Consider the following 40,759-nt stretch of genomic DNA (forward strand, 5'->3'; position numbering starts at 1 on the left):
GTCGCTTCATACTTGCCCTCCTTATAATAAAATAATGGTTCCCGCCGGATCAGAATGACCCGGAGCGACAATTCCCCCGCTAAGCGGTTCTATACGGCATATAAGAAATCGCTTACATTGGAGGATACCTTTATTTTATCGAAAGGAATAATCTGGTGAAAAGGTACAATTGTTTTTATTATGACCCAATTTTTTGGCTTTTGCCTGTCTCTTTGCTTATCCACACAGCCATACTCCGATTTATAGCATAGTGTCCTGGTACCTGCCTTCTCTTTCCTGCTTCCGGCGCATCAGCTGCCGGTATTCGGTGGGCTGCATGTCCATCACATCCCGAAAGGCCCGTGTAAAGCTTTTGTAGCTTTCATATCCTACCATGGCGGCTACCTCAACGATTTTATGCTCGGTTTCGGCCAGCAGCCGCCGGGCTTTGTCCAGGCGCACATCACGCAGGTATTCTGCAAAGCCCTTGCCGATGCTCTTCTTAAACAGGTTGGAAAAATAGGCGTAATTAAGTGATACATGGTTGGATACCATCGCGAGATCCAGCGGCTTATGGTAATTTTCGTGTATATATCGGATGGCTTCGTTCAAGTCCTGCGTGTTCCGATAGCTGCACTTATACTCATAATAAAACTGGTTCAGCCGAAGCAGCTGTTGCTGCAGCGCCTGAATATAATCGCGGATGCCCGGATAATCGAACAGATTACGCAAAGATTCTATATCCAGCGCTTCTTCTCCCATGTACGGGCGGATAACACGCTCATATTCCTCCAGCATTTGCACTATGGCGCGGCAGAGCTGCTGTGTGTAACGAATGTGGTAGCGTTGCAGCACATCTTTATGGAATATGCCGGAAATGCCTTGGCTGATTTTGCCGGTGTTGTTGGTACCGATTAACTGGAACAGGGAATATAGCTCCTCATAGGGAAGCTCCCACTGCTGCTCCAGCCGCTCAATATGCGCGGGCAGGACGCAGCGCTTATCCGGAAACAGGAAGCTGTGCCGGTATAGCTCCAATACTTGCGTATAGCTGCCGGGCAATCCCTTTAATCCTTGCTGCGGGCCGGTCATTGCGGTTACGGCTTCAATCTGTCCTGCCGTGAGAGCAGCGGGAAAGGCTCCCGGATCAACAGCTGCATCAACTGCCAGGATCAGGTACGGGCGGTGCTGCAGGCATATGCATCCCTGTCTGCCATATACACGGTAGGCTATGGATTCCATGCTGTGGCTGCTGCTGGCCCCCGGCTGGTTAATCCATAGTTCCTCCCGCAGCAGGCAAAGGCGGTAATTGCGCCACAGCTCCGCATTTTGCCGCTGGGTCTCATCAATCCACGTTTCATCGCCCGCCGCGCCCTGCATATACATGCGCAGCTCTTTGCGGCCGGTCTCCAGGGCGAGACGGGATAACTGCTCCATGTTGCGCGACAGCGACATTCGCGTCTGAATCTCCTGCCAGACATGCTCAACCGAGGTTTGCAAATCCTCCCGCTTTACAGGCTTGAGCAGATAGCCTTTAGCCCCAAGCTCAATGGCCTTCTGGGCATAGGCAAAATCGCTGTAGCCGCTAATAATCAGATAATCCACCTTGATGCGTTCCTCTTTGGTCTGGGCCATCAGCGCCAGTCCGTCCATATCTGGCATCATGATATCTGTAATCACCAGCTGGATGCTGTGCTGACGCAATATTTCCAGCGCCTCCATCCCGCTTGCGGCGCTGGAAATGCTGTCAAGCGGCAGAGGGAATTGGCGCAGCATAGCCTGCAGGCCGTCGCGAATGTGCTTTTGATCATCCACCACCAGAATATTGATCATATGCCTACCATCCTCCAAGATTCACATTCTCCCAAGGCAACCGTATGGTTACACAGGTATAGTCACCCTGTACACTGTCAATCCAAAGCCCGCAGCCCATGCCATAATGGAGCTGCAGGCGCTTGTGCACATTTTCCAGGCCCAGTCCGTTTTTGCTGGTGATAATCGGCGTATCCGGGTCGCCCCGCAGCACGGACTGCAAACTGGCCAGCATCTCCGGGTCAACCCCTGCACCGTCATCCCGTATTTCGATTAGCAGCAGGCTGTGGCTCTCTACCCGTACGGTAATTTGAATACATACGCTGCCGCCCGGGGGCGCCGCGTGATGCACGGCATTTTCAACGATGGGCTGCATGCACATTTTGGGAATCGTATAGCGCAGCACCTCCTGGGGGAGATCCGCCGTCAATACAATGCTTCTTTCTTCCATAAAGTTTATGAACCGGATATAGCTGTGTATGTTGGCAAGTTCTTCGCGAAGGGCGACAGTGTCGCTGCGCCACTGCATGCTGTAGCGCAGCAGCGAGCCCAACGAAACCAGCGCACCCGCGATGGCCGGCTGCCGCTGAACCTCCGCGTGCATCCGGATCGACTCCAGGGCGTTGTACAGGAAGTGCGAATTGATCTGCGAATGCAGAGAGTGGAGCTGCGCGTTTTTGGCGATGAGCTGCTTATCCACCACCTGTGTCATCAGGCGCTGGATTTCGTCCAGCATATTATTGTAGCTGACGGCTACATAATCAATTTCATCACCGGTTTCATTGTCCTTGAGGCCCGTATCAATTTTCGCGTCCAATTGTCCCCTGCGCACCTTGCGCATCGAAGCCAGCACCTTCTCCAAACGGCGGAAAATCCGCCGGGTCATATGTGAAACGAGCAGCAGCATCAGCAGCAGCACGCACGAGGCAATGGCTGTCACAAGCAGATACCAGCTCCGCGGCCCCTTCATCAGAGCCTGATGGGAAGCGATATCGACCACATAGGCGTTCAGCGGGGCAATGTAGCGATACAGCGCGTAATAGGTTTGATCCCCGGCATGGACCTTAATGGGGCTGTTCTGCTGCAGCACATCCAGCTGTTCATGGACACTGCCAAGAATTTCGTCCAGCTTCTCCCCGGCATTTTGAGAGAACACATGCCCGGGATTATATACATTTTGGGAAGGATTAGTCCCGTCCATTACAACAGAAAAGAAATCCCCTCCGGTTTCCTCAAGCAGGTCGCTGAAAAATACGCTGTGCCGGGCGCGGATTTCCATGAGGGTGGGGAATTTGTGCTGCTGGCCCTGAAGGCGTACCAGCCTGTAATAGGATAGCGTATGCTCACCATCCTTAAAGGCGAATAAGCGGTATGCGGCACCCCCTTCATCCCGGAGTGTCACCCAGTAATCCTGCGGCCAAAACTTGTCATAATGGTAGATTTCAGGCCAGATTTCATACACGTCCGGGTTATCGACATAAAAGCTCAGCTCACTGATCAATTGATGGCTTTGAATGATATTATGCATCTGCTCATATTCATTTTGCCTGAATTTCACGAGACGCAGGCCATCCCCGCGCATATTGGAGTGAATGAAATCGACAAACCCCTTTTGAGTCAGCGCGGTGGAGGAAGCGTTCTCAAGAATATCCATTCTGCTGCGCAGCTGTTCGTCCAGCCGTGCGACATGATTGCTGCCGGCAGCCATAGCGTCCTTGTAGAGCTGGCTCTCCTGAATGCGGATAAATAAAAAGGACACCACAATGGCAGGGATGGCAATCAACAGGCTAAAGGCCATAAACAGCTTTTGCGATATGCGGGAATTGCGGTAAAGCCTCTTCATTGCAGTCAGCACATACTTCATCCGGGCAGCCTCCCCACCCCTGTAATATACCATATATTACAAACGGGCTGGTAGGTAATAAGGTGCTCCGGCCAGAGGGCCGGAGCACCAAAGCAGGGAATACCGGCAGCCATTTCGGCAGCCGGTATAAATCTGGACAGGGGCGTGGTTACTCCGCCATTTTAGCTTTTCGCGCATCCAGCTCGGTCTGGCGGTACTCCATCACCTGTGCAAAGCCGTAACTGTCGCGGCGGTCAAGGAAGCTCTCAAAAATCTTGTCAAAAGCAGCTTCGTCCTTGGCGGTGATCAGCTCAGGCAGCACCTCTTCCCAATTTTGGGAGATACGCGACCAGGCTACCGCTACATCAGAATCGCCAAGCGGGTCCAGACCTTTGTAGATGCCGCTGTCAATGTCGGCCTGTGCGTTGGCGAAGCTCTCCATTTGCTTGATAACAGGCTCTTTCTCCGGTCTCCACTGGTTGACAATGACAGGGTTTCGCATCATCCAGTAGGTATCAAGAATGCCAAATTCCTTCTCCAGCTTCTCAATATCGGTTCCAAGCAGGTCAACAAATTCGGCCTTCAGCTGCGGTTTGCCGTCCACCGCTTCCCACGTTTCGCCTTCCTTGCCGAGGAACAAATCGCGTTGGCCTTCTTCGCTGGCGAGATAGGTCAGGAAGCGAATGGCCCGTTCCGGGTTTTCGGTGGATTTGCTGATCATTGTCACCATCCAGCCGTCCATGTTGCCGGGGAACAGCTTGGCGTTATCGCCCTTGCTGTTCTGCGGGCCATCCACTGCGATGTAGTAAGAGTCCGGATTACCGCTCGCAGCCAGCATCGGATTGACAGCCGTCATGCCGGTCCATTCGCGAATCATCATGAAATAACGGGCATTGTTCGTTTTTTCCTCCACCTGCGTATCGGAATCCACCAGGAAATCTACGTTAATCAGGCCGCGTTCGTAAGCGGTGCGGAAGGTTTTCAGCCAGGCAATATAATCCGGGTCGGTAACGCGGTCGTATACGCTGCCCTCTTTCTCATGCGGGACAGCCAGCAGATTCTGCAGATACTCGGTCATCCCGTAAGGAACATTCCCCTGGGCAAAGAAAGGGCTGATGGGTTGACCTTTATACTCGGAATACTGATCTTTTATTAATTGCAGCGCGCCCAGAAAGCCCTCAGGGGTACTTAAATCCGGACTGCCCATCTCCTCATACAGATCCTTTCGCACTAAAAAGGTTTGGTTGGCGGCCGTCATGCCGGTTTCATGCATCAGGTTGGGACTGTAGGAATCGTTCGGAACGCCGTAAGTATTGCCGTTTTCCTGGCGGTACCACTTCAGGGTGCCGTCACCCGCTACCTTGAAGAAGTACGGATCATACTGTTCGGCTAGTTCATTTAAGGCATATACATGGTCGCCTTCCCACAGCTTTTTGACAGCGGTTTCCCAAGAACCCATAGAAATGAGGTCCGGCAGCCTGCCGGAGGTCATCATCAGCGTGATTTGCTCATTCGCTTCACCGGAGGGAACTTCAAGCTTGATGTTGACGCCCGTTTTCTCCGTTATATATTTGGAGGCCAAGCTTTCCCCCCAGGAGTGGGCATACCAGTTCGCTCCGACAAACCAGGTTAAATCCACGGGGCTGGTATCGAGTGCCCATGCGGGCTCATCGGGGTTCAGGGTGGATTCGTTCTGCGGCGCCTGCGTGCTATTCGCAGGCGGTGCGGTCGGCGCACTTTCATTATTTGCCGAATTGCTGCACGCGGCCATGGCCAGTATCAGGATTACGGCCAGAACAGCGGCCAAGCCTGGCTTGATAGAATTGCGTTTCATGACATCATCATCCTTTCCTTGCTGCTTCTGAATTTTTGAGACCTACCCTTTAATGGCGCCAATCATCACCCCTTTGACCAGATAGCGTTGAATAAAGGGATAGAACACGAGAATAGGCAGTGTGGCCACCATCATGGATGCAAATTTGATGGAGTTGCCGGGAAGCCTTGCGCCGAATTGCGCCATAGCCTGCTGCTGCATGAAAGACATGGAGTTCTCCGCAATGATTTTGTACAGCATGGTTTGCAGAGGCAGCAGGTCCTGCGAACGGATGTAAATCACACCCTGATAGTAATCATTCCAGTGATAGACGGCTGAGAATAGCGCTATGGTGGCAATGACAGCCATGCTGTTGGGCAATACAATTCTGAACAGGACGCCATAATCGGATGCACCGTCTACCTTCGCAGATTCCTCCAGGCTGTCGGGGATGGTGCGGAAGAAGCTCATGAAAATGACCATATTGAAAAAAGTATACATAGAGGGAATGATGAATACCCAGAAATTATCATACAGGCCAAGCTTGGTCATTAAAATAAATGTGGGAATCAGCCCGCCTGAGAACAGCATCGTAATCAAAGCGGTTTTGAGATACAGCTTGCGGCCGATCAGATTGGACTTGCTCATTCCGTAAGCCACAATGGCGGTGAACAGCACATGCGTCACTGTCCCGATCACCGTCCGCAGCGTAGTGATATAAAAACCGGTCATCAACGTCTTGTCATTAAACGCAACACTGTAGCTGGCCAGCGACCATTCTTTTGGAAACCAGTTGACGGTACCGAGGGATGCCTGCTGCGGCGAATTAAGCGAGTTTACGAGTACAAACCACATCGGGTACAGCGTTAAAAAGCAAACCGCAAGCATCAGCAGGGTATTGCAGACCTCAAAACCTCCAATTCGCCGAAGCCTTCTGTGTCTTGCCATGAGCCTGTTCTCCCCCTTCTAGAAAATGCTGTCGCCGGTTAGTTTTCTGGATGTATGATTGGCCAAAAATAACAGCGCCAGCGCTACAATAGAGCGGGCGAACAGGACGGCCGTTGAGAAGGAATGGCGCCCGGATACCAGCCCCATATTATAGATATACAAGTCCAGACTTTCCGCCATCTTCATGTTCATGTTGTTCTTCAGCATAAAGATCTGCTCAAAGTTGCTGCCGAGTATCCCGCTGACAGCGAGGATAAATAAAATCGCTATGGTGGGGCGTATGCTCTGGACGGTAATATGCCACATGCGCTGCCGGCGGCTTGCGCCGTCCAGCTCCGCCGCTTCATACAGGCCCGGATCAATGCCGGCGATTGCCGCTATGTAGATAATGGCGCTCCAGCCGGTTTCCTTCAACGTATCGGTGAAAAAAGTAATCCACCAAAAGTACTTAGGATCGCTGTTAAACAGGATTTCACGTTCCTGGAGGCCGAGCGCCATCATCAGCTGGTTGACCACACCGCCCTCGCCCAGCCAATTGAGTGCGATGCCGCCAAAAATCGTCCAGGCAATAAAATGCGGCAGGTACGATATCGTTTGAACCGTACGCTTAAAGCGAAGGCTCCGTATTTCATTAAGCAGCAAGGCAAACAAAATGGGGATGGGGAAACCCAGCACGAGCTTGATGGTGCTCATCCCGAGGGTATTGCGGATCGAGCGCCAAAACCGGTCATCCGTCATAAAATCCTGAAAGTGCTTCAGCCCGACAAACGGGGATTGCAGCATGGGCTTGGCGATGCTAAAGTCCATAAAGGCAATAATCAGCCAAAGCATGGGGAGATAACAAAAGATGAACATCCAGATGATGCCCGGAATGACCATGCTTTGCAATTGCCATTGCCTAAAAAACGCTTTCATTTGTTCTGTCCTGTATTGAAACATGTTCTGTGCCCCCTTCCACTTTCATCGTATGAAAAAGGGCACAGGAAAAAAAGGCCATGATTATTGACCCTATCCCATTTTTTTGGATTTGTTTGACCAAGCGTCAAATTTAAGTATGCTGTGATTAAATGAGAGGAGTGTGCAAAGGATGACCAAGCTGGTATGGGAGCAGGATTTCTTAAACAGCACAACCGGTTTGAAGCTCTGGAACATTCGCGAGGGCAATGACCTGCTGGATCATGGCGGCAATCCCGTCTATCCGGGCTGGGGCAACGGCGAGCAGCAGTTTTATACGGGGCATTCCGGTAATCTGTATATCAGCGAAGCCGGCTTAAACCTGTGCGCGCGCCGCGAAGCCATTGAAACGGACGGGCGGCGCTTTGCTTATACTTCGGCCCGTTTGGACACGAGGGGCCATTTCTCCTTTTGCTGCGGCAAGCTTGTCGTGCGCGCAAAGCTGCCGGTAGGGCAGGGGCTATGGCCTGCCATCTGGCTGCTTCCGCAGGATGAGGCATACGGTCCTTGGCCCGCCTCCGGTGAGATTGATATTCTGGAAGCCAAGGGCCGCCTGCCCCGGCACATAGCGGGAACGCTGCACTACGGACCGGATCTGGACCATAAAGTCGTCGAAGAGTTTACCTATGAGCTTGAAGGCGGAACCATTAACGAATTCCGTGATTACGCGCTGGAATGGGATGCAGGCTCCATAAGGTGGCTGGTGGACGGGCATTGCTTCGCGGAACGCCGCCTGCAGCAGGGCGTGATGCCATTTGACAAACCTTTTTATCTGCTGCTTAATCTTGCGGTAGGCGGCTGGTATGACAATGCAGCGGTGGACGAAGCCGCGCTGCCCGCGGTCATGACGGTTTCGGGCATAAGGCTGTACCAATAAAAATTCGAATCGGGAGTCCGCCCATGGTCCTATAAAAAATTGCGTCATTTATCCGGCCGGCGGGAGGGGATTTGTATATATTCCTTCCCAGTAAAGGTTGAAATATCATCCCCCCTTGCTGCACAGCTGCCGTGGGAAGGTTGCTCTGCATCTGTCTGTTTTCGTCCCGGACCGATGAATCCCTGCCTTGATCAGTGGTGACAAAAGTTCCACCTTATCTTTCTCCCCCCTTCAAGTTAGGATGGAAATGTACCATTCCACCTGCTTGTTCGTGGAGGCAGCCCGACCGGCCAGAGGCGGCCGGTACGGATGCATACAGCTGCCGGAATTTAATTATTGGGAGGGACGGGTATGATGGATTTATCATTGAATGGAAAATGGAAAGTGACGCACATTCCGTATAACCAGTCCGTAGCGGATATACTTGAAGAAACCTTTGTGCCTGAGGGCTGGCTTGACGCAGAGATCCCGGAGGAGATTCACGGTACCCTTAGAAAAGCGGGTATTATACGCGGGCATGTTTATAGTAAGGACACGGATGAAGAGAAATGGATCGAGGAAGCGGACTGGGTTTATTATAAGGAATTTTACGCCGAAAGCATGTTGAAGGCGAAGAGAGTGACCCTTGCGTTTAGGGGTCTGGATACATTTTGCGACATTTATTTGAACGGAGTGAAGCTGGGCTTCAGTCAAAATATGCATGTCCCGTTCACGGTGGATATTGCGGATATTCTGAAATACGGTGCAAGAAATGTACTGGTCGTCCGGTTCTATTCGCCGGTCCGGTTTGTTGAAAACATGGATCAGAGGGGTATATTCTCCATTACTGACAGCGACCGCATTCTGGCGCGCAAGGCGCAGATGAATTATTCCTGGGATTTCTGCGGACGTTGTGTCACCACGGGAATTTGGAAGGACGTTTTCATTCAAGCGTATGACGAAGCACCAATAGACTCCTATTATCTTTATACCAAAAGCATAGAAGAAGGCTCGGCGCTGCTTGGCCTTGAAGTTGAAACCGGCACAATGGAAGAAAGCAAGGAGGCTTACAGTCTTGCTGTCAGTCTTGAAACGGGCTCGGGGAAGGTTTTCGCCAAGGAAGGAAGCTTTGAAGAGTTCAAGTCGCTGGAGATTGCAGTTGAAGATCCTTTGCTGTGGTGGCCAAGGCCGTATGGAACACCCGAATTGTATGACTTCACCCTTACTCTGAAAAAAGACGGGGAAATCATACAGGAGAAGCGGCAAAAATTCGGAATCAGGAAGGTTGAGATTATTCAGGAAAACCAGGCCGATGGCAGGTCCTTTATATTTGCCGTCAACGGCAGAAGGCTCTTTATCAGAGGTGCGAACTGGGTGCCGACCCATATGGTGTATACAGATACCGCCGATAAGGATTATGAAGTGCTGATGGATTACGCCGAAGAAGGCAATATCAGCATGCTCAGGATTTGGGGCGGAGGCATTTATGAGAGCCACAGAATGTTTGAGCTTTGTGACGAAAAGGGTATTATGATCTGGAATGATTTTATGCTTGCCTGCGGCATTTATCCGCAAAACGAAGAATTTCTGGAGAATATGGCGACGGAAGCGGAAGCTATTATTAAGGAGTACAGGAATTATACCTCCCTTGTCATCTGGGCCGGCGATAATGAGAATGGGCAGGCTTACGGCTGGGCCGGCAGACCGTATGAGTTCATGGACGACAAGGTGAGCAATAAGGTTCTTGATGAGGCATCAAAGCGGTTCGACCCCCACCGGTTTTATATGCCAACATCGCCATATAGTCCGGACGAATTTTTTAAGGGCGGCGATAACCCCTCGTCTCCTTATCAGGGAGATACGCACCTTTATATCATGTCGGCCGACCCCGGTGTTTGTGCAAACCGCGATTACGGGAAAAACTATTATAAAAGGGTGAAAAGCTATAAGCCCAGATTCATGAGCGAATTCGGCTTTATCAGCCTGCCTGAGAAGGATACCTTTTATAAATTCAACTTTTTGAGGGAGCCTATACGCTACAAGGGTGAACTGGTTGAATTTCTTCCGTTCAGCAATGACTATATAGAGAAGATGGAGCATGACAAAGTGGTCTATTATAGCCAGGTGTATAACTCCATGGCGCTGAAATACTGGATTGAGTATTTTAGAAGTCTGAAGTGGACCTGTGCAGGCTCCCTGTACTGGAAGTTCAACGACCCTGTGGCCGATTGTGCAAAAGGCGGTGTTTTTCCTTCGCATATGTCTACGGTCGACATGTACAAGCTTCCGAAAATGACCTACTATTATACCCGGAGGGCCTATGACGATCTGATTGTAGTCTGTGAGGAGACGGGCAGTGGCTATGACGTTGTGGCATGCAGCGAAATATTGGAGGATGTTCAGGGCAAACTGGTGATCTCCCACAGGGATTTCTCGGGAAACATCTTTGCAGTCAAAGAATTGGCCTGTACGGCGTTAAAAGACAGCTCAACACTGCTGTGCTCGATATCCTCCGGGGATTTCAAAGTTACAGACGCTTACCGTGAATATATTAAAGTCGAGTTCATCACGGATAACGCAGTGATTGATAACAGATATTATTTCGTTGATATCGGCGGGATCAATCAGCTTGATCTGGAAGATTCCGGCCTTAAAATCATACGCGCCGAGAGAAAGGGCTCCGAGATCGTCCTGGTTCTGAAGACGGAGCACTACGCGCGGAATGTCCGTCTGAACATTCTGGATAAACGGGCAAATTACAGCGACAATTATTTCGAGATGGATGCCGGCACCGAAAAAAAGATCAGGGTCTCTCTGCATGACGCCTCAGGCATTGAAAACACAGTTCTTTATATCGAAGGCGAAAATGTCAGCAGAATTACGAAATCTCTGGCAATGGAAGAACATCCGGACAGCTCTCATCATTAAATTTGGCGGGGCAGCTTAGGCGCTGTTAAGAGATCACTTTCTTTTAAGAAAGCGGATCTCTTTTTGTTCGTGGAGTATTCCGAAAGCGTTTCAAAAAAAAATAGAACAATATTAAAATTTATATATAATAGTGATACACTATGTTCAGGTCATGATTGATTCAGAAAAGGTGTGTGACTGGGTCGCGCCCCTGGCTTGTGTTGAAGCGCCTAAGCAGGAGCGCCTGTATCCTTCCTGCAAATCGTAGGACATAAGGACGGTAAATATGAGCAACCGACAAACGAAAACTGACGTTATTTTAATTGGTGCCGGAATCATGAGTGCGACTTTGGGGTCACTGCTGAAAGAATTAGCGCCGGAATGGGAGATTACAGTAATTGAGCGCTGCGGGGGCGCAGGTGAGGAAAGCTCCAACGAATGGAACAATGCGGGAACGGGGCATTCTTCACTGTGCGAGCTCAATTACACCCCTCTGCAGCCGGATGGAACCGTCGATATTGGCAAGGCTGTCAAAGTGAATGAAGAATATCAGTTTTCCAAACAATTTTGGTCTTATCTTGTAAAAAGCAACCGGATCCATAATCCCCGGGATTTTATCGTCCAGGTGCCTCACATGAGTTATGTGCAAGGCGAACAGGATGTAGCATTTTTGAAAAAACGTTTTGAAGCGCTGTCAAAGCATCCTTTGTTTCAGGGAATGGAATTTTCCGATGATCCGGAAAAGCTGCTGGAATGGATTCCGCTGATGATGAAAAACCGGACGATAAATAAACCTGTAGCGGGTACCAGAATCGAATCCGGGACGGACGTTAACTTTGGCGCTTTAACGCGTATGTTGTTTGCCCACTTAAAGAGCAATAATGCAGATATCCGATTTAAACATAATGTAGATGATATTAAGCGTGCCGCGGACTGCTCGTGGGAACTGAAGGTGCGCAATATGGATAACGGCAGCCTTACACGCCATAATGCCAAATTTGTCTTTATCGGCGGCGGGGGAGGAAGCCTGCATCTGCTGCAGAAATCCGGCATTCCCGAAGGAAAGGGAATCGGAGGATTTCCGGTGAGCGGCCTGTTCATGGTGTGTGAGAACCCGGAGCTTGTAGCGCAGCATCATGCCAAAGTATACGGCCAGGCTTCGGTGGGGGCCCCGCCTATGTCCGTTCCGCATCTGGACACCAGACTCATCGGCCAAAAAGAATTGTTGTTTTTCGGACCGTTTGCCGGCTTCTCGCCCAAGTTTCTGAAATTTGGTTCCATGTTTGATCTGGTAACTTCCGTAAAAACGGATAATCTGTTCACGATGCTGGCAGCAGGCGTAAAAAACCTTTCGTTGACAAAATATCTGGTCCAGCAAGTGATGTTATCGAAGGAACAGCGCATGGAAGCTTTACGGGAGTTTGTCCCGGATGCCAAAAGCGAGGATTGGAGGCTGGTGGTGGCGGGCCAGCGCGTGCAGGTTATCAAAAATACGGCTGCCGGCAGAGGAACGCTTCAATTTGGCACAGAGGTAATCAATGCCGCAGATGGCTCGATAGCTGCATTGCTCGGCGCTTCCCCGGGGGCTTCCACTGCCGTTTCCGTCATGCTTGAATTGATAACCAGGTGCTTCCCGCAGCATATCAAAGCGTGGGAACCGAAAATCAGAGCAATGATCCCTTCCTATGGTATGCCACTGTCCGAGACCCCGGAGCTTTTCCGTGAAATCGATACTGCAGCAGCGCGGACGCTTGGACTGACTAATGCCGGGGAGCAGTAAAAAGACAGGCATCAGCAATCCGTCTATGCCAAAAGAATAAATCCAGGATTAAAGGAGCAAAACTATTGTTTTGCTCCTTTAATCTGTCTGCAGATATAAAAACAATGCTGTCTCAAACGGATCTTCCGCAGTGCTGCATACAGGCTAAAGGCTGTCTTTCGGCAAGATTAATCTAATTGCTATTTTATGTAATATTATGGTACTGTTTAAATAAATTCCTAGGTGACTTTCCAGTAATTGCATAAGGGGAAAATAATTTTCTCCAGAGGGGGGGCTGATAAGCTGAGGATATGGGTGCCCGGATCGTAATGGATAAGCGGATCAATTCTATTCTATTAAAATGAATGGAGGTATTTGATAGTGACCGGACGTTTAGCACGTAAGACAGTATGTATGCTTCTTGTCATGCTGATGATTGCAGTATCGAATTTTTTTCCGGCATCAACCGGGTATGCGGCAACCGTGTATGTAACCGATAACGGGTCTACCCTTGTTGTGAATACCGGAGCAGGTCTGGTATATACCGTTAATAAAGATAATGGCGATATTACTTCGTGCAAGTTGAACGGTACTGAACTGAACAGCACGAGCAAAGCTTCGCATATCAGTTCGGGCTTGGGGTCTGCTGCCAATGTCACCTGGAGCACATCGCCTTCGGGATCGACCGTTCAAATCACCGTAACAACCGACACACTTACCCATTACTATTCATCACGAGGCGGCGAAAATATCATCTATATGGCGACTTACATCACAGCCGAGCCGTCTGTGGGCGAGCTGCGCTATATTTTCCGGGGAAATGGCAGTGTTCTGACAAGCGTTCCGGCTAATTCGAATAATAGGGGTACGACCGGGGCCATTGAAAGTTCGGATGTTTATGGCTATTCCAACGGATACACCACTTCAAAATACTATGGCAATGACCAGGCCAAGGACTTAACGATTCGGGGCGTTACGGGCAGCGGTGTGGGTGTATTCATGGCCTACGGTAACCGGGAAAAAAGCTCGGGCGGCCCGTTTTTCCGCGATATCCAGTTTCAAAGCGGCGGAGATACGGAAGTATACAACTATATGAATTCCGGTCATGCCCAGACCGAAGGCTGGCGTCTTGGATTGCATGGGCCTTATGCCTTGGTCTTCACGACAGGAGGGACTCCCGGTGTACCCGACTTCAGCTGGATGTCAGGCCTGGAATTAAAGGGATGGGTGTCCAGCCGCGGCAATGTGGTGCTTAACGGCCTTTCCGGGATGGACACCGCTTATACGTATACCATCGGTTTTGCCAACAGCACCGCCCAATATTGGGTCAACACGTCTTCGGGCGGCTCGGCGGTTAAATCCGGCATAATCCCGGGAACCTACACCATGACCGTGTATAAGGGTGAACTTGCGGTATATTCGGAAAATGTAAATGTAACTGCCGGAGCAACAACGACGCTGAACACCCGTACGATTAATGGCGACCCCAGCACAGCCTCTTCAATCTGGCGTATTGGGAATTGGGACGGCACGCCGCGCGAGCTGTTAAATGGGCAGACAATTGCTGTCCGCCATCCTTCTGACAGCCGCAATCCGAGCTGGGGCCCTGTGACGTATGCGGTCGGCAGTGCAACCAATAAGTTCCCTGCGGTGCAGTTCCGTGCACAAAATTCTCCGACCGCGATTACTTTTTCGCTGAATTCTACCCAGGCGGCAGCTGCGCATACATTAAACATTGGCATTACCACCGCTTATAACAACGGCCGCCCCAGTGTTACGGTCAACGGCCATGCCTTGAGCAATCCTGCCGCTTCATCACAACCGAATTCACGCAGCTTCACCATTGGCACGTACCGGGGCAATAATACAACCTTTTCCTGGTCGATACCCTCATCTTATCTGGTGTCAGGCACGAATACAATATCCATTACGCCCATCAGCGGCTCCAGCGATCTGGGCACCTGGTTAAGCGCAGGATGGGTGTACGACTGTGTAGAGCTTCTGAATTAAAATTCCTCCGCTTTTCTGTATTAGCAGCAATTGCTTCCCGGGGATATCCGGGCAATTGCTGCTATTTCTATTGTAGTGCTTCAGCATACCCGAATTCTCATCAAAGCGCTCATTTGCAGGAATATTCACATGGCCTGTTGAATATAACCCGGAAGCAAATGACCGAATACAGGCGTATCCCGGATACGTCCTAGCCGCAGGAGGAGAACAACATGAAGTCCATTACTGTTCAAAGCCTTACGGAGAAGCTCCATTTGGAGGTGCTGGCGGGAGCCAGCCGTATGGACCGCGAAATTACCCGCCCACGGACGCACAGGCCGGGGCTGGAGTTTGTCGGTTATTTTGATTTTTTTCCCATGGAGCGGGTGCAGGTGCTCGGCCGTAAGGAGATCAACTACTTATTGACGCTAAGCGTAGAAGAACGCATGCTGCATATCGGAAATATCGTCAAATATCATCCGCCGTGTTTCATTGTAACCTCAGGCCAGCAGGAAATCCCCTATTTGACTCTGTTCTGCAACCAGGAGGGGATTCCGCTGCTCCGTACGGGAGACACAACGACGGAGTTTATTGCCAAGCTGGACAGCTACCTGGTGAAGACGCTGGCGCCGGAGCTGTCGATCCATGGGGTGTGCGTGAACGTATCAGGCATAGGCATCCTGCTTAGGGGCAAGTCCGGAATTGGCAAAAGCGAGACCGCGCACACACTTATCCGAAGAGGCCACCGGTTCGTGGCGGACGATATTGTGGTGCTCAAGAAGCTGGGCCCGTCCACGCTGCTCGGGACGCACAATGAAACCACGCGTGAATTCCTCGCGCTGCGCAGCATCGGCCTGATCAATGTCGTGCGCCAATATGGGCGCAAGGCCTTTCAGGACGAGACGCGCATTGTGCTCGACATTGAGCTGTCCCCCTGGCGGGAAAATTCGCTGAATAATGAGCTGGAGCTGGTGTCCCAGTTCACTGAATACCTGGGTGTTCAAATTCCGCATATTGAAGTCCAGCTCCAGCCGGGACGCGATGTAGCCGGACTTATTGAGGCGGCGGCCAACAATTGGTATCTCAAGCAGCTCGGCTACAGCGCCGCGGAAGAGTTCATGAAGCGGATTGAAGACGGAATGCAGTCCTGACGGGAGGCTGGAGGTGAATTCAGTTATCCCAAATGATCAATATAAAAGCCGTTCCCTGTCTAAGCGGGAACGGCTTTTTGCCGCGGCGACGGCGGGAGTGCAAGCACTGGAAGGATGTCCATCGTGAAGCGGAAGGCTGCACAAGCAAAATGCTTGCTTAAGCATACAAAATGTTATCTTTTCAACCGTTACTTAATATTTTAACTATTGGTATATTTATATGTAAGTGCTTACATGTTTTTGGAGGCACTCATAGGCAGCGAAAGATTAAGCACAGAAAGGTGATTAGAGCATGGAAAATAAAAAAAAGATCCTATCCGTATTTTTGGCGGCATTGTTAATGTTAAGTTCTTTTTCATTCAACCTGGAGACGGCTGCTGCTGCAGATCCGAACCGTCCGTATATTGTAAACGGCGGCTTTGAGGCGGATTTCTGGACGGATCAATCATGGAGTATAGACACGGCAGATTGGAATGAGGTGGACATTCAGCAATTTGCCTATACCGATGATTCCTGGCTCACACCGGATGCAGGAGATTACGCTTTTAAATACTGGATCAAGAATACGGCTGCCGGGAACCAGGCAGTGGCAGTGAAGCAGACGCTTGCTGCGCTTCCGGCTGGAAGCTATGAGCTGTCAGTGAAGTCGATGGGCGGCGCTGGCGGCGAAGCGGGGAAAGTTGAATTATTCGCGGGCAGCGGGAAGACCGCCGCAGCCGCTACCACCGGCTATAATGCCTGGGGGACAGTCAGCCTGAAATTTGATTTGGCGCAGGATGCCTCAGGCCTGGTCATCGGGGCGAACATCAGCGGCGCTCCGGCCGCCTGGGGGTATTTGGACAGCTTTGAGCTGAAGCGGGTGGGTACGGAAGCGGTTCCGCCGGTGGCTGCGGATATTTTTGTGAAGAAGGTGGAAGGGCTCCAGCCTGACTTCATTAAGGGCGTGGATATCTCCAGCATTATTTCATTAGAAAATAGCGGCGTCCAATTTTATAATGAGAGCGGCGATGTGCAGGATATTTTTACAACTGTACATGAAGCCGGGGTTAATTATATTCGGGTCCGTATATGGCAGGATCCTTATGATGCGGCAGGTAACGGTTACGGCGGCGGCAACAATGATCTGGCAACCGCGATTGAAATCGGCAAGAGGGCGACCGCGAATGGGATGAAGCTGCTGGTGGACTTCCATTATTCCGATTTCTGGGCCGACCCGGCCAAGCAGCATACGCCCAAGGCCTGGGCAAGCTTGGGCTTCGAAGACAAGAAGACCGCACTGTACAGCTATACCAAGGACAGCCTGCAAGCCCTGCTCGATCAAGGTATAGCGGTTGGCATGGTTCAGGTAGGGAATGAAACCAACGGACAGTTCGCAGGCGAATCCGATTGGGCAAAGATCAGCGCATTGTTCAACGAGGGCAGCAGGGCGATTCGGGAGATCGGTCCCAATATACTGGTCGCCTTGCATTTTACCAACCCTGAATCCGCAGGACGATATGCTTCCTATGCGCAAACGCTGAAGAACAATAATGTGGATTATGATGTGTTCGCAAGCTCTTATTATCCATTCTGGCACGGGACATTAAGCAATTTGACCTCCGTTCTGAAGCAGGTTGCCGGTACTTATGGAAAGAAAGTAATGGTGGCCGAAACCTCTTACGCTTATACCGCCGATGACGGGGATGGGCACGGAAATACAGCGCCTCAGAGCTCCGGCCAAACCCTGGACTACCCGATCAGTGTTCAAGGCCAGGCGAACTCGGTCCGAAATGTGATCGAGGCGGTAGCGAATGTCGGTGAAGCTGGAATCGGTGTCTTTTATTGGGAGCCTGCATGGCTTCCGGTGGGTCCGAGAGTAAACCTTGAGCAGAATAAACTCCTGTGGGAACAATACGGTTCGGGTTGGGCGTCCAGCTATGCGAAGGAATATGACCCTGCGGATGCAGGCGTATGGTACGGCGGGAGTGCCGTTGACAATCAGGCTTTGTTTGATTTCAGCGGTCACCCGCTTGCTTCGCTGAATGTATTCAAATATGTGAATACTGGCGCGGTTGCTCCCATCGCCGCAGATGAAATCAAGAATGTCTCGGTGACTGCGGCTGCGGGTGAGACAATCCGGCTGCCGGCGGTCGTAAGCGTTGTTTATAATGATGGAAGCACCGGAACCTTGCCGGTGGTATGGGATCAGGCTGCGCTTGAACAAGCCATTGGCCAGGGGGCCGGCCGCTATGTGATCGGCGGAACCGCAGAAGGCGGGCTGGCGGTACAGGCTTTTCTTGAAATCAGGCAGGAGAACTTCATTGTCAACGCGGGCTTTGAGAATAGCGACAGAAGCATGTGGAAGATCATCTATGGAGAGGGAAGCGGACCGCATACCGATTACCAGAATAAAGTGACAGATGCCAGAACGGGCAATTACTCCCTGCACTTTTACTCGGCGGACAAGGTCAGCTTTAGTGTACAGCAGACCGTGTACGGACTGAACCCGGGGTACTACAATCTCTCCATGTTCATCCAGGGCGGAGATGCCGCAAATCCCGAGATGAAGCTCTTTGCCGTAACGGACGGCAGGGAAGTGAAAGTGGACACCGGAGTTAACGGGTGGGCGCAATGGAATAACCCCGAGATCGAAAATATTCTTGTGACCAACGGAACCCTTACGGCCGGAGCCAATATTCAAGCGGACGGCGGCGCCTGGGGGACGATTGATGATTTCTATTTAAGCTATGTCAAAGCGGCGGAGGAGCAGGAGCCTGGGCCAGGGACGGAAACCCCGGGGAATCCCGGAGGAGGTGAGCCGGAGACGCCTGTTGAGGAACAGCCACAGCCAGAGACGCCGGTAACCCGGCCGCCTTCTGCTGGAGCAACGATGCCTCTTACGGAGATAATTACGGCCAATGTGGACGGCGGGAGCACAGGCGGTCAGCCTGTATCGAATGTGGCGGTTACCCGGATGACCCAGCCGGACGGCTCGAAAAAAGACAAGGTGGACTATACAGCGGCCAAAGCTCTTGAAGCAGCAGGCAAGGTTGCTGCCGGCGGGCTTGATACGGTGCGGCTAGTCCTTGCGGACACGGAAGACAAGGTCTCTGAGCTGGATATCGGATTCCCGAAGGATACCTTGAAGGCGCTGGCTTCGGGTAAGGTTAATCTTGAAGTGTACACGGAGAACGCAAGATTAATCCTGCCCCGGCAAACCCTGGCCTCAATGGACAGTGATTATCGGTTCAGACTCATCCCGGTGAAGAGTGAGAATGCGATCAAGTCTGTGGAGGAACGGGCGAAGCAAGAGCAAGCCGTTCAAGCGGCTGCCGGCGCAGGAGGGGTTACAGTCGTAGGCCGTCCGATGATCATAGAGACAGGGCTAAAGGATTATCCGGCAGACTTGATTCTGCCGTTGCCCGGCAGCGTGATTCCAGCGGATGCGGCCGGGCGGACGGCATTTTTAGCTAATCTGGTGATCTATATTGAGCACAGCGACGGCGAGAGAGTGCTGGAGCAGCCTGAATTGGTGCAGTATTCGGACGGGAAGCTCGGACTCAAGTTCCAGGTCGCCAAATTCAGCACATTTGCTGTACTGAACATGGACAACTGGGCGGCATCCCGGCAGAAGCCAACCAAATATGCTCCATATATGCAAGGCTATCCTGACGGCACGTTCCGGCCGGATCAGGCCATGACCAGAGCCGAAATGGCAGCGGTTTTGTCCCGGATAGCAGGGGTCCGGAACGCAGATTCCCCGGCTGTCAGCTATAAGGATAAGAGTGATTTCGGATGGGCGGCAAATGATATTGGTGCAGTAACCACAGCCGGATTAATGACAGGCTACAAGGATGGAACCTTTGGACCGGATTTGTTTATTACCAGAGCCGAAATGGCGGCGGTTGTGGTACGCTGGATGCAGCTGACCGGGGAGCCTTCCCCTTCATTTACAGATACCTATGGCCATTGGTCAGCCGGCAATATGGCTCTGGTTCAAGAGGCCGGTTACATGGAGGGGATGCCGGACGGAAGCTTCGGACCGGATAGGCTGCTCAGCCGGGCAGAAGCGGCGACTTTAATCAATAGAGTCCTGAACCGAGAGCCTGTATCCGGCATTACGGCTTCAGCGTGGTCTGATGTGCCTCAGAGCCATTGGGCATTTCAAGATATTGCAGAAGCCACAGTCAGCCAATAGCTGCACTATGCGGGAAGCTGGCGGAGAAAAATTCTCAGGTGAGTAAGTGATATGAAAAAGGCGGCAATGGCGGGTTCCCGCATCAGGGAAGCCCATTGCCGCCTTTGGATTAATTAACCAGGCTTGCCGGCCAGTTGCCGTACCAGGAATAGCCGGTTCTTCGTTCCTGCTCTATATCGCTGAGCCGGTATTTCACAATGCCGTCCCGGCCTACAAATATGGGCTTATTGGTGCCAAGCTCATAGAACCGTGCCCATATGGGTGTTGTTACGCTGGGGTCACTCACAACAATGACATCATCGCTTGTCTTTACCACACGGATGCCGGTGATTTGAACGGCCTTGAACCAGTCCTCGGCAGCTTTGATAGCGGCGGCTATGGGTGCCGTGGATGTTCTGGTCTTCAGAAAATTCACGATGCCTACGCTTTCCTGGGCGCTGAGAGAAGGCACCTCATAGCTTCTTGCCCCTGCAGGCTTCAGTGTGGCAGAGTCATGCTGCTGCCCCCACACGGTCAATTTACCGCCTGTCACGACCTGTGTATTCAGTAAGCAATCGAGGCCCTTCGTGACGGCTTGTTTGCTTTTGCCGGCCAGGGTGCTGTCAATGAAAGAGAAATCACCTTTCCGGTTCGCAACCTCGTCCAAGAGGAGCATCACATTAATCATGGCGTTATCATTGTAGGTGATGTGGTTATGGTAACCGGTGCTTTGATAAATTTGCGGCCAGCCGCCATTGGAATACTGCATCGTTAACAGAAAATTAATGCCCTTGATGGCGGCGGCGGAGTAGGAGCTGTTACCGGTTTTTTTGTATTCGCTGGCCAACCGTCTGATTTCCGTATATGTAGCTTTGTTGTCAATGGTAGACTTGGCCCAGTCGCCGCTGGTGACGGTGTAGTCCTTCTTCCAGCCCCCGTCCGCCTGCTGGTTGTTCAGAACCTCCGAGATGCTTGCTGTTGTGCCTGAACCATCTGCGGCGAATACGGCGGCAGCCGGCTGAAACAGCACTGCCGGTACAGACAGAAGCATTGAGAGCGCTAATGCAAAAGTGAGCGTCCTTTTTTTCATTGGAAATCTCCTTTTCCCATATTTTGACAACCTTGCAAAAATGAATCCCCCCTTCAAGAATGTTAACGTGTTCATTCCCCTTATATTTTATTTTTTAATCCAATTTATGTCAATGTATTCCATTTGAGAAAATGATGAGTATACGAGCTTCAGCTCACGTGAAAATGGCAGCACCAGGATAGATTCCTGTGCTGCCATTCTTTTGTTTATGAGTAGATGAACCAAGCGGACTTCATCGTCTATTCCGGAATCCCGGTATACCTGCGCACCAAAGCCGCCAGCTCATCCCATTGCCCGCATTGCTCCCAGTGGAATGAAGCCGGAAGCTGCCAGGCATCCTCCCACGGCAGCTCCTGCAGGAAGGGCTTCAGGTTCTGCTCCACACAGACGACCTGCATGATCGTTCGCATGCGGAATTGCAGCGGATAGCGCAGCTCCCCGGAGATCGGCCGGAAACAGGTTTCCGCCATGTAATCCACCAGCGCCTCGCCTTTTTCCTGTTCCTTGTGCTGATTCCACACCTGTCCGATCCGGCCGGTCAATTGCCGCCAAGGGGTGTCTTCCCGCGGATAGACGATTCCCATGCAGGCTGCGTCCTTATAGGTCCAGAGTGCCCAGGATACATCCTTTGCTTCACACAGCTCCAGCATGTCTTCGATAATCGTGACCTGGAAATCGATATGTTCCGGCTCAAGCGTAAGACCCAGCTCACCGCACCAGACAGGGCGCTTATACTTGCCGCGGATGCTTACGAGCTTGTCGAAGGCGGCTGCGAAGATTTGCTTGCGCCGTTCCCGGTCCATTTCGGGGGTTAATACGGCTGGCTCATCGACAAAAGGATAGAAGTGGAACTCGTAGGCCACTTGCGGATCATCGACCGGGTCCAGCATGGAAAAATCGGTAGTGAAATGATTGCCTTCAATGAAAATAATGTGCTGCTGGTCGTACTGGCGGATCTCCGCAATCACTTTATGGTAGAACTCGTTGAACACCGCGGCATTAGTCACCATGGAAGGCTCATTCACGATGTCGTAGGCGGCGACCCATGGCTGGTCCCGGTAATGCCGGGCAATATGGCCCCATAAGCCGATGACGCTGTCCCGCAAGGCGGCATACTCCCAGAACAGCGGAAGTCCGCTTGCGGTATCGCAATGCCAATCGGGATTCTGGCCGCCCGGAACGGAATGGAGGTCCAGAATTGCGTAGATTTCGTATTTTTCACATAAGGAAACGACATGGTCCAGATAAACAAATCCCTCTTCCTTATAGCGGTCAGGGTGCTGGTCGTCGATAAAATACTTATAATTGAAGGGAAGCCGCAGGGAGTTGACTCCAAGGCTTTTCAAAAAAGCAAAATCCTGCTCATCCACAAATTCCAGCAGAAACCGGTCAAAAAACTTGATGCTCCGTTCCTCGCCGTAGACTTCTGTGAACGCTTTTTTTATCATGGTGTCCGTACCCGGCAACCCGATCATAAAATGCTCCAGATTCATCCACGTGCCTAATCCAAATCCGCGAAAGACTATTTTCTTGCCGCTTACCGTAAAATCCTCGCCGCTCACTTGTACAAATTTCGAATGGTCTGTCATATGCGGAACTCCTTTTCATGCTTAATTTTTCATACCGGTTGTGGCAACGCCTTGGATAAAGAAACGTTCGCCTATCAGGAACACGGCCACCATCGGCGCTGTTGCGAGCACTGTCCCCGCCATAAGCAAGCCATAATCCATCGTATGCTCCGTCTGGAAGGCCTTTAAGCCAAGCTGCAGGGTCTTCAGGGAGTCGTCATTGAGATAAATCAGCGGCGCCAAATAATCATTCCACATAAAGGTGAAGGTGAAGATGGCCAGCGTCGATACCCCTGCCGAGGCGAGCGGCATAATGATCCGCCAAAAGATTCCCCATTCGTTGTAGCCGTCCATGCGTGCCGCTTCGTTCAGCTCCATGGGCAGCGTCATAAAAAACTGCCGCAGCAGAAAAATGCCAAATCCGCTGAAAAGCTGAATCAGGATGTAGCCCGTATGCGTGTTGTACAGCCCGAGGCTGCTGACAATGGAAAACTGCGGCACCATAATTGAATGCCACGGCATCATTAAATTGGTCATGAACAGGAGGAAAATAATACTTTTAAAGGGCACCTTAAGCTTGGCGAAGGCATAGGCCGCCATGGAGCAGACAATAACCTGCAGCACGGTGATGATTATGGACAGCTTCACTGTGTTGAGGAAATACCGTCCAAAGGGAATCGCCGTCCACACCTGCTTGTAATTTTCCAGATATAAAGTCCGGGGAATCCAATTCATCGGATTTTTGAATAGATCCACATCTGTCCGCAGTGAAGTGGAAATCATCCATAGAAACGGAAACAGCGTTGCAATGGAGGCGAGTACCAATACGATCATCAAGAGAATATATAAGGCCTTGTCCTTTCCCGTTTTCAGGGCGGCATCCGGCATGTGCACTCCTCTCCTCTCTTAGTAAGTCACCCATTTTTTTTCGAGTCTGAACTGGATCAATGAGATTACCAGGATAATCAGGAACAGTACGGAGGACATAGCCGCAGCATAACCCATACGATAATGGATGAACGCTTCCTGATAGATCCGGAAGACGAGTACGTTGGTCGAACGTCCAGGTCCGCCGTCGGTCATTACCGACACCAGATCAAATACCTGGAAGGAATTGATAATGGTCAGAAGCAGCACCATGAATAGTGTCGGAGACAATCCGGGCAGTGTAACATACAGGAAGCGTTGAAGCTTGCCTGCGCCGTCCAGCTTGGCAGATTCATACAAATATTCGGGAATGCCCTGAATGCCTGCCAGCAGAATAATCATGTAGTAGCCGAAGCTCTTCCAGGCCGCCACGAGGATGATGGCGAAAAGTGCCCATTTCGAGGACATCAGCCACTCCGGCGGATTTGAGATGCCGACCGCTTTCAGGATTTGGTTGACCGGACCGGAGAGCGGGTTCAGCAGCAAACCCCAGACAATCGCGATCGAGACCATCGATGTGATTTGGGGAAAGTAGAAGGCCATGCGCAAATATTTGCGCAGATGCAGCACACTGTTCAAGGCAATCGCCGAGAACAGGGCCAGCACCATGGTGATCGGCACGAACAATCCCGTGTAGATCAGGTTGTTCTTCAGCGAGATCAGAAAATAATCGTCCCGCAGCAGCTTGGCGTAATTATCCCAGCCGACAAAATCAGGTTTGATGTTGAAGCCCCCGTAATCTGTGAAGCTCATATACAAGCCGTAGACCAGCGGGATGAAAATAAATACTGTGAATAAAGCGAAGGCCGGAAGGATGAATAATGTCCCCGCCGTGTAGGACTTGAAATGTAGAAGACGTCTGTTTGTCATCGGCAGCCCCTCCTAGTAATGACGCGGTTATGGATTAAGAATTCCTTGCCGCTGGTCTATGAAGTTTTGAATCGTCGTCTTGGCATCCTGTTCCTGGAATAAGAACAGATCCCGCTGTTCGCTGAAAATGCGGTTAACCTCATCAATTTGCGGAACCGGCTGATTCTCCATAACGGTCTTGGCTTCGAAGAAGAAGCTGCTGCCCTGAATTCCCGTTGCCTTCAGGAAGGCTTCCTTCATCTTGTCACTGGAGAAGGCCGGCAGTATGCTGGATTCCGCGATGATGGCCTCCCCTTCTTCACCGGTTACAAATTGCAGGAATTTGAAGGCGGCCTCCTGCTTGTCACTGGACGGATTAATTCCCATGAAGGTACTGACCCCGCCTACCGTAATCGGGTCGTTTATTCCTGCCGGAAGAGGCAGCGGAGCCATATCGAAGTCGATGTCCGTATTCCCGGCCGCGATGTCTGCCTTCAGCATATTAACAGTCCATTCCCCATTCAGCAGCATGGCGACATTGCCGCTTTCGAACTGCTTGATCCAGTCAATGCTTTCCGCTTTCATCTGTTTGTAGCTCATATGGGATTGATCCTGGTAGTAGATGCGGTCCAGATAATTGAGCCAGTCCGTTACGTCATCCAGGTTGTCATCCAGAATGGTGCTTCCCTTCTGCAGCGCTCCCAGAGGCGGAATAATCCAATCGGCAAAGTATCCGCCCCATTGCTTGTCCGCCCCATCATTCTTGGTCAGGCGCAGGGCCAGATCCGCGTATTCGTCCCAGGTCATCTGTGTTGGATACTCTATGCCTTCCTGGTCAAAGATATCCTTGTTGTAGAACAGGGCATATTGTGAGGTGCGGTATGGCAGGGCGTAGTAAATGCCGTCGGTGAGAACCTGGGTGGCATCCTGGAAGCTTGGTCCGTATGCACCGATATCCAGGTTGGCTTGCTTGATCTGGGAGGTGAGATCCGTCAGCTGATTTTTAGATGCATACAGCCCTAAGCTCGAGGTTCCGTTAATGCTGTAGACATCCATTTTGGAGCCGCCGGACAAGTTATTCATAATTTTGGTGTTATACTCGTTGGCATTGTTGCTGATTGTGGTCATGTTAACTTCAATGCCGCTGTTCTTCGCATTGAAGGCTTCAATCACCTTTTGCATATAATCCTCTTCATCAGTCCAGGTGTAATACTCCAGAACAACCTTTTCCTTGCTGCTCTCCTGGTCCGGAACGGCGGCATTGTTGGAGCTGCATCCTGCCATGGCAATTACAAGCGTACTGGACAGCACCAGGCCAAAGCTTTGCATTTTCTTCATTAGAACCCCTCCTGTATCTGGTTATGTATTCATATTAGAAGGAACCCCGGGTTAAGATAAGGTTGAACTTTTATCATCGGCTGAAGGGTCTGGCGCGCAGTGGGGGATGAAACTTCAACCTTTACAAGCAGGAGAGATGGAATTAAACTTTATTCAATTTATTTCTATAAGGATGGAGCTGGAGCCCGGGTGTTTATCTTCCTTGTGTTTATCCTTTTTATCGCTACAGCCATCTTCTGTCTAACCCAGCAAAAATATACCAAAGCGACCCTGTTCATGCTCTGTATGGGGCTGTCCTACCTGTTTGTTGTTACCAGCATCATCACCTATATGTCCAAAGACGCTTATTATTACTATAGCCTCTATGACTACTTCGGCATCCGGCAGAAGGTTCAGAACCAGCTGATGTTTCTGCCGCTTTCTCGCTTCGTGCTCATTCGGATTCTGAATTTCTTCACCATGGCCTTTCTGTATACGGGACTCTGCTCTGCTGTCTATTTTGCCTTTAACGTGCCTCCGAGAAGGGGACGCCTCATTCTGGCACTTCTGGCTGTACCCTGTGTTCTTCAGGTCATTTTGTATGACCCGTCCTTCTATACTTATCTGTATTACAGGCTGTATTCGGATTTCATGACCTCCCAGGGTCTGGTATCCGCTTATGAGACCTTGCATCAATTCACTTTTATAATAAATACGCTCTATTCGGCAGCAGGCATAATCCTCCTGTTCTATACTCTGTTCGACGCACCCAAGGTCCGGCAGATCCGCAGCAATATCCTGATGATCCTGATTTGCTACATTTCGGTGCAAGTGACCTACTACTATATCAACTTCTGGGCACCGGATATATTGATTACCGTATCCAAGGCAGCCCATTTCATACGCTTCAAGCCGGTCAATCTCGTAGGCAACCCGTCTCTATACACGCTGCTTCCCCCGATCGCCGGGTTCTGTCTGTGCCTCAGTCTGTACGGGATTTACAAGTATGCCCGAATACAGAACAGCATCAAAAATCAGGAGTCTGTCATCTCGCGCAATATCGACTCCGCGCTGCTGACCTCCAGGGTATTCAGCCATTATATGAAGAATGAGCTTCTGGCGATTATGGCCCAGACCGAGTTTCTGGAGAATATGTGCGAGGAATCACCGGAGGTGGTCCAGGAGGTTCAGGTCATCGAGCAACGGTGCCGCAAAATATATGATAGACTGGACGTGGTGCATCAGAAGACGCTGAAATCCAAGCTGGATCTGGAGCCTGTTGTCCTTCACGAGCTGATTGGGAAGCTGCTGGAGGAGATGGGTCCGGCGCTTAAGCAGACTGCGGTGAATTATTTCGAGCGTCAGCGGAATCTGGTGATTATGGCTGATCCATACTACTTCACACAGGCTATTGAGAACATTCTGTCCAATGCGTTGGACGCCCTGGAGCCTGTTCCGGAGAAATCAAGACGCATTGAGATCGAGATCAATCTGAAGAACAAATGGGTGGAGCTGGTAATCCGCGATAACGGTGCCGGGATGGCAGAGGAAGAGGTGCAGAACATCTTCCAGCCCTTTTACTCTTCCAAGCCTACGGCCACGAATTGGGGCATGGGCTTGTCTCTGTGCCACTCGATCATAACTACACACGGGGGCAAGATCAGTGCGGCCAGCAGAAAAGGGGAAGGCAGCTCGTTTCATATTGTGATGCCCTTGCTTTCGACATCTAAGAATTAAAGGGGGACCCGACAGCATGGGCAAATCTGCCATTAAGGTGCTTATTGTAGAGGACGATAACCTGATCGCCAAGCGGTATCAGATGATTCTTGCCAAAGACCCTGAGCTGGAGTTCGTGGGGAGGGCCGCCAGCGGCTATGAGGGGACAATGTTGGCAGCGCTTTATAAGCCGGATGTTATCCTGATGGACATTGAACTTGAAGACAAGCAGGCCGGATTACGCGCTTCGTCGGAAATATTGTCCTATATGCCGGAGATCAAGATTGTCATGCTCACCGTCAATGACACTGACGATACGGTTTTCCGCGCCTTCGAACTGGGTGTAACCAACTATCTGCTTAAGAATATGCCTGCCGAGGCTATTATTGACGCCATCAAGGACGCGTATTACGATATGCCTTCGCTGCATTCCAACATTGCCGGGAAGATTACCCGGGAGTTCAAGCGGATCAAGACGACGGAGGACAGTCTTCTTCATAATTTCCATATCCTGACGAAGCTTACCCCTACGGAGCTGGAGGTTCTCGATCTGCTGATGAAGGACTACAGCCGCCAGGAGATTTGCAAAGCCCGTCATGTAGAGCCCTCCACGCTGAAATCCCAGATCAACAGCATTCTGAAAAAATTCAATAAAAACAGCGTGCAGGAGGTGATTCCCGTACTGCGCGAATTGCATATTCCCCAGATTCTTTCCCAGCGGCAGGGGAGCCTGCCGTTTGGATCGAATACGGAAGAAGACTGAGGCAGTTCTGGCGGATAAGCACAAAAGGACATGAAACCCAAGGGCTCGCCCCTTGTTTCATGTCCTTTTTCAGGAATGTGCAGCAACTGTTCCTTGCCTGGCCTACAGAAATGAGAAAAAAGTGCGCAGCAGGCCGCGCTTCCTTGGCGGAGTCTGGAGCCTTGCGGCGGCAACGGGATGCAGCTCTTCGTGGGAAGAGAGGGATTTGCCGTCCGGGTGCTGAATCGTTTCCAGGGATACCGCCAGCTGTTTAATCATTTGCCGCAGGTCCTCAAGCTCCTCGCGCTGCTGTAGCAGCTGAACAGAGACTACCTCGTCCGCTTTCCGGTCAAGTGAGCGCTCGATATCATCGAGCCGGGACAGCATGTTTTCCAGTGGCTTATCGTGGAGCAGGTTCTCTTCCATTGGCTGGGAGGACTGCATGCCATGGCTGGGACTGAGCTGAATGCTCTCCAGTGCTTCTCCGTGATTGACGCGGTCTTTAATATGAATGAGCCGGTTAATTTCCCGCTCCGAGAATGTATAATGTCCAAACCGGTCCTTAGGAAAGAAATCAGGGAACATGGCAGCCCAGCGTTTGATTGTTGTCTGGCTCACGGACAGGAGATCCGCCGCATCCTTTGTTTTCAGAATATCCATTTCAATTCCTCCAGTTCAGGTAGTTTCTCTATGGATATTCGTTGTTCATAAGCGGCTCCCTGCAAGGGTGACAAAGGAAGTGCTGATTCGATAAACAAAGTGTTATTACGAGCAATTTTTAACTGGCTGAAGAAAGCTTAAGGCGTATTTGCCTGAAACAGGCTGTTTCTGTATTGAGTCAGCGGGGCCAGCCAGACCGTGCCTGTTCCCCGGTACACATTGACCAGCCCTTCGCCGGAGGCAGCCGAGCCAAGCCGGGTTTTGCCGGATTTCTCAACGGTGAAGTCCAGCGAATTCGACCACATTAACGCAAAGTTGCCGTCGACCTTCAGCACATCATTCTGCAGCTCAACGACGACGGCTTCTTCGGAAGGGATCGGTGCTTCCAGGGCCAGGATTCCCTTGCCTTTGGCGCTCAGATTGAACAGCCCTTCTCCGCCCAGTGCGGCAGAGGACAGATTCTTGCGCGCGGTGACGGCAAGCTGCAGGGAAGACTCGCAGGCCAGGAACAGGCCGTCATCAATGACGATATGGTCGTTGTCAACATCAATCAGCCACAGGTATTTATAGGTTGTTTCCAGCAGGATCGTCCCGGTGCCTTTGTAGAGAGGCTTGATGGCACTGGTCCCGGTTGCGGCACCGGATACGATATTTCTCATCAGCCCGCCGACCCCTTTTACGCCGGAGGTCATTTCAATATTTCCCGCCATATACTGCATCGCCCCGGCGCTCAACGTAACCTCGCTGTTGTTCAGCTCAATCATGAGCTGCTTATTGCGCATATTGCTTTTGCTCATGAAGAAGTTGGATTGTGCTTCCGCCAAGGTGGTGCTGCTCAAATCCTCTTTGTATTCAATTACCGTAAATCCGCCAAGCTGTTCCTTGATCACAACATTGCTGTTATCCTTCAGATTATTGATGGTGTAAGCCATATTGATCGTCCCCTCTGCTGACAGTTATGTCGTAATCGTATGCAATTCCGCATCAAAGCCTAGGTATTCGACATAAATGGTCAATCTCCTTGCCTTTGCTATAATAATAAAGAACCGGTGAAGTACATTCTGAAAAAGGCGGTTGCTGCCGACATGGATTTCAATGACTATATGAAGCTGTGGAATTACGCGCATTGCAAAGTGATGGATGTCCGCCGCATTTCGATGAAGGCTGGTGAATGTATAAGCGCCTATGTTGTTCCCTCCAGCCTGTTCCTGATGTCCATTCGCGGAAGCGGATCGGTGATGCTGGATGGTGCAGCTCATCCAATCAGGCGCTATACAGTACTTCATACCGGAAAAGGCGTACGCCTTGACATTCAGGCTGGCCGAGGCGGGCTGGACTATTACAGTGTGTATTATAAAGCCGGCATTCCAGCTTCGGGTCAAAATCTGGCCGAGCTGTCCCGGCGCGCACGTCCCTTTGATTATTCCTACAGCTTTGTTCCGGAATCCCCGGCCGCGCTTCACCGCTTCCTGAGCGATATGTTCAAGAGCTTTGGGACGCCGCAGGCGCTTAGTCCATTACACGCCAGGGCGCTGCTCTCCCAATTCGTGCATGAACTGCTGATTCAGATGCATATGCAGAGCAAGGGTGTGGAGAAACGGGGTCTGGCTGCACAGGTCGTATCTATCATTCATGACCGCTACGCAGAGCCGATTACACTGGAGGCACTGTCCGAAAGCCTGAATTACAGCGTCCCCCATTTATCCTCCTATTTCAAAAACCGTACAGGCCTCAGCCCCATCGATTATTTAATTAAGGTGCGTATCGATAAGGCAGCGGCGCTGCTCCTTGAAACAGATGCTACCTTGAAGGAAATTGCTTCTGGCGTCGGGTATCAGGACCCTTATTATTTAGGAAGGCTGTTCAAAAAGTATAAAGGTGTTTCCCCGTCGCGATATAGAGAAGAGCATGCGGCGAGAAGACGGGAAGAAGATTGTCCTGCCACAACCATGAGATCGTCCATTGTTCCTCCGGATTCGCTTGTCTATACTGATATCAGTGATAATCATTATCAGTACAAGATGAGCGACGACAGAGAGGAAGATCTATTTATGTTGAAACCATCCGGGACGCTGCTGGCAACAGTATTGCTGCTAAGCTGTATGCTTGTAATCAGCGCCTGCGGCGCCAACAATACTGCCGGTACAGAGAGTGCCCAGTCAACGGCTGCTCCGTCCCCCTCCGACCTGCCGCAGACCAAAACGGTCAGTACAATTAACGGGGACATAGAGATTCCGGCAGACCCGGAACGAATTGTGGCAGGGGAGTATCTTGGAAGCCTGATTGCACTCGGAATTACGCCCGTTGGAACCTCGGATCACCACCTTAAGAATCCGTATTTTCAGGAATACCTCAAGGATGTGGAGAATATCGGCGAGGGCAACGGGAATCTGGAGAAAATCATGGCGCTGGATCCCGATTTGATTATCATGGATGACACCTACGCTGAATTGAACGAGCAGTTGTCCAAAATTGCCCCTACCGTTGTGATCCCGTTCGCCTCCCTTAAGACGGTGCATGAAGAAGTTTCCTATTTCGGTGAGCTGCTCGGCAAAGACAATGAAGCGGCAAGCTGGCTCGCCGATTATGACAGCCGCATGGCAGCCGCTAAGGAAAATGTCCTGAAGACGATTCCTGCAGACCGTACATTCTCTATCCTTGAGGTTTCGGATGCAGACAAAAGCATCATGGCTGTCGGAGCGGACTTTGGGAAGGGAGGACAGCCGATCTACAACGGTTTTGGCTTCAAGCCACCGTCTGAAGTGGCTGCCGAGATGGCCGATCCTGGCTGGGCGTCCATCTCGGCCGAGACCTTGCCCAAATATGCCGGGGATTATATTATCCTGACTTCTGACTCCTATACGCTGGATAAGCTCAAAGCCGAACCGGTCTGGAGCTCGCTGGATGCGGTGAAAAACGGCCGGGTGTATATTTGGGGAACGGACCGCTCCTGGTATTGGGACCCAATCGCCATTTTGAGTCAGACAGAAGAACTGGCAGCCTGGCTGGCCGGACTGTAGTAATTACTGTAAGAAATTGTCGGAAAGGAAGATTGAGTTAAATTGTGATCGTACTGAACCTGCGGGCTCGATGATATGCAGGAGGAACCGTGAAATTAGGGAAGCTGGCCGGGATCGCGGGGCAGGAAATGAAGTGGAATGGTGTGAAGTGGAATTAGTGAACTGACATGGGACAGAAAAGCTTGCGGCAGAGGGAATAGTGGGAAAAAGGTAACTTCATTTCAGCGCATTTCCCTGAAAGGGAGAAAATCGGATGGACTAGGTATCCTTTTCCCACTCAAGCTGAAGCAGCCTGATGACAACAACCAATGGGCAATAAGCCGGGAATGGATTTCCTCGGCTTGGCATTGGAATAAGTGAATGGATGCCGCAGTTGGCTGGTTGAAGCTCTTGTGCGTAAGCTAGCCCGCCCCAAAGTGCCATCCAGAGTTGCATCCTAGAACCCCCGCACACTTGAGGGGGTTCTTTGCTTGTGCTTTTTGAAGGTGCGGCTGAAGTAGTAGATATCGTTGAAGCCGGTAGCTGCGGCAATTTCGGAAACGGTCAGCTGCGTATGGCGCAGCATGTAATCAGCCCGTTCCAGCCGGACGGTGTTGACGTATCCGGAGACCGTATGTCCGGTCAGCTCCTTGAAGAGGCGGCTGAAATGGAAGCGGCTGAGTCCGGCCAGCGCCGCAAGGCCGTCTACATAGATCGGCTCCTGGTAATGGGTGTCAATATGACGCAGCACCGGAGTGAACCGCTCAATGGTCTGTATGCGCCGGTGCTGCTCGGCCTGCGACAGCACGGTAACGTCATGCCCGCGCAGCAGCAGCATGAGCAGACGGTACAGCTCGGACTTGACCGCCAGCTCATAGCCGAATTCACGGCGTTCCAGCTCACGGATAATCGTCAGAGCACAGTCTGTAATGTGCTTATCTCCCCGGATATGGTTGCGCAGCAGCAGCCGGTTCTGCTGGATCGGCGCGATAAACCTGGTTTCGGCAGCGTCGCTTACGGGGCTGTGCAAGAGTGACGTGTCTGCGATAATCGCATAGTACAGAAGATCGTCCGAGGCGCTTACGCCGTAATGCAGCTCGTTGCTGTTCACGGCGATCAGATCGCCGGCCCGGACGGGGATTGGTGTCCGTCCGCATTCGAACACAGCCTCTCCGCTCTCAATGAACAGAAATTCCAGATGCTCATGCCAGTGGGGAGGGAACAGCACAACTCCCGCCCGGTCGAAGCGCTGGGTATGTACTTTAATCGGGAATCCGGGGTCCGGCATGTCCATGGGCTCCCGCAGCTCCATGTCGTAGTTCAGCATGTCTGTCGCACCTCCCACCGCACAATTGTACAAACAAGACCGCAAGGCTCTGCATGGTCTTCATGATTGAAATCATTATAATACGAATCAGAACTGATGCAAACTAAAAGAGAGAGCGTGAATGGATATAATCAGAATTGGCGTAATTGTCCAATTAAGCAGTGAAGGCATGGAAGAGTGCCGCAGGGGCACCGGGCTGGGACTGGAATACGTCAAGCGGACATGGAATGCAATCTAAAGAGCGCAAGGGAGGAAGATCATCATGGCTACACCTGTGATCAGGAATAAAATCGGCGTGATTGTGGACAGCTTTCAGGTTGGGGTGAAGGAGGGCTTACGCAAGGCGAAGGAAGCGGGAGCGGATGGGGTGCAGATCTATGCGGTACAGGGTGAATTCAATCCGGCGAACTTGCCGCCGTCCGCACGCCGTGAATGGAAGGATTATATCGCTTCACTCGGACTCGAAATCTCGGCTCTTGTCGGTGATCTGGGAGGGCATGGCTTCCAGGACCCTGCGCAGAACCGGGCCAAAATCGACAAGTCCAAGCGCATTATGGAGCTCGCCAAAGAGCTGGGCACGGACATTGTGACCACGCATATCGGTATTGTCCCTCCGGACCGGAACAGCCGGACCTATGAAACGATGCACACAGCCTGCGTGGAGCTCAGCCAATATGCGCATGAGATGAATGCATACTTCGCGATCGAAACCGGGCCGGAAATCGCCTCCCACTTGAAAATGTTTCTGGACGGGCTGGGTTCAAAGGGAGTATCTGTAAATTTCGACCCGGCAAATATGGTTATGGTGACCGGAGATGATCCGGTACAGGGGGTTCATACCCTGAGAGACTACATTGTCCACACCCATGCCAAGGATGGCGTCAGGCTGGCAGCTATCGATCCGCGCGATGTATACGGCGAGTATGGCTATGAAGCACCGGAGCTTGATCATGAGAAGATTGCGGAGATGGCAGAGACCGGCTCGGCATTTCGCGAGGTGCCATTGGGAGAGGGGAGTGTCGACTGGAATGGCTACCTTCAAGCGCTGAACGATATCGGATACAAAGGGTACCTGACGATTGAACGCGAAGTCGGGACCCGTCCCGAGGCGGATATCCGCTTGGCCGTGGAGTTTCTGAAGCGGTTCCGGGCCTAGACGAGCCTGCGGAAGCGGAATGAATATTGGAGTTTCCGGGCAAGTTAAGGGAAAGATATCGAGGAGTGAGTCAGGATGGCCAGAAGAAGCAGGAGATATGTTGTGCCGGGTGCGGAACAGGGGATGCAGGCCTTCAAAGCCGATGTAATGAAACAGGAAGGCTATGCCGTTGATTCCAGCCGGCCGGACGATGTGAAATATGAAGTGGCTAAGGAGCTTGGAGTGCCTCTCCAGCCCGGGAACAACGGAGGCCTTACTACAGAGTCGGCGGGCCAGATCGGCGGCAGAATCGGCGGCTCCATGGTTCGGGAAATGGTCCGGCTTGCCCAAGAACAGCTGGCGAACAAGAAGCAGTAAGGAATAAGCTTCTAGGACGGGGCCAATGCCCCGCTTTTTCCTTGAAACACAAGAATTTATAGGCTTTAAGGTTTAAATTGTCCTTTCCACACTTTGCGCTCTTTTAGCAAATTTCAAAATCGTGAGACAAGAGCTGGCGATTGTAGTCCAAGAGAAACGGCTGTCCTCCTTCGTTAAGAAGGCGCAGCCGTTTTTTTTGAATTTCAGCTTCAGGCTGTATCACGTACGTATGAGCAGCAAAAACGGAACTTACAATGGGCGGCCTTTGAATAGGGGGTGGAACGGATTCTATGGCATGCTGGGCATCCCGATGATGCCGTCGATCCACCGAGCTGTAAGCAGCTATCCGAAAGAAGCCGGCGACAAGCAAGTGCCGGTATTTCAGCTTCCGGATACCACCGCCCAAACCGTAGGCTCAAGAACCCATTCCGGCAGATTGGCCCATGAACGGGCAGCCCGGGAGCCGGCCGGGTATCTGGCAGAGATTTTGTCCAGATAGGGCCTGCTGCATAACGCGGCTATGGATTAGACAATGTTAAGCAACAAACCATAATGCTGCCGCGCCGCCTCTTCAAAGAGATCAAACAGGGAGTGCAGATGCGGCAGCAGATATTCGTCAACCAGCTCTTCGTAGGTCTCATCGTCTCTCATCGGAAAGGCCAGCATGATCAGTGCTTGTTCATCGAGAGTATCGAGGTCCGTGTTGTGCATGTTTGTCCACTTCTCGAAATCAATTCGTCCCTCCAAGCGTTCAGGCTGCCTAAGCCCGGGGATTTGAACAGCGATTTGCGCAACCTTCTCCGCAGGCAGATAGAAAGAGCCGTACTCAGTAACCGCGCTGTCCACCTTATACTGTTCTTGGGCAGGAACGAGTGGAACATCGGGGAACATGCCTGCAATCAGGCTCCAGGTTTTGTCGATATCGAGTGCTGCCTCCTGCACGCGTCCTGCCAGAATCTCTTCCAGATTATTATTTTCCATATAGTATACACCGGTAATCCCCATCTGTATCTCTCCTTAATGGCAAGTAATTACTCTATCCAGCCTGCTTTGGAAAGAAGCCGCTGTGATAGGCTCTTGTATGTGTATACCCGCAAATCAGGAGGGAAATCATCCTACAGGTATTGGCCCGTAATCTGGTCTGCGCTCACCGGCTTGCTGTAGTAGAAGCCCTGGGCGTTGTAACACTGAATTTCCTTGAGCAGCGTGACTTGTTCTTCTGTCTCCACGCCTTCGGCGACGATCGTCAGCCCGAGCTGCCGGGCCATGGAGATAATCATCTCGGCGATAGCGCGGCTGTCGGTGTCGGTGGTGATTTTGCGGACAAAGGAGCGGTCGATCTTCAGGCAGCCGATAGGCAGGCTCTGCAGATAGCCAAGAGAGCTGTAGCCTGTGCCGAAGTCGTCCATGGAAACGGAAATGCCGGCTCCCCGGAGATCATTCAAAATGCTGATGACATGCTCTTCGTTGTGCATCATTGCGCTCTCCGTAATCTCAAGCTCAAGCAGCCCGGTATCGAAATCAAGCTCACGGATTGTACGCATAATCGATTTGAATATATCCGGCTTCATCAGATGAATCTGCGAGACATTCACGGCTACAGGAACCACCCGGCGGCCCTCGCGCTCCCACTGCTTCACCTGGGAGCAGGCCGTCCGGAGCACCCATTGCTCCAGCGGAATAATGAAGCCTGATTTCTCTGCCAGCGGAATGAAATCCATGGGAGGAATCATGCCCAGAATAGGATGCTCCCAGCGCACAAGCGCTTCGAGACCGATGATTTCACCGTTGCGGATATCAATTTTGGGCTGGTAGTACAGCCTGATCTGATCATTGTCCAGCGATTGCTCCAGATCATTCTCCAGAATGATCTGCTCCAGGCTGGTCTGGTCCCGTTCCGCATCATAGAACTGATATTGTGAGCTGCCGTTCTCCTTGGCGGTATACATCGCGGTGTCGGCGTGCTTCACCAGGGAGTCGGCATCCAGTCCGTCCTCCGGAAAACGGGCGACCCCTACGGAAGCGGACAGCTTCACCGTATGATTTCCTACTTCAAACGGATGGGCAAACTCTTCCACGATGCTGTCCGCCAGTGCTTCCGTCTCTGCCCGTGAACGCAAAAGGGGAACAAGCACTGTGAATTCGTCCCCGCCCATCCGTGCAATGCTGCAGGAGGAGGGAAGACAGCCCCTGAGCTTGCCGGCCGCCTGCTGGAGTACCTTGTCGCCGAAGGAATGGCCGAATAAATCGTTGATCCGTTTGAAGCGGTCAAGGTCAATGAAGAACAGTGTGAATGGATATGCGGGAACGGGACTTTGCTCCGTATGCTCAAGCAGCAGCTTGTGAAAGGATCGGCGGTTGGCAAGACCGGTCAGCTCATCATGGTAGGCCAGATGGCGGATGGTTTCCTGATCTTTTTTATTCTTGGTAATATCCTTAATGATGCTGTAGATGCCGGCCGGGACCCTTTCAACCACAATCGGCAGCGAGGTAAGCCAGAAGGTCAGCATATCGCCGGCCAGGTTCCTCAGCTGCAGCTCGATAGTACTGGATTTGCCGCGCAGCACATGCCGGTAATGGTTCTGGGCCAGTGCATGGTATTCCCCCTCAAAAAGATCGGAGAAATGCCGTCCGAGCAGCTCCTGGCCGAGCAGCTTGGCAAGCAGCTCCGCCTGGCGGTTCAGCCCGGTGACCATGCCCCCGGCGTCGAATGCCAGCACACTGTCCGGATTGTATTCAAAAAGGGACATATAATGCTGCTCCGTCTCCATGATTCTGCGGTTCTGATGCTCCTGCCGGGTGTCTCTGTAGGCATCAGGAATGATGTAAAGACCCGTACAGATGAACATCGTCAGGATATAGGGGACCAGATGCAGGTAACTGCCCGGCTCTGTACCGGCAAGCGGGAGCACCGAAAAGGCGCAGAGCAGAGGAATCACCAGCAGTCCCATTGCACACAGGAGGATGCCGGGAAGAGTAGCCTTGGAATAGAGATTGTGCTCGCGGTTGCGGTTCGAGATTACAAGCACGCGCAGGATAGCCAGACACAGGCTGATTACAGCAGCCACCGTCATGATAACAAGTGCAGGCTTCCAGACCAGGAATTCACGGAACAGGAAGATGATATTCAGGTAGTCGAATACCAGAATCGTGGAGGCGGTCACCAGACTGATTTTTAAGTGCCGGCCTGTACTGCTGCGGGGCTGGCCGGAATACCAGACGCCAAAATAGGTGGCTGCGCAACAGCCGGCAATTGTGAACAAAAGATGCAGGATGTAGTATTCCGCAGCCAGGGGCAGATTGAGAGACAAAGGAACCAGGATGTGGGAAGTGCTGAAAGCAGCGGTACCCAGCAACATTGTTTTCTTCCGTGTAAGCCGGATATTCAAGCCTTGCCCTTGGTGCGGACGGAAGGATACTGAACCGAATGTAATCAGGGTGCAGGCCGCCAGACTTGCCAGGAGGGCCAGAAGCAATTGCAGCCAATTCAAATTGAGGGGTTGGAAGTAGAGCATGGGTGTAACCTCTTTCGCTATGTAGATATAATATTCAAGTTAAATTATGTAGGTCTTTTTTCATAGGACATTTATCGTAATTAAACAATAAATCAGGCAATTAAACTCCTTTTTTGCTAGAATAACGAAAATAAAATGATAAAAAATCTCCATTCTGCGGTGCGTTTGAAATGGAAGGTCTTTTTATGTGCGTATGCGTATTTTGTTATTCCTGTGATCATTAGTGAGGATTAATATCTGGCTTACGCTATCTCTCCCATTGATTTGTTGCACAGGAGAACTCTTTTTTTTAAAACCGTCCATTTTTTGTATTTTTCTGTATATAATTAAATGGCATAACAGTATAAGGATCAAGCGAAAATTGTAATAGGGATTTGCTCGAACATTCCTTATAATAAGGAATAAACACATTGAAGCAACACATGTCGAGAGGAAGTTAGCCTTGTTCGAAACCTTACTTTTGAATTTTCTGTTTCTGCTGTTTCCGGTCCTAATCGTAGTGATTTTCTTTGAAAATAGAGCGTATCCGTACAATAACAAGCTCCTTGTACTGATGTCGGCCGTAACGATGATCCTGTGCATTGCCAAGCCAATCCGGCTGGAAATGGGGTTTATTTACGACCTCCGGTATATCCCGTTTATTCTTGTGGCTCTTTTTGGCGGCTATAGGAATGTGCTTCCGTTATATATAGTGATGAATATTTACAGGTTCTATGTAGGCGGAGCGGGCCCCCTTCCCTCCTTCCTCTTCTCGACGGCCGTGCTGCTCCTCGTTCCATACTTGAGCAAACGCTTCATCAAGGTCAGCTCCAACCGCCGAATCCTTTGGGCAGCCGTCATCGCGGTGTTTACCATGGGCGTATACCTGATCATTCTGGGACTGATAACGGACAAGCTGGACAAGCAATTCTGGACACTTACGGTTTATGCCTTGACAACGCATTTTGTAGTAATGGGGATCATCATGATTTTGATTGAGCAGATTATAACGAATATTAAGAACCGTGACCGGATTCTGCAATCCGAGCGCCTTAATGTGGTCAGCGAGCTGGCGGCCAGCGTGTCTCATGAAATCAGGAATCCGCTTACAGTAACGAGCGGTTTTTTGCAGCTGCTGAATAAATCAAGCACGATCACGCCTGAGGAAAAAGGATACGTTGAATTATCTTTGCTGGAATTGAACCGTGCCGAAAAGATCGTCAGCGATTATCTCTCTTTTGCAAAGCCGCAATCCGACAATATGGTGTGCTCCAATATGAAAGCGGAAGCGGAGTATACCAAAAACATCATTATGCCATACGCAAACAATCACAAGGTAGAGGTCGTATTCAATTTCAACAACACGCTGAATAAGACCTACGACAAGAATCAAATCCAGCAATGTCTGATTAATCTCTACAAAAACGGGATTGAAGCCATGAGGGATAAGGATGGGGGTACTCTTACCATTGATATCTCGGAAAAAAAGCAAAACATCCTCATCAGTATTATGGATACCGGAATCGGCATGACCAAGGAAGAAATCTCACGCCTCGGCAAGCCGTATTATTCCACCAAAGAAGAGGGTACCGGTCTGGGCATGCTCATGGCCTACAGCGCCATCAATAAGGTTAAAGGGGTAATCGAGGTGGAAAGCGAAAAGGGCAAGGGCACCACCTTCCTGATTACCATTCCTACCTGAGGCAATGGTGGCAGACCCCTGTTCAAAAATGGTAAAGTGTTTTTGGAGAACCGAATTCTCAGGAAATCTATGCAGGAGGCAGAAGCAATGAGACAAGAGCTTATCGCACAATTAAACAGGTGGCATGAGGAGGACAAATATCAGGAGATCGTAGACCGGATCAAAGAGACTCCGACGATATTAATTGATGAAGAGCTGGCTACCCACTTGGGGAGAGCGCTGAATAATCTGGGACGGTACAAAGAAGCGCTGAAATGGTTCATGAAGACAGCCGATCAGGGCAAGAAAGACCCGCTGTGGCATTTCCGTGTGGGCTACGCCCACTATTATCTGGATCAGCTGCAGGATGCGATCCGTGAATTTGAAATTGCGCACAAGCTGGACCCTGAGGATGAAGATACAATACAGTTTCTGGAATGGAGCCGCAATGAAGCGGCGGCGGCAGATACCGAAACTGCCGAGGAAGAAGAAGAGGAATAATTGGATAGGGAATAATTGGGGGCATAGAGGGGAGCGGGCTGAAGCGTAGCTCAATTTATAGCAAAGCAGAAATGCCGTAATGAGGTCCGGTTCCCCGAACCGGGGAGAATAACGGCAGAAATGCCGTTAAAGGAGGTCCGGTCCCGTGAACCGGGGAGAATAACGGCAGAAATGCCGTTAAAGGAGGTCCGGTCCCGTGAACCGGGGA

The 40,759-nt window shown here is 51.2% G+C and carries 30 protein-coding genes (1 of these 30 running past the window's edge); 14 read left to right on the forward strand and 16 right to left on the reverse strand.

Annotation, left to right across the window (positions count from 1 at the left end; all coding sequences use genetic code 11):
- The 6 genes from HYD27_RS20250 to HYD27_RS20275 all read right to left on the reverse strand — a co-directional run.
- Window positions 1-10 carry the start of a family 16 glycosylhydrolase gene (locus tag HYD27_RS20250; protein WP_219218163.1) on the reverse strand. The gene continues 2,624 nt to the left of window position 1, outside the view, so 10 of the gene's 2,634 nt are visible here — the first part of the coding sequence; its start codon is at window positions 8-10; its stop codon lies beyond the left edge, outside the window.
- Window positions 11-240: 230 nt separating this feature from the next.
- Window positions 241-1,812, reverse strand: coding sequence for a response regulator (locus tag HYD27_RS20255; RefSeq protein WP_219218165.1), 1,572 nt, complete (start codon window positions 1,810-1,812; stop codon window positions 241-243).
- Window positions 1,813-1,816: 4 nt separating this feature from the next.
- Entirely contained in the window at window positions 1,817-3,655 is a 1,839-nt protein-coding gene (locus tag HYD27_RS20260) for a sensor histidine kinase (protein ID WP_219218167.1), read from the reverse strand.
- A 148-nt stretch (window positions 3,656-3,803) separates the two neighbouring features.
- Entirely contained in the window at window positions 3,804-5,468 is a 1,665-nt protein-coding gene (locus HYD27_RS20265; protein WP_219218169.1) for an extracellular solute-binding protein, read from the reverse strand.
- Between the two features lie 42 nt (window positions 5,469-5,510).
- Window positions 5,511-6,395, reverse strand: a complete 885-nt coding sequence (locus HYD27_RS20270) for a carbohydrate ABC transporter permease (RefSeq protein WP_219218172.1) — start codon at window positions 6,393-6,395, stop codon at window positions 5,511-5,513.
- 18 nt (window positions 6,396-6,413) lie between these two features.
- Entirely contained in the window at window positions 6,414-7,334 is a 921-nt protein-coding gene (locus HYD27_RS20275; protein ID WP_219218173.1) for an ABC transporter permease, read from the reverse strand.
- A 148-nt stretch (window positions 7,335-7,482) separates the two neighbouring features.
- Here HYD27_RS20275 and HYD27_RS20280 point away from each other — a divergent pair, with 148 nt between their 5' ends.
- From HYD27_RS20280 to HYD27_RS20305, 6 genes are all read left to right on the forward strand, one after another.
- A complete protein-coding gene (locus HYD27_RS20280; protein WP_219218175.1) occupies window positions 7,483-8,226 on the forward strand; it encodes a glycoside hydrolase family 16 protein in 744 nt (247 codons plus the stop codon).
- A 351-nt stretch (window positions 8,227-8,577) separates the two neighbouring features.
- Window positions 8,578-11,133, forward strand: a complete 2,556-nt coding sequence (locus HYD27_RS20285; protein ID WP_219218177.1) for a beta-mannosidase — start codon at window positions 8,578-8,580, stop codon at window positions 11,131-11,133.
- A 265-nt stretch (window positions 11,134-11,398) separates the two neighbouring features.
- Window positions 11,399-12,892 carry a malate dehydrogenase (quinone) gene (mqo, locus tag HYD27_RS20290; RefSeq protein WP_219218179.1) on the forward strand — a complete coding sequence of 498 codons (1,494 nt, stop codon included), beginning with the start codon at window positions 11,399-11,401 and terminating at the stop codon, window positions 12,890-12,892.
- 360 nt (window positions 12,893-13,252) lie between these two features.
- On the forward strand, window positions 13,253-14,881 hold the full coding sequence (locus HYD27_RS20295) for a rhamnogalacturonan lyase B N-terminal domain-containing protein (RefSeq protein WP_219218181.1): 1,629 nt from the start codon (window positions 13,253-13,255) through the stop codon (window positions 14,879-14,881).
- A gap of 212 nt (window positions 14,882-15,093) precedes the next feature.
- Complete coding sequence (gene hprK / locus HYD27_RS20300; RefSeq protein WP_219218183.1) at window positions 15,094-16,011, forward strand: HPr(Ser) kinase/phosphatase; 918 nt, start codon at window positions 15,094-15,096, stop codon at window positions 16,009-16,011.
- A gap of 292 nt (window positions 16,012-16,303) precedes the next feature.
- Complete coding sequence (locus tag HYD27_RS20305) at window positions 16,304-20,188, forward strand: glycosyl hydrolase 53 family protein (protein ID WP_219218185.1); 3,885 nt, start codon at window positions 16,304-16,306, stop codon at window positions 20,186-20,188.
- Window positions 20,189-20,297: 109 nt separating this feature from the next.
- On the opposite strand, the gene pelA is transcribed toward HYD27_RS20305, so the two are convergent.
- The 5 genes from pelA to HYD27_RS20330 all read right to left on the reverse strand — a co-directional run bounded on the left by pelA (window position 20,298) and on the right by HYD27_RS20330 (window position 25,939).
- Entirely contained in the window at window positions 20,298-21,257 is a 960-nt protein-coding gene (gene pelA / locus HYD27_RS20310; RefSeq protein WP_219218186.1) for a pectate lyase, read from the reverse strand.
- Window positions 21,258-21,496: 239 nt separating this feature from the next.
- A complete protein-coding gene (locus HYD27_RS20315) occupies window positions 21,497-22,846 on the reverse strand; it encodes a glycoside hydrolase family 5 protein (protein WP_219218188.1) in 1,350 nt (449 codons plus the stop codon).
- Between the two features lie 21 nt (window positions 22,847-22,867).
- Window positions 22,868-23,713 (reverse strand): carbohydrate ABC transporter permease, encoded by an 846-nt coding sequence (locus HYD27_RS20320; RefSeq protein ID WP_219218190.1) that lies wholly within the window; start codon window positions 23,711-23,713, stop codon window positions 22,868-22,870.
- Window positions 23,714-23,731: 18 nt separating this feature from the next.
- The gene (locus HYD27_RS20325) at window positions 23,732-24,622 is read right to left on the reverse strand and encodes a carbohydrate ABC transporter permease (RefSeq protein WP_219218192.1); all 891 of its coding nucleotides are present in this window, start codon (window positions 24,620-24,622) and stop codon (window positions 23,732-23,734) included.
- A gap of 27 nt (window positions 24,623-24,649) precedes the next feature.
- Window positions 24,650-25,939, reverse strand: a complete 1,290-nt coding sequence (locus tag HYD27_RS20330; protein WP_219218194.1) for an ABC transporter substrate-binding protein — start codon at window positions 25,937-25,939, stop codon at window positions 24,650-24,652.
- A 189-nt stretch (window positions 25,940-26,128) separates the two neighbouring features.
- Between HYD27_RS20330 and HYD27_RS32755 the strand changes: the two genes are divergently transcribed.
- Window positions 26,129-27,655: a sensor histidine kinase gene (locus HYD27_RS32755; protein WP_219218196.1), complete on the forward strand. Its 1,527-nt coding sequence runs from the start codon at window positions 26,129-26,131 to the stop codon at window positions 27,653-27,655.
- Window positions 27,656-27,671: 16 nt separating this feature from the next.
- Window positions 27,672-28,397: a response regulator transcription factor gene (locus tag HYD27_RS20340; RefSeq protein ID WP_219218198.1), complete on the forward strand. Its 726-nt coding sequence runs from the start codon at window positions 27,672-27,674 to the stop codon at window positions 28,395-28,397.
- A 102-nt stretch (window positions 28,398-28,499) separates the two neighbouring features.
- Here the strand turns inward: HYD27_RS20340 and HYD27_RS20345 are convergent, their stop codons facing one another.
- Both HYD27_RS20345 and HYD27_RS20350 read right to left on the reverse strand, forming a co-directional pair.
- Window positions 28,500-29,036 (reverse strand): MerR family transcriptional regulator, encoded by a 537-nt coding sequence (locus HYD27_RS20345; RefSeq protein ID WP_219218199.1) that lies wholly within the window; start codon window positions 29,034-29,036, stop codon window positions 28,500-28,502.
- A 137-nt stretch (window positions 29,037-29,173) separates the two neighbouring features.
- Complete coding sequence (locus HYD27_RS20350; RefSeq protein WP_219218202.1) at window positions 29,174-29,968, reverse strand: AIM24 family protein; 795 nt, start codon at window positions 29,966-29,968, stop codon at window positions 29,174-29,176.
- A gap of 153 nt (window positions 29,969-30,121) precedes the next feature.
- Here HYD27_RS20350 and HYD27_RS20355 point away from each other — a divergent pair, with 153 nt between their 5' ends.
- Window positions 30,122-32,056 (forward strand): AraC family transcriptional regulator, encoded by a 1,935-nt coding sequence (locus HYD27_RS20355; protein WP_219218204.1) that lies wholly within the window; start codon window positions 30,122-30,124, stop codon window positions 32,054-32,056.
- Window positions 32,057-32,492: 436 nt separating this feature from the next.
- Here HYD27_RS20355 and HYD27_RS20360 read toward each other — a convergent pair whose 3' ends face one another.
- On the reverse strand, window positions 32,493-33,362 hold the full coding sequence (locus HYD27_RS20360; protein WP_219218206.1) for a helix-turn-helix domain-containing protein: 870 nt from the start codon (window positions 33,360-33,362) through the stop codon (window positions 32,493-32,495).
- A gap of 262 nt (window positions 33,363-33,624) precedes the next feature.
- Here HYD27_RS20360 and HYD27_RS20365 point away from each other — a divergent pair, with 262 nt between their 5' ends.
- The 3 genes from HYD27_RS20365 to HYD27_RS20375 all read left to right on the forward strand — a co-directional run bounded on the left by HYD27_RS20365 (window position 33,625) and on the right by HYD27_RS20375 (window position 35,374).
- Complete coding sequence (locus HYD27_RS20365) at window positions 33,625-34,518, forward strand: sugar phosphate isomerase/epimerase family protein (RefSeq protein ID WP_219218208.1); 894 nt, start codon at window positions 33,625-33,627, stop codon at window positions 34,516-34,518.
- Window positions 34,519-34,593: 75 nt separating this feature from the next.
- A complete protein-coding gene (locus tag HYD27_RS20370) occupies window positions 34,594-34,875 on the forward strand; it encodes an alpha/beta-type small acid-soluble spore protein (RefSeq protein WP_219218210.1) in 282 nt (93 codons plus the stop codon).
- Window positions 34,876-34,996: 121 nt separating this feature from the next.
- Window positions 34,997-35,374: a hypothetical protein gene (locus HYD27_RS20375; protein WP_219218212.1), complete on the forward strand. Its 378-nt coding sequence runs from the start codon at window positions 34,997-34,999 to the stop codon at window positions 35,372-35,374.
- Between the two features lie 26 nt (window positions 35,375-35,400).
- Here HYD27_RS20375 and HYD27_RS20380 read toward each other — a convergent pair whose 3' ends face one another.
- Together HYD27_RS20380 and HYD27_RS20385 are read right to left on the reverse strand one after the other, a co-directional pair.
- A complete protein-coding gene (locus HYD27_RS20380) occupies window positions 35,401-35,880 on the reverse strand; it encodes a YfbM family protein (protein ID WP_219218213.1) in 480 nt (159 codons plus the stop codon).
- A 110-nt stretch (window positions 35,881-35,990) separates the two neighbouring features.
- A complete protein-coding gene (locus HYD27_RS20385; RefSeq protein ID WP_219218215.1) occupies window positions 35,991-38,390 on the reverse strand; it encodes an EAL domain-containing protein in 2,400 nt (799 codons plus the stop codon).
- Window positions 38,391-38,832: 442 nt separating this feature from the next.
- Between HYD27_RS20385 and HYD27_RS20390 the strand changes: the two genes are divergently transcribed.
- Window positions 38,833-40,071, forward strand: a complete 1,239-nt coding sequence (locus HYD27_RS20390) for an ATP-binding protein (RefSeq protein WP_219218217.1) — start codon at window positions 38,833-38,835, stop codon at window positions 40,069-40,071.
- Window positions 40,072-40,158: 87 nt separating this feature from the next.
- Complete coding sequence (locus HYD27_RS20395) at window positions 40,159-40,551, forward strand: tetratricopeptide repeat protein (protein ID WP_219218219.1); 393 nt, start codon at window positions 40,159-40,161, stop codon at window positions 40,549-40,551.
- The last annotated feature ends 208 nt before the right edge of the window (window positions 40,552-40,759 follow it).

Origin of the sequence: Paenibacillus sp. S150 (assembly GCF_019352175.1) — a bacterium.
Lineage (GTDB): Bacteria > Bacillota > Bacilli > Paenibacillales > Paenibacillaceae > Paenibacillus_AQ.

Coding starts and splice junctions, on each gene's coding strand:
- HYD27_RS20370 (WP_219218210.1), top strand. CDS start 34,594: ATGGCCAGAAGAAGCAGGAGATATGTTGTGCCGGGTGCGGAACAGGGG.
- HYD27_RS20275 (WP_219218173.1), bottom strand. CDS start 7,334: ATGTTTCAATACAGGACAGAACAAATGAAAGCGTTTTTTAGGCAATGG.
- pelA (WP_219218186.1), bottom strand. CDS start 21,257: ATGAAAAAAAGGACGCTCACTTTTGCATTAGCGCTCTCAATGCTTCTG.
- HYD27_RS20395 (WP_219218219.1), top strand. CDS start 40,159: ATGAGACAAGAGCTTATCGCACAATTAAACAGGTGGCATGAGGAGGAC.
- HYD27_RS20345 (WP_219218199.1), bottom strand. CDS start 29,036: ATGGATATTCTGAAAACAAAGGATGCGGCGGATCTCCTGTCCGTGAGC.
- HYD27_RS20350 (WP_219218202.1), bottom strand. CDS start 29,968: ATGGCTTACACCATCAATAATCTGAAGGATAACAGCAATGTTGTGATC.
- HYD27_RS20380 (WP_219218213.1), bottom strand. CDS start 35,880: ATGGGGATTACCGGTGTATACTATATGGAAAATAATAATCTGGAAGAG.
- mqo (WP_219218179.1), top strand. CDS start 11,399: ATGAGCAACCGACAAACGAAAACTGACGTTATTTTAATTGGTGCCGGA.
- HYD27_RS20385 (WP_219218215.1), bottom strand. CDS start 38,390: ATGCTCTACTTCCAACCCCTCAATTTGAATTGGCTGCAATTGCTTCTG.
- HYD27_RS20260 (WP_219218167.1), bottom strand. CDS start 3,655: ATGAAGTATGTGCTGACTGCAATGAAGAGGCTTTACCGCAATTCCCGC.
- HYD27_RS20285 (WP_219218177.1), top strand. CDS start 8,578: ATGATGGATTTATCATTGAATGGAAAATGGAAAGTGACGCACATTCCG.
- HYD27_RS20340 (WP_219218198.1), top strand. CDS start 27,672: ATGGGCAAATCTGCCATTAAGGTGCTTATTGTAGAGGACGATAACCTG.
- HYD27_RS20355 (WP_219218204.1), top strand. CDS start 30,122: ATGGATTTCAATGACTATATGAAGCTGTGGAATTACGCGCATTGCAAA.
- HYD27_RS20255 (WP_219218165.1), bottom strand. CDS start 1,812: ATGATCAATATTCTGGTGGTGGATGATCAAAAGCACATTCGCGACGGC.
- HYD27_RS20280 (WP_219218175.1), top strand. CDS start 7,483: ATGACCAAGCTGGTATGGGAGCAGGATTTCTTAAACAGCACAACCGGT.
- hprK (WP_219218183.1), top strand. CDS start 15,094: ATGAAGTCCATTACTGTTCAAAGCCTTACGGAGAAGCTCCATTTGGAG.
- HYD27_RS20365 (WP_219218208.1), top strand. CDS start 33,625: ATGGCTACACCTGTGATCAGGAATAAAATCGGCGTGATTGTGGACAGC.
- HYD27_RS20305 (WP_219218185.1), top strand. CDS start 16,304: ATGGAAAATAAAAAAAAGATCCTATCCGTATTTTTGGCGGCATTGTTA.
- HYD27_RS20270 (WP_219218172.1), bottom strand. CDS start 6,395: ATGGCAAGACACAGAAGGCTTCGGCGAATTGGAGGTTTTGAGGTCTGC.
- HYD27_RS20360 (WP_219218206.1), bottom strand. CDS start 33,362: ATGCTGAACTACGACATGGAGCTGCGGGAGCCCATGGACATGCCGGAC.
- HYD27_RS20315 (WP_219218188.1), bottom strand. CDS start 22,846: ATGACAGACCATTCGAAATTTGTACAAGTGAGCGGCGAGGATTTTACG.
- HYD27_RS20320 (WP_219218190.1), bottom strand. CDS start 23,713: ATGCCGGATGCCGCCCTGAAAACGGGAAAGGACAAGGCCTTATATATT.
- HYD27_RS20265 (WP_219218169.1), bottom strand. CDS start 5,468: ATGAAACGCAATTCTATCAAGCCAGGCTTGGCCGCTGTTCTGGCCGTA.
- HYD27_RS20325 (WP_219218192.1), bottom strand. CDS start 24,622: ATGACAAACAGACGTCTTCTACATTTCAAGTCCTACACGGCGGGGACA.
- HYD27_RS20330 (WP_219218194.1), bottom strand. CDS start 25,939: ATGAAGAAAATGCAAAGCTTTGGCCTGGTGCTGTCCAGTACGCTTGTA.